The sequence below is a fragment of the Pseudoalteromonas sp. K222D genome (assembly GCF_017653575.1).
Taxonomy (GTDB): domain Bacteria; phylum Pseudomonadota; class Gammaproteobacteria; order Enterobacterales; family Alteromonadaceae; genus Pseudoalteromonas; species Pseudoalteromonas nigrifaciens.
The window spans coordinates 1-43,385 of sequence record NZ_JAGGDL010000030.1; the positions used below are offsets into that span (position 1 = coordinate 1).

Consider the following 43,385-nt stretch of genomic DNA (forward strand, 5'->3'; position numbering starts at 1 on the left):
TGTTTGAATATCCATAAAAAAACCGTAATTAGCGAAACTAATTACGGATTATTCACGATCATTTAGATCGGTCAACCGATCAATTAACCTTAACTGATCGGCATTACGCTTGCTGGGCGCTTTTATTATGTTTTTTGTCTAATAGCTGGTAGCTATCAAGGGTATCTAAAAATAAGCCATTAAAGCCACGTGCCTTTAGTGATAGCGCACTATTTTGTATATGCTGTTGCCACTGCGCTGCAGTTAAGTCGCTAATATGGCTATTCCAATTAGGATTAACACTAAGTGAAGACTCACTTTTTGAAAACGACTCGCCAACACTTAAATAAGCATAAACAGCAATGTTACGCTGTTTGAGCCAGTTCAGCTCGTGCTTGGTTATTAGCTCGGGTTGCACTACTACACGCGAATAAAAAGTCATTTCAGCTAAGGGCATAGGTGCAGAGTAATAAAAAGCGATACTATTATTAGTCTCAGGTTTAGCAGTTACATTTGCGGTGATAAATAGCAGTATAAAAAATAAATACTTCATTAACCCTTCGTTTTAATTAATAAATAGCCAAGGTGCAATTAAAATAATTGTACCTGATTTGTTATAGGAGTTTAGTATTAATATTTTAATTATATGTTACAAAAAGCAAAAAAACTAAACAAATTTAAATTGTTTATATTGTAAGTAGTATTTTATGTTGTGCTTGCTCATCATTGCGGCAATTAATTAAATATTTTACCTGTATTAGGTGTTTTACTTACTTTAAAGGCTATTAATTATACTAGAGTAAGTTGCAACTTTATTACTATTCAGCTTAGGTTTATTAATGACAATGGCGTCTTTTAGTATTAAACCAAAGTAACTACGACTATAATCACTAGCCATTAGTTATACTTTTAAGTAAGTACCTACCTAAATTAAATAGACTTAGCCGTTTATGTGATGAAGGGGGGCTAGAGTAAATTATGAATTTTGCAGCTACTAAGTTACAAAATAAGAGTAGGGCTTTTACAGCTTGCAATGTGTTTATTTGGAGAAGAAATGAGTAATTTAAGCTTGAAAAGCAAATTGTTACTACTAGCTATTTTGCCGCTAATATTATTATTGGTCAGCTTTTTATCAAGTTCGTACTATTTAGAAATGCAAAGTCAGCAGCACAGCTTTGACACTTTTAAAAGTAAGTTATTAAAAGATAAACAAACGCTATTAAAAACTGAAATTGAAATTGGTAGTCAAGTAGTACAGCACCAGCTTGCAAATGGCACTGAGCAAGATGCTAAAAATGCATTAAGAAAACTAACCTTTGGCGAAGACGGCTATTTCTTTATTTATGACACTAATGGCGTGAGTGTTTTTCATGCCATGTTAGGTGATGCGATAGAAGGGCAAAACAAAATAGCCATGACTGATCCCAATGGTAAAAAAATCATTGTGGGCTTACTTGCACAAGCACGCCAGGGTGGCGGAGCATTTACCTATCATTTTCAAAAACCAAATACCAACGGCTTAGTTGAAAAAATTGGTTATGCAGCGATGATCCCTGGAACCAACTGGATGCTAGGCACTGGCGCTTATATGGACGACATAGAAGCAGAGCTTGAAGGCTTTGAGCTATCTATGCAAAAAAGCATGAACGAAAAAGTAACCACCTTATTGATCATTGCGTTCTTTTGTTTGTTATTAACTATTGCGGGTGCTTTATTTGCTGCCAACCATATGCTTAAACCAATACAAAGAATGGTGCAAAGCCTTGATGACATAGCTAAAGGTGAAGGCGACTTAACTAGACGTTTAGAAATTGACAGCCACGACGAAATTGGCCAATTAGGTGAGTCGTTTAATATATTCGTGAGTAAATTGCACGGTATTATAGCCAGTGTGGTTGATGTAACTAACGATGTTAAAACAGCATCAGTAGATATAAATACGCAAACTTTGGTGATTGAAGATAAGTTATTAAAACATAATCATGAAACTGATTTAGTCGCGACCGCGATTACTGAAATGTCTGCAACCTCTCACGAAGTGGCTCAAAATACGACCCAAGTTGCGGTGTCAACTCAGGCAGCAACGCAAGAAGTAGCAAGAGCGCAAGAATGTGTTGATATATCTTTAAGTGAAGTATCAAACTTAATGGCCGAAATAAATACAGCTGCAGAACAGGTTGATTCATTAAGTGAGCAATCTAAAAAGATTAATAGTGTATTAAGCGTTATTGGTGGTATTGCAGAGCAAACAAATTTACTGGCACTTAACGCAGCAATTGAAGCGGCTCGTGCGGGTGAGCAGGGCAGAGGTTTTGCAGTCGTTGCTGATGAAGTAAGAAGCTTAGCAAGTCGTACACAAGTAAGTACGTTAGAAATTAGCGAAATGCTTAGTGAGCTGCATAACTTAGTTACTGCGGCGGTTAACGCTATGCAAGCAAGTCAGCAAAGCTGTAATCGCTCAGTTGAGTCATCACGTGCTATTTCAGAAAGCTTAGGCGCGGTTACTACATCGGTTACCACAATAAACGATATGAGTACCCAAATAGCAACAGCTGCAACAGAGCAAAGTAGTGTAACTGAAGAGATAAACCGTAATGTTTTTGCTATTCAAGAAATTGTAAATGAGCTAACAGAGTCAAGTAAAACAACGTCATCGGTAAGTTTACATTTAGCTGGTCGTGGTGAAAGCTTAGGCGAATTGGTAGGGCAGTTTAAAATTTAAGACATATTTTTAAATTTAATCATTTATAAAGCCGTAATTTTTAGTTACGGCTTTTATTTTGCCTGCTGCAAAAAATCCTTCCTAGTTAACCTGAGCTCCGGATAATAAACTTATCTCAAGCAGCTATTTTCAGCGCTAACTGCGTTGAATTTACTTGCAATAGGCCAGCTATTGACGCGTAAATTCGCCTTGTTTTCACTGAAAACCTCTGGCTAGAGAAAATAAAATTAAATATAACGATGATTCAATATGTTAGTAAATCTCTTAACCAGAGTTCAGGTTAGTTAATGAAGATGTATGAAATTGCCTACACTTAAGCATCTGAAATCATATCAAAAGTAAGTCGTGATTGTGCTTGTATAATTAAATTTAAAAAATAATAAAAAAACATTAACCGCTGGTTATTTTTACGCATACAATGCGAAAAAAGCGGATGAGTTTGCATATTTTTTCAATATTTTATGCCCGCTACGTTACACTAATAGCAATACATATTAATAAGTGACTATTTACTAATATAACCTACTAAAATTTAAGGCTTAAGATGATTGAGTATCCGGTTGATAAACTACCCCAACTCATAAATGACTTATTACAGTGCGACACCACAGAGCGCAAAAATAAGTTATTAATAGACGCACAATTAACATTATCAACTGAGCATTTATCATTGCTTTTTGAAGCAATACCTAAAGAGCAGCGCCTTGAAATTTGGCAGTTGTTAGATGAAGACACGCAACACGAAATATTTGTTAATTTAAGCGATGACAGCACCTTATGGTTACTGCAAACTTTAGATGATAGCGACGGTTTTAAACTATTAGACGAAGTTAATGTAGAAGAGCTGCTTGAGCTTGAAGAAGTAATTCCTGAGCGATTTGTTGAGTATGCAAAAAAACAACTCGATGAAGCACAAACAAAGCAATATGAATTAGCGCAACAATACCCTTCTGAGCAAATAGGTCACTGGTTAGGTTTTGACTTTTTAAAAGTGTCTGAAAAGTTAACCGCGGGAGGCGCTAAAAAGTTACTCCATAAAGGGTTGCCGCAGTTCACAGAGGTTATTTATTTAGTGAGCCGTAAGGGCAGTTTAATTGGTGAAGTGGCAATTAATGATTTAATAAAAGCCAATGACAACGACAGTTTAATTACTTTAGCAAACCATGACTATGTATCGCTGCATGCAGATGATGATTTATACGAAGCTGCGGAAGTGGTTATTCATAGCGAAAAAATGGCAATGCCGGTTGTTAATGTTGATAACAAATTACTGGGCCGTTTAACCATTGCTTCAGCGTATGAGTTACGCCAAGAAATAACCGACGAGGCTGCCGCTAAAGCGGGTGGTCTGCGTGAAGACGAAGATTTATTTGCGAGTGTGCGAAAAAGTGCTAAAAACCGAGGTATTTGGTTAGGTATAAATTTGGCGACTGCATTTTTAGCCTCGTGGTTTATTGGCCTGTTTGGTGCAACTATAGAGCAAGTAGTGGCTTTAGCGGTATTAATGCCAATAGTGGCCTCTATGGGCGGAATTGCCGGGAGTCAAACGCTCACCGTTATTGTACGTGGCTTGGCACTTGGCCAGGTAACCGACTCTAACCGCGCAGCGCTACTTAAAAAAGAGCTAAGAGTGGGCGCGGTAAATGGTTTTGTATGGGCTTTTGTTATTGGCGCATTGACCTTTTTGTGGTTTAACGACGTTATGCTAAGTATTACTATTACCGTGGCTATTTTGCTTAACTTAGTTGCAGCATCGTTAGCCGGTGTAGTGATCCCTTCTATTTTAGATAAAATGAAAATAGATCCTGCGCTTTCGGGCTCAGTTATTTTAACTACAGTAACCGATATAGTTGGTTTTGTTACCTTTTTAGGTTTAGGTAGTTTGCTACTGTTATAGTGCCTTGTATCGCAAGGAACGCGTAAATAAATAGGAAAAACAATGACTTTTGATGTCATGATTTGGTGTGCTATTGCACTGTGTATTTCGCAGTCAGCAATATTTTCGGGTTTAAACTTGGCGTTTTTTTCGCTAAGTAGATTACAACTCGAAATGGAAAGCAGTAAAGGTAACGCCGCTGCGATAAAAGTAATGGCACTGCGTAACGATTCAAACTTTTTACTCTCGACTATTTTGTGGGGAAACGTAGGTATTAACGTACTGCTGACCTTACTTTCTGACTCGGTATTAATGGGTGCAAGTTCTTTTTTATTCTCAACTATTGCTATTACTATTATTGGCGAAATTACACCACAGGCGTATTTTTCACGTAATGCGTTAAAAATGGCCAGCATGTTGTCGCCGTTAATTAAGTTTTATCAATTACTGTTTTATGTCGTTGCTAAGCCTACAGGGCTAATACTCGATGCTTGGTTAGGCAAAGAAGGTATTACCTACTTTGCAGAGAGTGAGCTCAGAGGCATTATTCGTAAGCACATAGAAGCTGAAGAAGCCGATGTACAGCACGTAGAAGGTATTGGTGCACTTAACTTTTTTAGTTTAGATGAAATTAGTGTTACTCAAGAAGGCGAAGTGATAGATCCCGACTCAATCATAGCGTTACCAACCAAGCTTGATTTACCAATATTTCCTGAACTAACACTCAGTGCCGATAATGAATTTTTACGCAAACTGCACAAGTCTGGTTACAACTGGGTAATTATTACTAATCAGGCCGGTGATCCTTTGTTAGTGGTTGATGCGGATGGCTTTTTACGCGCAGCTTTGTTTGAGCCAGACACATTTGATCCGTACCACTTTTGCCACAGACCAATAATAGTGATCGATGAAAGTATGCGCTTAAGTGACGTTATTTTAAAAATTCGCGCCAGTCATTCATTAGACAAGTCATTCGATGGGGCAATTGAGCACGATGTAGTACTGGTATGGGGCGATGAAAAACGCATTATTACTGGGGCTGATATTTTTGGCCGATTACTAAAAGGTATGAGTGCGCCTAAACTTGAATTAAACCCCAGTATAGATCAACCTAAACCGCTTTAAACGGTTTAGGTTTATAAATTAATCACCTTTAATAATACTAACAATGCGCTGCGGTAAAGGTATTTCAATATTCGCTTTATTCATAGCGCTATAAACCCCACCATTAATAGCCAACTTGGTTTCGATTATTTTAGTGGTTGGTACCCAGTAGCGGTAGCTAATAGTTACGCCATTGTCGGCAAAGCGTTCTATACCAATTTGTGCATTGGGCACTTTAGCCACAAGCTCATGGCCATTCACAACATCTTCAATTAGTTGAACTGCGGTATTTGAGCACGCGCTGTAAGCAATGGTAATTTCGCCTTTTACCAATGAAAACTTAAACGAGTTATGGAGTATTTCACCGAGGATATGCTTATTGGGTATAGTTATTTCTACCTTTTCTTCGTCAATAAGTACTGTATGCCCCAGCTCTATTATTTTAACTTGCCCGCTGACATTTTTAACCTCTATAGTGTCGCCAACCACAAAAGGACGAGTGGCAATAATAGCAAGGCCAGCACCATAATTAGACAACATACCTTGCATTGCCAAACCCGCACCAAGCGACGCAGCACCAATAGCGGCCACAAAAGGGGTAACACTAATGCCTATTTTGCCCAGCGCAATAATAATGACAATTATTATGAGCAACACTTTAACTAGGTTACTCACAAAGTTAGTTAACGTGACGTCAATATTATGGCGAGCCATTAAATTAGCCACTACGTTGGCAAGCTTTTGCGCAACCCATAAGCCAATTAAGAGTATGAAAATAGCACCTACAATTTGCATGCTATAGGTAACTAAATACTCGGTAAGCATGGCGTAGTATTTTTCAAACTGTTCTATTTCTGGGCTGATCATATATGCTCTTAAGATGGCTGTTAAATATTTTTGCTAACTATAGCAAAGTGTTGACTAAGATTGGATATAAAAACGGTACTATTACAGCCGTTAAAAGCGCACTTAATGCCATGGCAACCGATGAAAATGCACCTATTTTAGGATGCTCAACCAATGCTGCTGCGGTGCCAATAGCGTGACAGGCAGTACCCATGGCAACGCCTTGCGCTTCATGGTTATAAATTTTAATTAGTTTAAAAAGTACAAAGCCAAATAAAGCACCCAATAAACCAATAAAAATAACCAAGGCAGCAGCGAGTGAGTCAATACCGCCTAATGACTCGGTTACAATTAGCGTTATAGGAGTTGTTACACTCAATGCTGCAACTGAGGCGCTAAGTTGTGTGGGTACAGCAAATATCATGCTGAGTAAAAAAGCCACTACAGTGGCGTTAATAATCCCTAAACTACAAGTGGTTACAATTAAGAGTAAGTTTTTACGTACATGAACAAACTGCTGATATAAAGGTAATGCTAGTGCCACAATAGCGGGCTCTAACAGCCAACTTAGTAATTGGCTGTGGCTAGCAAATTTAGTGTAAGGCAAGTTTAAATTAACCAAGAGTAAAGCAATAATAGCTATACTTAAAAATACAGGGTTAGTAAGTGATTTTAAAATAACATGCTTAACCCGCTGGTTAAGTAGCCTTAATAATAAAAACAGCGCAATAATAAACGGTACGCTAAGCCACCATAAATCTGGAGTTAGTTGTGTTGTTAGCGATTTTAGTTGCTCAGTCATTATTTACGCGTCCTTTAAAGTAGGCAATAACACTACTCACTAACAATAAGGTACTAATAGGGACTAGCAATACAATGGCAACTAAAAAAGGCCAATGCGACTTTATTAAGCCAAGGTGCTCAATAAAGCCAACCCCCGCAGGAATAAAAAAGATGGGCATAATATTTAAAATAGGTGAAGCGCAGGGCTTTAATTGATGCTCTTTTACTATGCCAGTTAACAGTAGCAGCAATAAAATAACCATTGCTAGTAAAGGCGCAGGAAAACTGCCGCCAATACTGTGCATAATGAATTTAGCCGCCGCTAAGCAGAGTAAAATAATTGCGCTACTTAACACATATTTCATTAGAGAGCTCATTGGAAAGTCAGGAATTTAACTTTAACAAATCCCTGTTATTTATGCATGCATCATCTTACCAGCGTTTAGGGTTGGCATAATGAATATCGGTTTTACCCTTTGCTTTAGCAATTGCCTTTTTGGTATTTGGGCTAAGTAATAATCTAATTTGGCTAAAGGTTTCTTTGGCGAGTATGTTGCGTTGCTGAGTTTTATAGCTTTGCTGGGTAACGCGCTTAATTGCCGCCAGAGTGTCGGGCGAGCGGGCTAATAGTATTTCCAACATTTTTTGTGTGGCAGCCTCGGTGTCATCAGTTACTTGAGTGACCAAGCCAAGCTCTTTTGCTTGTAGTGCACTTATTGGATCAGCATGGCTGGCAAGCCATAGTGCTTGGTCGCGTTTTACTAAACCGCTCATTACAACATTAGCCCCCATATCTGGGCATAACCCCCAACGCGCTTCCATAATGGCAAATTGGGCATCGTGGTGCACTATTCTATAGTCAGCGCCGAGTGCAATTTGCAATCCACCGCCAAGGCAGTTGCCATTAATTTGGGCAATAACCGGCACGCTAAGCGATTGCCAACCCAATACTACCCGCTGGGCTAAATTTTTATTGCCAGGTAACCATTTAAATAATAATTTAATAATATTAAGCGGCGACGCCATAACTGCGGCTATATCTAACCCCGCGCAAAAGTGATCGCCATCGCCTTTTAAAACTACGGCGCGGATGCTGCGATCTTTTTTAAGCTTTTTTATTATTTTATTAAGCTCAACAAACATAGCAAAGCTTAAAGCATTTTGTTTTTGAGCTCTGCTTAGTGTGACAATTGCAATGCCTTGTTGTTTTTCTAACTTTATCATTTTGCACTCCTCTGACCTGTTGCCTGAGCTTATGATGTTATTTAAGTTAAGTAAAGTGAGCGTGGTTGATTAAAATAAAATGAATTTATTACTCAGCGGCAGGTCTCAATTGATTGATTTTACTTATAACAATTAAGAGACTGAAGAAAGTCAGTTTTTTCAGCGTTTTTTTCTCAAAACAACGATAACTTTTGGTATTATGATCATACTTTAAAAGCTCAAAGGTTAACTACTCATGTCAGGCCCGCGTTTATACACAGAAGAAGAAGCAACTCATCAAGCGTACGATATTTTTTTAGAGTTGGCACCAAGCAACCTGAATGAGCAAGACGTTGAAACTTTTAATCAATACAGAGAAGAACTTGGTTTTATTGAAGAGGGCGAGCCCGATGAGCAATGGCAGGATTTTGTTGCTCTAGAAGTTGAAGCTGATCATTTTTTGCAGGTGTTAGTAGGCTTAGAATTTGAAAATGACGATGTATTATTCGCTAAAATTTTAATTAGCCGTGATAAAGACGCGCCTTTTTGTCACATTTTATGGAAAGAGACTGAGTAACTCAGTTTTAGTTAAAGTTGTTTTATGATCACCTACAAGAGAGAGTGTTTTGCGTAAGTTTTTATTCTTAATTTTTTTAATGGTTTGCCGCCCAAGTTGGGCTGTCGATCCTTTTGAAGATTTTCATGAATACGGACAACTCTCGGATGAAGAAATTCATGATTTACATAAAGGCGAAATGCTTTACGGCGACACCGAATTTGGTTTTATATTAAGTAAAGGCAATACTAATTCGACCAGTTTTAAACTCAAAGGTAACCTTTATCAAGATTTTGAAAGCTGGCGTAATCAATTTAAAATAGATTCCTTATACAAACGCGATCATAACGATGACACCGGAAAGTCTGATGTGACCGCTAACCGGGTGTTTATATCAGCGCAAGGTAACTACAAAGTAGGCGTTAAGAATTCCTCATTTTTTATTTATGGCGATTACGAAGAAGATAAATTTAGCGGTCTAGCGTTTAAAAGTACTGTAGCAACAGGTTATGGTGCGCGCGTTTACCAAGGCGTTAAAAATAAAGTTGATATTGATATAGGACCTGGTTTGTATCGCTCTGTGGCTGAGGAGCAGTCTGATGTTAGCGAAGATGATAAAAACAAAGTAGGTTATTTAGTGCGTTTTGCTATGCAATGGGAGCGGTTGGTTTCTGAGCGAACGCGCTTTAACCAAGATGTAAGTATAGAGCAGTCTTTGTCGGGGCTTAATTCACGATTAAAGTCAGAAACAGCCTTGATCAGCCAAGTAATTGGTGGGGTATCACTTAAGTTTGCTTATATGTATCGTTATAATTCCAAACCTGAAGAAAATAAGCTCAAGTTTGACTCAGAGCTCAGCGCAACATTAGTTTATAGCTTTTAAGTTGTTTTATTTTTAATCGTATCGTTATTTAATTTTGAGAGTGTTATGTATCAGCATAAGCAGTATGCGCTATTTATATTTTTTGTATTAGCCTGGATTGGTGGCTTTGTAGCCCTTGCCTGGAATTTAATTGGGGCTGATGGCCCACTTATGGTGTTTGCCGGTATTTTAGTGCTGGTGGGTTTTTTGTTTCATGGCTTAACCGTAAAAGTAAATGACACTCATATTAGTTGGGCATTTGGTCCAGGTGTTGCTGGGCAAAGTATTGCACTTGCAGATATTGCAGAAGCTAAAGCGGTGCAAAACTCGTATCGTCATGGTATTGGTATTCGTATTACCCACGATGGCTGGATATATACAGTGTCTGGTTTTAGTGCTATTCAACTTACCCTTAAAGATGGCACTTTATACAGAGTGGGTACTAATGATCAGCAAGGCTTACTCACAGCGCTTGAAGGTAAAATAGCACCTGCAGAAACACTTAAAGCAGCTACCGATGATGCTAAACCTGCTGCGGTTTAAATGTAATTAAATTGAGTTTAGTAACAAAAAAAGCGCCTTAGGCGCTTTTTATTTGCTTAGGGCATTTTAGTGGTCGTGACCACAACCGCCTTCACCATGTACATGACCATGGCTTAGTTCTTCTTCGGTTGCATCGCGTACTTCTAAAATTTCTACATTAAAGTTAAGCGTAATACCAGCCAGTGGGTTATTACCATCTACAATAACTTCTTCGTCTTGAATGTCGATGATCATGACTGATTGATCGCCATCATCGGTTGATGCACGAAACTGCATACCCACTTCAATTTCCATGCCTTCAAACATTTCTTTAGGCACAGCTTGCATTAAGTTGTCACTACGTTCGCCGTAACCTTCATCAGGTTCAACTTTTACGCTTAACGTGTCGCCAGCTTGTTTGCCTTGCAGAGCATTTTCTAGGCCTGAAATTAGATAGCCGGTGCCAATAATAAAAATTAATGGTTCGCCATCGAACGAGTTATCAATGGTATTGCCGTCATTATCTAATACCGAATAATGCATTTTTACCACTTTGTTTGCTGCAACGATCATAGTCAGTCCTATTTATTCATCTTCAAGAGAGTAGGGTAGAGGAAGAATGTTTAGCTCTACCGAAGGAGTGTGTTTTGCACGAAGTACCTGAGTAACATCAGTATCGTTTGGCAACACTACAAGGCCAGTAAGTGTTTTACTTTGTTCATTAAAGCTCTGGCTGATAAGTTTACCAGCGCGGCGCCAGTTTTCGCCTAGTTGTCTTTCTAGATCCAACTCAGTAAGTAACCCATCGCTTTGCCCTGAAACGATATACATAGCACGCTTATTTTTACCTAAGTATTTCATTCGCGCTACGGTTTCTTGCCCTGCGTAACAGCCTTTTTTAAAGCTAATGCCACCTATTGCTTGCAAGTTAACCATTTGCGGCACGTATTCACCAATCGCTTGCTCATTAAGCTGTGGCTCGCCGGCTAAAATAGCAGCTTGTTGCCATAGCATATCGTTTTCAAGCGTTACTACGTTATCAGGCAAGTTAAATTGCTCATCTACCATTAGTAAAAGTCGATTGCCGGTAAGCTTAAGAGCTTTACCATGGCTAAAATCGCATGCAGTGTCTTGCGCCGCAAATTCGATATTAAGTTGTGTGAGTAACTCAGTAAAGTCGTCGCTAATTAAGCCAATTAATCGCTGTGGTGCTACGTTAATGTCTACTTTAGCAAATACCGCATATTTTTTTAACTCGGCTAAAGAGCACTCTACTTCAGCCTTAGAGCCAATTAAATAGTAATGATCTTGATGAGAAAATAATTTAAACACGCCCCATAACTTACCTTTGGCGCTACAGTGCCCGGCCCAAAGATAATTGTTGTTGGTTAGCTTGTTGATATCCTGAGTGATTTGTCCGTGAAGATAAGATAATTTATCTGCGCCAGAGAAGCTAATAAGCTGATGAGATAAAGCACACGCATGAACAATCGACATAAACACCTTCTTTGACTATTTAATGAGGTAACATAATAACGTAGATACAACCTTGGGTACAGCAGCTAACTCTGTACGGGTTTTTATTATTTTAATAAGTGATTAAGAGCTGCTAAATTAATTGGTATTTGTTAAACTCAGGTCAATTAAATATGAGGTTTAAAATGACTGAAATTCATAGTAAAGCACGTATCCGTTGGGCTTGTCGCCGTGGCATGCTAGAGCTAGATGTATTGTTTATGCCCTTTGTAGAGGATGCTTTTGATTCACTTAGCGTTGAACAGCAAGCTATTTTTCAGCGTTTACTTACCGAAGAAGATCCTGACTTATTTGCTTGGTTTATGGGCCATAAAGAATGTAAAAATGAGCAGCTCAACAGCATGGTGCAACTTATTTTAGACCGAGTTCGTGTATAGGTTTACAGTTACAGCAAACAAAACAGACCATAAACCTATTGTGGTCTTTTTTTGTGTTTTAACATTATTGCTGTGCTTATTTTTAAGTTCACTTGAGGCAATCATTTTTTGCATAGTTGTTAACTTTGTAGCGGCCATACTTGTATGGCTAAAAATGCAGGCAGTACAGCCACTTGAAGGCGTTATTATTTTAGCCCCAAAGCAGTTTAGGTTTGAAAATAGCACACGGTTAATTCAAGGCGAAATAAGTGCTAAAAGCCGCTTAATTGGCAACAGTGTTTGGCTTTATATTAAGGGTTTTAATAACAACTATTGGCTGATTATTACAGCCAATAGTGTTGATGTACAAAGCTATGCGCGCCTAAAACGCGCCACACTTAATGCAATTAACGCTGTGGAGTTAAAATAGTAGGTGTTGGATTAGCGTTTTGCTCTGGGTAGTCAATAGTGTAGTGCAGGCCACGGCTTTCTTTGCGCTCAAGTGCACTGCGAATAATTAGTTCGGCAACTTGTACCAAATTACGCAGCTCTAACAAGTTATTACTAACTCTAAAGTTAGCGTAATAGTCATGTATTTCCTGCTGTAACAACTCAACTCTATGTAGTGCACGCTCTAAGCGTTTAGTTGAGCGCACAATACCCACGTAGTCCCACATAAACAACCTTAGTTCATGCCAGTTGTGAGTAATCACTATTTCTTCATCTGAATTAGCTACGCGGCTTTCATCCCAGTGCGGCAGGTTAATGGGCTCTGGTGCATGTTCAATTTTGCTTAAAATGTCTTTTGCAGCCGCATGGGCAAACACAATACACTCTAGTAATGAGTTACTCGCCATACGATTAGCACCATGTAAGCCGGTATAAGCAACTTCACCTACTGCATATAAGTTATCTAAATCGGTTTTACCATTAAAGTCAGTCATTACTCCACCACAGGTATAATGCGCTGCAGGTACAACAGGAATAGGATCTTTGGTAATATCGAGCCCGACACTTAGACACTTTGCATATATAGTGGGGAAGTGCTCAATAATAAAATCTTTATCTTTGTGACTAATGTCTAAAAATACGCAATTGGCACCCAAACGTTTCATTTCAAAGTCGATAGCGCGAGCAACAATATCGCGAGGAGCAAGCTCTTCACGCTCATCAAACTCGTGCATAAATCGGCTGCCGTCGGGGCGTCTTAAATAAGCGCCTTCACCACGCATTGCTTCGGTAATTAAAAAGTTTTGTAATTCAGGGTGGTACAAACTGGTTGGATGAAACTGGTTAAATTCCATGTTCGCCACTCTACAACCCGCACGCCATGCCATAGCAATACCATCACCACTGGAAACATCAGGGTTTGAAGTATACAAATACACTTTACTAGCACCACCTGTCGCTAAAGCAACAAATTTAGCCGCAATTGTTTCTACTTTTTTGGCGTTTTTATTCCATACATACATGCCATTTATATGCGAGCTGGCTTTATTGCCGCTTTTATCTGTAATTAAATCAATGGCGTTGTAATGCTCTAACAGGGTGATGTTTTTGTGGGCTTGAACTTGGCTGATTAATGTAGTTTGTACGGCTTTACCAGTAGCGTCGGCGGCGTGTAAAATACGTCGGTGGCTGTGGCCGCCTTCACGCGTTAAATGAAAACGCTCTTTACCATGGCTATCCAGCTCTATATCAAACGGTACGCCTTGATTAATTAACCATTGCAAACAATCGTGGGCATTACTAGCGGTATAGTGCACTGCTTCTTTGTCGCATAAGCCACCGCCCGCATCGAGCGTGTCTTGCACATGTGATTCTATACTGTCATGTTTCTTATCAAATACCGCGGCTATACCACCTTGGGCATAGAGTGTGGAACCTTCAGTGAGTGCTCCCTTACTGATTACGGTAACGTTACAATAGTTAGCTAAAGATAAGGCAAGTGATAAGCCCGCTGCGCCGCTACCGATAATAGCGACATCTGCAATGTGATGTTTATTTTGGTTCATGTCAGAGGTACTTTGCGGTTACAATGCCCATATAGAGCAATGTTTGTTTTCAATAGTGGTAGTTGTATCATATTTGCCATCATACCAAGTAGTAATTTTGGCTCTAACTACGGTTATTTACGACTATTTAATAAAAAAACAATATAAAGCAGAACTTTTTATTCATGTAAGAGTCAGAGTATCTGTGAACAATGGCGACACTATGAATGATAAGCAAAAATTAGACACAGGAGTACCGGCTCGAATGAGCGAGCAGGATCAAGATTTAGCGCTAGTAAAAAGGGTTCAGCAAGGAGATAAAAACGCCTTCAACCTATTAGTAAAGAAGTATCAAAACAAAATTGCCGGTTTGATCTCACGTTATGTGTCAAATCAGGGTGATATTGCAGATGTAGCACAAGAAGCGTTTATAAAAGCTTATCGTGCGCTTCCTAACTTCAGGGGCGATAGTGCCTTTTATACTTGGTTGTACCGTATTGCAGTAAATTGTGCTAAAAATTATTTAGTAGCTCAGGGGCGTAAACCGCCAGCAAGTGATATAGACGCACAAGATGCCGAATTTTATGACTGCGCGGACTCAATGCGTTCTAACGCATCTCCTGAAAATTTACTGCTGAGCGAAGAAGTACGCGCTGTTATTTTTAATACGATTGATAGTTTGCCTGAAGATCTTAAAACCGCAATCACCCTCAGAGAAATTGAAGGGATGAGCTATGAAGAAATAGCTGTGGTAATGGATTGCCCAGTCGGGACGGTACGTTCGCGTATATTTCGTGCCCGTGAAGCAATTGATAACAAATTAAACCCATTAATAGGCGAGTCTTAGTATGATAAAAGCACACGTTAACAGGTTAGATGACGAATCGTTATCTGCATTACTTGACGGCGAGCAACAACTAGCAGATGCAAAAATTGCAGAGCAAGACGTTGCTATCTTTGGCCGTTATGCGTTAATTGGTGATGCAATGCGAGCTCAAAAAGATCACAGCGATATTCATATTGATATTAGCAAGCGTGTTGCGTTAGCACTCGAAAGCGAACCAGTATATGCAGATTTCAGTCAGTCTAAAGCGCAATCTGCGCCGCAAAGTGATACTATAAACGACAATAAAGTTGTGGCATTTAATTGGCGCAAGCCAGTGGCACAACTTGCGATTGCAGCAAGTGTTGCTATGTTTGCTATTGTAGGCGTAAATATGTTGCCACAGGGCGATGGCGCGCAACAAAGCGAAATTCCATTGCTGCAAACAACACCTTTTACAGGTACTGCATCACCAGTGAGTTATTCATCGGAGCCCGCGCTTAAAAACGCAGAAAATGGTTTGCGTGAATTGCAGCAGCAACGTATTGGCGCACTTGTTTTAGAGCATCAACGCCAAGCTCGTGTTGCACATTCATTAGAGGCTGCGCAAACGGATGCAAAAAAACCAGAGGAAAACAACTAATTAAATGAAAGTAATTACTTTTATTCTGTCGCTGGCAATCAGCTTTAATATCTTTGCCAGCGACACCAATCCTGCCAAAGATTTACTGCTTAAAATGGCTAATGCCGTTCATACCCGTAACTTTGACGCCTCGTTTGTGGTTGTTAAAGGCAAAACCATGGAACCCTACCGTTGGTTACATGCAAAACAAGATGACATTGAGATAGAACACTTAAGTTTACTCAATGGCGCGGGCCTAGAAATGGTACGCGTTGACAACCAAGTTACTTATTTTGAGCCGCAATCAGAGCCTTATTCACTTACAACTGATTCAATTGCAGGACCAATTCCTGAAGTACTGTTTAAAAACGTTGAGCGTTTAAGTGGCCATTATGACTTTGTACTTGGTGGAAAAGGGCGTATATCAGGACGAGCAGCTCAGTTAGTACGTATAGAATCTAAAGATGAAGACAAATATAACTACTGGATTTGGCTTGATATGGAATCCTCTTTATTACTAAAAGCGGCCTATGTTAATCATCAAGGCGAAGCTTTAGAGCAACTGCAACTTACCCACATAAGTGTTACAGAGCAGCCTGCTAGTATGTTGCTGGAAATACTTAATCGCAACTTTCCAACCCCGTTACCAAATAACTCACTCGAAACATTGGGCAGTGATAAGGCAAAAACGTGGAAAATAGACTGGTTGCCAGCAGGCTTTGAATTATTAAAATCAGACCGCCATAAATTAGATTTAAATAATGAATTAACCGACTACTATTTATTTTCAGATGGCTTTGTAGAAGTGTCGGTATTTATACAAAGACCTTTGCCGGGTAAGCGCTTAAGTGGCTCACTCACCTCTGGGGCAACCACAGTTTATGTGCACAACGGCGGTAATTTTGATGTTTCGGTGGTGGGTAATATTCCTAGTTTAACGGCCAAAAAAATTGCAGAGTCGGTGACCCGCGCATTATAAACGATTTATAAAGAGTTGTTATGATAGAACAAACCTTAAAAGTTGTGGCCCTTAGTGGCCACATTGCACATTTAGAGGCACAACAAAAACAAGCATGCGAAGGCTGTAATGGTCGTTGTGGATCGCAGGTGTTTAGTAAGTTATTTGGCAGTGCTAAAAAAACCTTTCCCTATAAATTTGACACGCCCGTAGTGGTGGGACAAAAAATCACCTTGTCGCTCGATGACAGCCACGTTGTTAAACACGCATTTACTGTATATATGTTGCCGCTATTTTTAAGCCTAGGCTTTGCGCTAGTTGCCGCTGAATTACTGTTAGTTACCGAAGGATGGCAAATTTTAGCTGCTGCTTTGGGGGGCGGTATTGGCTTTTTAATGGCTAAAATGTGGGTTAAATCATTCAGGCATGATATCAAAGTGATAAAAATTCATCCAATTAGCCTTCCTTTAACTCAAATAGATGGTGATTGATGCCAATTAAATGTAAAATTGCCCGCTTACGCCACAACAACTTGAAAATATAAAAACAAATATTTTCAAGTTGTTTAGGTATATCTACTTAGTCCATTAAAATAGAGTTTAGAATCCATTTTATGAAGCATATCCGTAATTTTTCGATCATCGCCCACATTGACCATGGTAAATCGACCCTTTCAGATCGTTTGATCCAAGTTTGTGGTGGTTTAACCGACCGTGAAATGCAAAAACAGGTTTTGGATTCAATGGATATTGAGCGCGAACGTGGTATTACCATTAAAGCGCAAAGTGTAACCTTGAATTATAAAGCCAATGACGGCGAGATCTACCAGCTTAACTTTATCGACACCCCAGGGCATGTTGATTTTACTTATGAAGTATCACGCTCATTAGCAGCATGTGAAGGTGCGTTACTCGTTGTAGATGCTGGTCAAGGTGTTGAAGCACAAACACTGGCAAATTGTTACACTGCCATTGAAATGAACTTAGAAGTAATACCTGTACTTAATAAAATAGATTTACCACAAGCCGATCCGCTTCGTGTGGCTGAAGAAATTGAAGATATTATTGGTATTGATGCCCTAGATGCAGTGCAATGTAGCGCTAAAACTGGCGTTGGTATTGCCGAAGTACTTGAAATGATAGTTAAAGATGTACCGCCACCGGTTGGCGATAAAGATGCTCCTCTTCAAGCACTTATAATTGACTCATGGTTTGACCCATACCAAGGTGTTGTATCATTAGTGCGCATTAAGCACGGTGAACTGCGCGCGGGCGACAAAATTAAAATCATGTCGAACGATCACGTACACACAGCCGATCAGGTAGGTGTATTTACACCAAAGCAAACTAACACAGGTATTTTAAGAACCGGTGAAGTAGGCTTTGTAATTGCTGGTATTAAAGAAATACATGGTGCACCTGTTGGCGATACTATTACTCATCAAAAAAATGCGGCACCATTGCGTTTACCTGGTTTTCAAAAAATAAAACCACAAGTGTATGCAGGTATGTTCCCAATTGCTTCTGATGAATATGAATCGTTTCGTGATGCGCTTAATAAATTAAGCTTAAACGATGCGTCGTTATTTTTCGAACCAGAGAACTCAACAGCACTTGGTTTTGGTTTTCGTTGTGGCTTTTTAGGCATGCTACACATGGAAATTATTCAAGAGCGTTTAGAACGTGAATACGATATTGATTTAATTACCACAGCACCAACCGTAATTTATGAAGTAGTGACTAAAAAAGACGGGACTTTCCAAATTGATAACCCATCTGATTTACCTGCGGTAAACGATATTTTAGAAATTCGTGAACCGATTGTAGAAGCCAATATTTTAGTGCCGCAAGAATACTTAGGTAGTGTTATTACCTTGTGTGTTGATAAGCGTGGTATGCAAACTAAAATGTCATATCATGGTAAGCAAGTTGCGGTAACTTACGAACTGCCTATGGCAGAAGTAGTTATGGACTTTTTTGATAAGTTAAAATCAACCAGTCGTGGCTTTGCATCGCTTGATTACAACTTTAAGCATTTCCAAACATCAGATATGGTACGTGTTGATATTTTAATCAACTCAGAGCGCGTCGACGCGCTGGCGATCATTGCTCACCGCGATAGTGCGCAATCACGTGGTCGCCAATTAGCCGATGCACTAAAAGAGCTAATTCCACGTCAAATGTTTGATATTGCGATTCAAGCAGCTATTGGCGGACATGTTATTGCCCGTACTACGATAAAACAGATGCGTAAAAACGTAATTGCTAAGTGTTACGGCGGTGACGTGAGTCGTAAGAAAAAGCTACTTAAAAAGCAAAAAGATGGTAAGAAACGCATGAAGCAAGTAGGTAACGTTGAAGTGCCTCAAGAAGCGTTTTTAGCTATTTTAAAAGTTGGTAAATAAAAACAAAGGATTATAAATGGCTGGCTATTTTTCAGTTTTATTGGTGCTATTAACCTTAGGCTCAGGTCTAATATGGTTAATAGACCACTTAATGTTTGCGCCGAAACGAAATGCGCATTTGGCTATGGCAGAGGCTTCTGCTGGTGGTAAATTAGATGAAGAAACTGCCGCATTAATTGCACCAGAGCCTATGCTTACTGAAACAGCAAAGTCGATTTTTCCGATGATTGCTGCTATCACTATATTTAGATCGTTTATGTTTGAACCGTTTCAAATACCTTCAGGTTCAATGATGCCTACTTTATTAGTAGGAGATTTTATTTTAGTGCAAAAGTATTCGTACGGAATTAAAGACCCAGTATGGCGCAGCCAATTAGTTGATGTAGGTGAGCCTGAGCGTGGTGATATTATTGTTTTTAAATACCCGCTAGACGAAAAGGTCGATTTTATTAAACGCACAATAGGCTTGCCTGGCGATAAAATTGTTTATCGTGATAAGCGTTTATATATTCAACCTAATTGTAAAGCTGGTGAAACCCAGCAGGGTGAGCTGCTTTGTAATGAATTTAATAAAATTGATTTTAAATTAATTAATGATGACGAATTTAAGCAAGGCTCAATGGCATTAGCGCGTTTAAATGAAAACTTAACTACGTTAAGCCATGATATTTTAATTAACCCTCAGGCGCCTGAACGTAAAGGGCGTTATTATCAGCAACCAGGTACACCTACCGATGAATGGGTTGTTCCTGCTGATCATTATTTTATGATGGGTGATAATCGCGATAACAGCCAAGATAGTCGCTTTTGGGGTTTTGTGCCAAAAGAAAACTTGGTGGGTAAAGCTGTCTTTATATGGATGAGTTTTGAATTTGATAATGGCCCAGATGACATTTTACCAGGATGGGTTCCAACTGGTGTTCGTTTTGAACGCCTAGGTAATATTCAATAGCAATGAAAAAAAATGTAACAGAACTATACAAAACAATAGACTACATATTTGCAGATCAAGGCTTGCTTGAGCAAGCAATGACGCATCGTAGTCATAAAGGTCAGCATAACGAGCGACTAGAATTTTTAGGCGATTCAATTTTAAGCTTTGTGATTGCAAATGCGCTGTATGCTAAGTTTCCTAAAGCGCGTGAAGGCGATTTAAGCCGTATGCGCTCTACCTTAGTGCGTGGTCAAACATTGGCTGAATTTGGCTTAGAGTTTGGCTTAGGGGATTATTTACGCTTAGGTCCAGGCGAGCTAAAAAGTGGCGGCTTTCGTCGCGAGTCAACACTTGCCGATGCCGTAGAGGCGATTATTGGCGCTGTGTTTTTAGATTCGGATATTGAACGCTGTGGCGAATTAATTTTATCTTGGTATGAAGAGCGTTTAAATGCTATTTCACCAGGGCTTAATCAAAAAGATCCTAAGACCCTGCTGCAAGAGCATTTGCAAGCTCGTAAACTATCGTTACCGGGCTATACAGTTGTTGATACAAAAGGCCAGGCACACAATCAAACATTCACGGTTGAATGTATTGTTGATGGCATGGATAGCATTATTTCTGTTGGTAGCTCGCGTCGTAAAGCCGAACAAAAAGCTGCTGAAAAAGCATTGAAGATACTCAAAAATGAACCTTGATACCTTAATACAACCACACGATGGCGATATAGATACGTTTTGCGGCATGATCGCAATAGTAGGGCGCCCTAACGTAGGTAAATCTACTTTACTTAATAAAATTATTGAGCAAAAGGTTAGTATTACCTCACGTAAGCCACAAACCACACGCCACCGTATTATGGGTATTCATACCGAAGGTAAGCATCAAGCTGTTTACGTTGATACACCTGGGCTACACGTTGAAGAAAAACGTGCTATTAACCGCTTAATGAACCGCGCAGCATCTAGTTCAATTGGTGATGTAGAGCTTATTATATTTGTAGTTGAAGGCACCCACTGGAATGCCGATGACGACATGGTACTTAATAAAGTATCGCAAAGTGGTAAGCCGGTATTATTGGTGATCAATAAAATAGATTTAGTAAAAGATCGCGACCTAGTACTGCCTCATATGAAGTGGTTAGGCGACAAGTTTGACTTTATTGGTATTATGCCAGTGTCGGCTGAGCAAGGTAAAAATATCGACTTGATCAAAGCTGAAGTAACTAAACGCCTTCAGCCAAGTGAATTTTATTTTCCAGAAGACTACGTAACCGACCGTTCAATGCGCTTTATGGCAGCAGAAACCATTCGTGAAAAGCTAATGCGTTTTATGGGCGAGGAGCTACCGTATTCTGTTACTGTTGAAATAGAGCAGTTTAAATGGCAAGAAAACGGTATTTGGCATATCAATGGTTTAATACTCGTTGAGCGCGAAACACAAAAGCGTATGGTGATTGGTAATAAAGGCGAAAAGCTAAAAACCATTGGTCGCGAAGCACGTAAAGATCTTGAAGAAATGCTCGATAATAAAGTGTTTTTAGAGCTTTGGGTTAAAGTTAAATCGGGTTGGGCTGATGACGAGCGCGCATTAAGAAGCCTAGGTTATGGTGAAGACTAATAATCTGCTAGCAGTTTAAATTATGGATAGCGACTTCTACAGAGCGTATTTATTACATCGGCGTCCTTATAGTGACTCCCAAGTAATGCTTGATATGCTAGTAGAAGGCGTTGGCCAACTTAGAATGCTAGCCCGTATTAGTGGCCGCCAGGCCACTAAACATAAAGCGCAATTACAACCTTTCCAAGCCTTGTTGGTACATTACAACGGCAAGTACGATTTAAAATACATCAACAAATTTGAACTGCACGGAACGCCACTTTTTTTAAAAGGTGATGAGCTTTATTGCGGCTTTTATTTAAATGAATTAACTAATCGAATTGTGCCAATTAATGAACCGATTGATCAGGTTTTTCAGCTTTATAATACGCACTTAAAAAACCTTAATAGCGGTGCTAATTTACAAGCAGTACTGCGTTCTTACGAATTTCAACTATTAGAACTATTAGGTTATGGCGTCGATTTTAGTTTTGACGCCAGCGGTGAACCCATAGATGAAAAGCGAACGTATAGCTATTTTGCAGAAGTTGGCTTTTTAGTACAAGACGATCCGCGCTCTGGATTTAGCGGTTTGCAACTTAATGCCATAGCTAATCATGACTTTAGCCAAGCAGATGTGCTATATATGGCAAAGCAATTAAGCCGCTACTTATTAAAGCCACTACTTGGTAATAAACCATTAAAAAGTCGTGAGTTATTTGCGGCCTCTCAATAAACGTAATTTTACAGGTAAAATAATGAAAGATATTCTTTTGGGTGTAAACGTTGATCATATTGCAACACTTCGCCAAGCACGTGGCACTAGCTACCCTGATCCAGCACATGCAGCAAGTGTAGCTGAGCATGCAGGAGCCGACGGTATCACTATTCATTTACGTGAAGATCGCCGTCATATTCAAGACCGTGACGTGTATGTAATGGCTAAAACCATACAAACACGCATGAACCTTGAAACAGCCGTAACCGATGAAATGATCAATATTGCACTTGAGGTAAAACCTGAGTACGTATGCCTAGTGCCAGAAAAACGCGAAGAGCTAACCACCGAAGGCGGACTTGATGTGGCGGGTAATCTTGAAAAAATTACCGCAGCAACAAAAACCTTGAGCGACGCAGGTATTAAAGTTTCGTTATTTATTGATGCCGATAAAGCGCAGCTAGATGCAGCTAAAGCAACAGGCGCTCCGTATGTTGAAATTCATACCGGTGCTTATGCAGATGCTACAACCGATGAGGCAATAAGCAAAGAGCTTGAACATATTCGCCAAGGCGTTAAATACGCAGCCAGTATTGGCTTAATTGTCAATGCGGGCCATGGTTTGCATTACCATAATGTAAAACCAATTGCCGCAATGGAAGAAATTTATGAGCTTAATATTGGTCACGCCATTATTGCTCGTGCCGCCATTGATGGGCTAGATAAAGCCGTACGCGATATGAAACGCTTAATGCTTGAAGCGCGTGCCTAAAGCCTCGCTTTAAATAAGCTACTTGAAGCTTCTTGCTACTTAGTTATATTAGGTGCATGGAGCTTCTAATTTTGAGCCCGGCTGTTATGCAAGTTAGCAACTAGCTTGGGTGAGTACAATTAAAGCCACTAAAAGTTAAGAATACACTGCCAAAATAGCGCCACTTGGATCGCGAATAATAAAATAGCTTTCGCCACCATATTCAGTCGGCCCTTTAATAATTTCGCCTCCTAACTCCAGCGTTTTTTGTGCGCTAAGCTGAGCATTTTCTACTCGAACATACATTAACCACTGTGCTGGTAAATCGGCGTTATCGCCCTTAGCATGGCAAATGCCTGCTATTGTCCCTTGTGCGTTATTCATATTAAAATCATTGTAACTGCCCATATCTACAGGCTCTTTTTGCCAACCAACAACGTGTGCATAAAAGTCGCTGATTTGCTGTGCATCAGCCACAGTAAGATCGCGCCATTCAATACTACCAATTACTTTGTTATTGCTCATAAAGTCTCTTCCTGTTTATTGTACTGATGGCGCAATAGCTATCGTTTTATAGTTTCGAGCCTTTAATCTTTAGCATCAAGTAGTAAGTTCTCTAGCTCGTCTTGTAGTTCAAATAACTCAGGTTCAATAGTGGCTAATACGCAGTTACTTTTTAACGCGGTTTCGATTGTTTCGGCCAGCGACTTTAATTTAGGTACGCCAGTGTAGCAACACGCACCATGTAACTTATGAATAATGCTCAGTACTTGTTTGCAGTCTTCATCGGCAATAGCTTGTGCTAATAGGCTAAGTGTTTCGGGCACGCTGAGTAATAACATATTGAGCATTTCTAATGCCAGCTCACTTTTACCGCCAGCATGTTGCAGTGCTATGCCCCAATCAAGGCGCACACTCTTAAAAGGGGGCGGGCTTTGTGGCATGTTTTTTAGTTTATCGCGGCTAACCGGTAGTTGCGGGCTGTGATCGCAAATAATTTGATTGAGCATGTCCTCATCAATCGGTTTAGTTAAATAGCCTTCAAAACCGTCTTTTAATAACTGCTCTTTTTCGCTGTGCAGTGCATGTGCGGTTACGGCAATGATGGGCGTATCTTCGTTTAATGATGATTCTTTAATTAACTTACAGGCAGTAATACCATCCATAATTGGCATTTGTATGTCCATAAATATTACGTCGTACTTGTGGCTTTTACTCAAACTGTAAGCTTGCGAGCCATTGTGCGCAGTGTCTATTAGCTCAACCTGCTCATTAAGTAAGGTATAAATTAATTTTAAGTTAGCATCATTATCGTCAACTACTAATACTTTTAACGGCAAGAGTGTTTGCTCATTTTGCTCAATGTTGTGCACCGGATGATCTAATCGATACGGCGCGGCAAGTAGTTCACACAATTTACGATGGTTAAGTGGTTTACTTAAGCAGGCATCAGCGCCACTGCCAATAAAGGCTTCACGCATACTATGTGATACCGTGTTGAGCATTAAATATAAATAGTCGGTTGATTCACGCACCGCTTTTACATGAGCCTTTAAACGCTGCATATCGTTAACCGAGGCCATATCACCAATGATACAAATATCATATTGCTGCTCTTTATTGTCGATTGCAGCTAAAAATTCTGCATCGCTAAAGCAGCCGGTTACACTTATTTGCCATTCGTTAAGCAAAGATAAAACAGCATGATGGGTGTGCTCGTGTGGCTCTAAATATAAAACATGCTTACCGAGCAAAGATTTAGTTGGTAAGTCACTGGCAAACACATGATTAGGCAGTCTAAATACGCCATTAAAGGTAAAGCAGGTGCCATTACCAGGGGCTGAGTTAAGTGTAATTTTACCACTCATGGCCTCTACAATATGCTTGGTGATAATTAGCCCCAAGCCAGTGCCACCAAATTTACGGGTAATACTTGAATCGGCTTGGCCAAAGGCGGTAAATAATGCATCTTGCTTATCAACAGGAATACCTACGCCTGTATCGGCCACTGAAACTAAAATTGAGGTGCGCTCATCATCGAGTAGTCTATGGCTAATGTCGACTTTTATAGCGCCTTTTTCGGTAAACTTAATTGCGTTACTTAATAAATTAATTAAAACTTGTTTTAATCGCGTAGGATCACCGGTTAGGTGATCGGGCACTTGCGGGCTAATATAAATAGACAGCTCAAGCTGCTTATCATGGGCGCTTGGGGCTAACAGCGTCATTACTTCGTTAACGGTATCGCGCAACTGAAACTGAATAGACTCAAGTTCCATAGCGCCCGCTTCTAATTTTGAAAAGTCTAATATATCGCTAATAATGGTCATTAAACTATTAGCCGACAGTTCAATGGTATCTAAGTAATCTTTTTGGTTTTTATTTAATGGCGTTTTATGCAGCTGACGCGTAAAACCAATCACGCCATTTAAAGGGGTGCGTAGCTCATGACTCATTTTTGCCAAAAAGTCAGATTTAACTCGGTTGGCATCTTGAGCTTCTTTTTTTGCCATAGTGAGCTGAATATTTTGCGTTTCGTACTGCTCTAATGTTTCGCGGTAATCACTGGTGGCTTGATCAATGTTTTTTTGCATTTCATCTTTTTGCATCACCATAGAGTAAGAAATAGTATTTAACCCTTCGCGGAGTAACTCAAACTCACCAATCATGGACTCGTTTAAACCAGTTTCTCTTTTACCTTCTACGAGCCTATCGGTTGCCAGTACTAATTTATTAAGAGGGGTCATAAACATATGGCTAAGTTTAAGTGCTAAAATAGCAGCCAGTACTAGGGCTAGTATAATAACAATACCACTGACCAGTAAGGCTCTTTGCTGGCCAATAACCGCTTGATCTCTATTTAACTGTAATACCACAGTTCCTAGTGAGGTTTGAAATATCGATTTATCCCATTTTGTATCAGGACTTGTGTGATTAATAATGGGTGTAAAAAAGGTAATTAAATCATCTGTTTTATGGACTTGAGTGGCATTAAGATTATTTAGTTGCTCGTTGTTGAGCAAGTCATCAAACGAGCGATGATAGTTACTGGTTATTATTAGCTTATTATTGTCGTCAAATAATGCAATCGCCTTTACTACCGGGGAGTGCTTATTGTGGGTATAGCTAATGACACGATTTAGTAGTTGTTTGTTTTTTTCAAGTAATGGCTGCTCAAGCGCAATAGCAAGGGGCTCTGAAATAGTCGTCCCTTGTTGATATAAAATTTCATCAAGCTCAATGTAACGATTTATTGTAAAATAACCACCGAGTAACAATCCAATGATCACCGTGGGGATCAGAGTGAGTGTTAAAACAGAATCGCGTAAGCCTAATTTAGTCATATTGGGAGCGTTATTATTGTTATTAGCATGCTCAGAGTATATACGGATAATGAGGTATTCTGCAATTGGAGTCGATTCATCAAATGTTTAAGGTAATGCCTAATGGCGCAAATATTTAAAGCAACAAAAAAACCGCTAAAACAACAGTCTTTAGTGCTCGATATCACCGCCATGGATCATCATGGTCGCGGCATAGCTAAACATAATAATAAAGTGTGCTTTGTAAGTAATGCTTTGCCAAACGAGCAAGTAAAAGCCACCATTATCGCCGACAAAGCGCGTTATAGCGAAGCGCAAACGCATAAAGTATTACAGGCGAGTGAATATCGCGTAGCGCCGTTTTGTGAGCATTATAATCAATGTGGTGGTTGTCAGTTGCAGCATTTAGATAGCAGCCAACAGGTAGTCGAAAAGCAAATAGCAGTGAGCAAATTATTTGAAAAGTTTGCCAAGCTTGATGAATTAAACTGGCAAGCACCCTTATTAAGTAAAGCCACTCATTACCGACGAAGTGCTCGTTTAGCGGTAATGTTTGATAAAAAAGCAAAAAAAATGCATGTAGGCTATAGAGCAAGTGGCTCTAAAAGTATTATTAGTATTAATGAGTGCCCAGTACTAAGTGAAGTATTTGCAAATGTATTTACTGTATTTGATAACTTAATTAATCAACACAAGGCATTGCACAGTGTATCTCACTTGCAATTGTGCCAAGGCGATGAGCAAAACTTTGTTATTATTCGCCACACAAAACCTATTTCAGAGGATATAAAAGCACTGGTAGCACAAAGTGCCGCTGAGCAACAATGGCAATTAGTGTGGCAAAGCGAAAGTGAAGTGATTGAACACTCACATTTAGCCATGCCATTTTATGCACTTGAAGAGTTAGGGTTAAAGTTTGAATTTGGCTTAAATAACTTTATCCAAGTTAATGCTAGCGTTAATCAAGCAATGCTTAAACAAGCACAAAATTGGCTGGCACTAAAAGGCGACGAAAACGTATTGGATTTATTTTGTGGTATTGGTAACTTTTCACTAGTGCTGGCAAAACAAGCAAAAACAGTAATTGGTGTAGAAGGGGTTGCTTCAGCGGTTGCAATGGCAACGCAAAATGCGCACACTAACTCAATCACTAATGCTCAATTTAATTGCTTTGATTTAACAAATAAAATTGAAACGGCTTCGTGGTTTAATAAAAATTTAGATGTACTGGTGTTAGACCCCTCACGTACTGGGGCAATAACGGTATTAGAACAACTTCCTTTAAAGCAGTTTAAAACTATTTTATACGTCTCATGCGACCCTGTTACTTTAGCCCGTGACAGCGCTATTATTTCGCAAGCAGGCTTTGAACTGCATAAAATTGGGCTAATGAATATGTTTCCGCACACCGGACATATTGAAACTATGGCGTTATTTCAACGGAGGTAAAGCGCATTATGGTAGCTACACGTCAATCACATCAACAGGATGAAACCGGGGACTTTGCTAGTCGCTTAAAGTTGCTTGCTCTGTCGGCAGAAAAAGTAGAGCTGCTTAATAAAGCACAGGCACTTTGTTTAGCGTGTGACAATACCACCCGACAAAGCACTGCCATTGAAATGGTCGAAATTTTAGCCGAGCTTAATCTTGATGCAGACTCATTAGCTACTGCTTATTTAACGCCGTATTTTATAAATAACTTAGTCACCCTTGAAACTGTTGAAGAGCAGCTAGGTAGCAGTATTGCGGTATTGCTAAACGGGGTCGCACAAATGGCGACTATTAGCACTTTGGCGCATCAAGGAAAAGGCACGGTACAGGTTGATAATATTCGCCGTATGTTACTTGCTATGGTAGAGGATGTGCGCGCGGTTGTTATTAAGTTAGCAGAGCAAGTATGTCATTTACGCAATGTAAAAAATGCCGCAGAAGAAGAGCGCGTTATTGCCGCCAAAGAAACCGCCGACATTTTTGCACCACTGGCAAACCGCTTAGGTATAGGGCAATTAAAGTGGGAGCTTGAAGACTTATCGTTTAGGTATTTACACCCCAATATTTATAAAAACATTGCCAAACAGCTTGATGACAAACGCTTAGCGCGTGAAGCCTACATGGAAGACATGGTAGCGCAAGTTAAAAGGCGCTTAAGCGAGGCGGGCATAGAAGCTGAGGTTTACGGGCGACCAAAGCATATTTACAGCATTTATAAAAAAATGGCGCAAAAAAACTACGAGTTTGATCAACTGTTTGATATTCGTGCAATGCGTATTGTGGTGCAGCGCCTGCAAGATTGTTACGGCGCACTGGGCATAGTGCACACTAACTGGCGTCATTTGCATAAAGAGTTTGACGACTACGTAGCCACGCCAAAGCAAAATGGCTATCAGTCTATTCATACCGTGGTATTTGGCCCCGAAGGCAAAACGGTAGAGATTCAAATTCGCACTAGCGATATGCACCAAGATGCCGAGTTGGGTGTTGCTGCGCATTGGATGTATAAAGAAGGCGCATTGCCAGGGCGAGGCTCAGGTTATGAGCAAAAAATTAGCTGGTTGCGTAAACTATTACAATGGCAAGAAGAAGTGGTTGATGGCAGCGACCTAGCGCAAGAGCTTAAAAACCAAGTGGTAGAAGACCGTGTATACGTATTTACCCCGCGCGGCGATATTTTTGATTTACCACTGGGAGCAACACCATTAGATTTTGCTTATTATATTCACTCTAATGTGGGGCATCGTTGTATTGGCGCTAAAGTATTTGGCAAAATAGTGCCATTTACCCATCAATTAAGCACCGGCGATCAGGTAGAGATTCTTACCCAAAAACAGCCAAACCCCAGCCGCGATTGGTTAAACCCGTCATTAGGCTATATAAAATCATCGCGTGCTAGAGCAAAAATACACCATTGGTTTAAACAGCTCGATCGCGACAAAAATCTTAGTGCCGGTAAAGAAATACTCGATAACGAACTGCAAAAGCTCGATTTAAATTATAGAGACTTAGCACCCGCTATTAAGCGTTTTAACTTTAAAGAGCTCGACGATTTAATGGTCGCCATTGGCGCAGGCGATATTCGCCTTAATCAAATGCTTAACTTTGTTACCGATCGCCCCGAAGAAGAGCCGGTAATACGCTTTAAAACCCCAACAAAAGTAACCGGCGATAATAACGGTATTGTGGTTGACGGCGTAGGCAGTTTAATGAGTCATGTTGCTAAATGTTGTCGTCCGGTTCCGGGGGATGAAATTATTGGCTATATAACGCAAGGGCGCGGTATTGGTGTACATCGTGATGATTGCGACTCGTTTGATAATTTAAAAACTCAGCACCCAGAGCGGGTTATTTCTGTAAGCTGGTCAGACGATATTCATAACTCCTATGCGCTAAGTATTAGAATAGAAGCCAGCGATCGCTCAGGTTTAATTCGCGACATAAGTGTAGTGTTAGCCAACGAAAAAGTGAATGTGCTAAATATGAATGTAAATACCGTTGATGATAATCAAATTGCTATATTTACTATGCAAATAGAGGTACACGATCTGTCGGGTACTAATAGAGTGCTTTCTAAGTTACACCAAATTGAAGGTGTACACAGTGCAAAGCGAGGGCAATAAATATGGCAGATAACGCCGTGCTTGCGCAACTACTAAATATAATGAAAACGCTAAGAGATCCTGAGCTTGGTTGCCCCTGGGATCGTAAGCAAACTTTTAGCTCAATAGTGCCGCACACTATTGAGGAAGCGTTTGAAGTGGCCGATTGCATTGAATCGGGCAATTTAGGTGAGCTTAAAAATGAACTTGGCGATTTACTCTTTCAAATTGTGTTTTATGCTCAACTTGCAAATGAGCAAAAACTATTTGATTTTAACGATATAGTGACACAATTAAACGCTAAACTTACGCGCCGCCATCCTCATGTGTTCGACAAGCAAACAGCGCTAAGCGATGATGAGCTTGCAGCGCAGTGGCAAGCAATTAAGGCACAAGAGCGCAGCGCTAAAACTGCAAGCGCTACATCTTCGCTGTGGCAAGATATTCCCGTTAATATGCCAAGCTTAAGCAAAGCTAAAAAAATTCAGCAGCGGGTGGCAGCTCTTGGTTTTGATTGGCCAAGTTACCATGGTGCATTGGATAAAGTGAGCGAAGAAGTAGACGAAGTAAAAGAAGCACTCGCTCACAATCCGTATTCAGATCATAGTGCAGAAGAGCTGGGCGATTTACTGTTTGCTACAGTAAACGTTGCGCGCCATATAAAGCGCGACCCAGAGCAATTACTGCGCAGCGCCAGCGACAAGTTTTCAACTCGCTTTGAAAAAGTCCAAGCTTATTTAAATGCCCAAGGTAAATGTTTAGAGTCTGCCACGCTTGATGAGATGGATGCAGCATGGGATGAGATCAAAAAAGTCAAATAGTTTGTAGTAAAATTATGGCTGTTTTTTGTGCTTACAATTTCTAATTTTAGCTGGATTGATTGGCTATGCTTTGGTACAATTTCTCCCCGTCCTGTTTATATTCCAAAATCACTTGTTTGGGTATTATATTCCTTTTAATTCCTGATATTCTAGGGTTCGCATGAGTACAAAATTTATCTTCGTTACCGGCGGGGTTGTTTCTTCGTTGGGTAAAGGTATTGCAGCAGCATCATTGGCAGCTATTTTAGAGGCCCGTGGCTTAAATGTTACTATCTTAAAGCTGGATCCTTACATCAACGTTGATCCAGGCACAATGAGCCCAATTCAACATGGTGAAGTATACGTTACAGAAGACGGCGCAGAGACCGATCTAGACTTAGGTCACTATGAGCGCTTTATTCGCACCAAAATGACAAGTCGCAATAATTTTACACAAGGTCGTGTATACAAAGATGTATTACATCGTGAGCGACGTGGCGAGTACCTTGGAGCAACAATTCAGGTAATTCCACATATTACCAACGATATTAAGCAACGTGTTTATTCTGGCGCTGAAGGTTATGATATAGCACTTGTTGAAATTGGCGGTACAGTGGGTGACATAGAGTCACAACCATTTTTAGAAGCAATTCGTCAAATGGGTACAGAAATAGGCCGTGAGCGTGCGTTATTTATTCACTTAACGCTAGTACCATTTTTAGGCCCTGCAGGCGAAGTGAAAACTAAGCCAACGCAGCACTCGGTTAAAGAACTACGTTCAATTGGTATTCAACCAGATATTCTTATTTGTCGCTCAGATCGTAAGCTGCCAAGTAACGAACGTGCAAAAATTGCATTGTTTACCAACGTAGAAGAAAAAGCGGTTATATCACTACCAGATGTAGACAGTATTTATAAAATTCCTGCGCTATTAAAGTCGCAAGATTTAGATTACTTTGTATGTCGTCGTTTTCATTTAGATGTCCCTGAAGCTGACCTTGTTGAATGGGAACAAGTACTTTATCAAGAGTCTAACCCTACAGGTGAAGTAACTATTGGTATGGTAGGTAAATACATTGAATTACCAGATGCGTATAAATCTGTAAACGAAGCATTGAAACATGCCGGTCTGAAAAATCGTTTAACGGTAAATATTCAATACATTGACTCACAAGACTTAGAAACCAAAGGCGTTGATTCGTTAGCTCATCTAGATGCTATTTTAGTGCCTGGTGGTTTTGGTGGTCGTGGCGTTGAAGGTAAAATATTAGCGGCTAAATACGCGCGTGAAAACAAAGTGCCTTACTTAGGTATTTGTTTAGGTATGCAAGTGGCGTTAATTGAATACGCTCGTAACGTAGCCGGCCTTGTTGATGCAAACTCAACTGAATTTAACGCACAATCGGCAAGCCCTGTAGTTGGCTTAATTACCGAATGGCTAGATGCTGAAGGTAAAGTAGAGCAGCGTGATGAAAAATCAGACTTAGGTGGCACTATGCGTTTAGGCGCACAAAAATGTCATTTAACACCGGGTTCTAAAGTGCATGCAGTATACGGTAGCGATGAAATAGTAGAACGTCATCGTCATCGCTACGAAGTTAATAATAACTTTGTAGAGCAGCTAGAAAAAGCAGGTTTAAGCTTTACTGGTTTATCAGAAGATAAAAAACTAGTAGAAATTATTGAAAACAAAGATCACCCTTGGTTTATTGCAGCGCAATTCCACCCGGAATTCACTTCAACACCACGCGATGGTCACCCGCTATTTGAAGGGTTTGTAGCTGCGGCTCACATCCACCAAAAAGCGTCTTCGTAATATTAATAGGCCGTGCATATTGCACGGCTTATTTGTTTTAAATGCCAACCAAATTAGTTTAAATTAAGTTGGCAGTAATTCACCATTTTGGGAATATAGAGGAATCAAGATGTCAGTAATCGTAAAAGTAATTGGTCGCGAAATTATGGATTCGCGTGGTAACCCAACTGTTGAAGCTGATGTACATTTAGCTGATGGTTCATGGGGCCGTGCTGCGGCGCCGTCTGGCGCATCTACAGGGACTCGCGAAGCATTAGAATTACGCGATGGTGATAAATCTCGTTATTTAGGTAAAGGCGTATTAAAAGCTGTAGGTTTTATTAATAATGAAATCGCAACCGCTTTAGCAGGCCAAAATGCACTTGAGCAAAGCACTGTTGATCAAGTAATGCTAGATTTAGATGGTACCGAAAATAAAGAAAAATTAGGTGCTAACGCAATTTTAGCAGTATCGCTAGCAACGGCTAAAGCTGCTGCACAATCTAAAAAAGTTGAGCTTTATGAGCATATTGCTGACTTAAACGGTACACCGGGTGTTTACTCTATGCCATTACCAATGATGAACATTATCAATGGTGGCGAACATGCAGATAACTCTGTAGATATTCAAGAGTTTATGATCCAACCAATTGGCGCTAAAAACTTCCGTGAAGCTCTACGCATGGGCGCAGAAATATTTCACAGCCTAGCTAAAGTACTTAAAGCAGACGGTCACTCAACAGCGGTAGGTGACGAAGGTGGTTTTGCACCAAACCTTGCATCTAACGAAGCGGCACTAGCTGCAATTAAAGTAGCTGTTGCAAATGCAGGCTACGAGCTAGGTAAAGACATTACATTAGCGCTTGATTGTGCAGCCTCTGAGTTTTACGACAAAGAAGCAAATATTTACAATCTTAAAGGTGAAGGCAAAAAGTTCACTTCTGAAGAATTTAACTTCTTCTTACAAGATTTAACTCAGCAATACCCAATCGTGTCTATCGAAGATGGCCTTGATGAGTCTGACTGGGATGGCTTTGCACACCAAACTAAACTAATGGGTGATAAAATCCAATTAGTGGGTGACGATTTGTTTGTAACCAATACTAAGATTTTAAAACGTGGTATCGACAACGGTATTGCTAACTCAATCTTAATAAAGTTTAACCAAATTGGTTCTTTAACTGAGACATTAGCTGCAATTAAAATGGCTAAAGATGCTGGTTTTACAGTTGTTATTTCTCATCGCTCAGGCGAAACAGAAGATTCAACCATTGCAGATTTAGCAGTAGGTACAGCCGCAGGTCAAATTAAAACAGGTTCATTAAGCCGCTCTGATCGTGTTGCTAAGTACAACCAATTGCTTCGTATTGAAGAGCAATTAGGCGATAAAGCACCGTACAACGGTTTAAAAGAAGTTAAAGGTCAGTAATTCTTTAATTAGAATATGATGTTTAAGCTTATAAATCCTCACTTTGGTGGGGATTTTTTTTGCCTAGGTAAAAAAAGTAAAACAGTAACCAGAAAATCAGAAGTGAGATAACTGTCAGTAACAGTTTAAATACGATTTTTAGGTGGGGTTTTCTATCTCTCTTTTTAGTTTAAATATGTTAAAAGTAGTGTGAAAAGACTTTAAGTGAATATATGCACAAAGAGGTTATGAGGCGCTACGCTTTAGAGAAACTAAAAAGACTAAATAATGTATCTTGTCACTGCTCATTTACTCTCATTTTTTCTCTTTGTGCAAAAATTTTAAATGATTTACTCACAACGGAGTTTTTCAAGTTAGTTGTCGCCTCAAGTTAAATTTTATGCCGCCCTAATTTACTTCTATTTGTACAAATTAAAGTTGAAACTGCTGTTTTAAAATTTCGCCAGTAAAGCTGGTTTTTAAATAAAAGCCACGGGGCAGGGTTTTAATTATTTTACCATTAGGGCCAATAGCATCGGTTACTATTTTACTGTGCGCGGCTTTAGGGCGAATTTGAATTGCGTCACCTAAATGCCCCGATATTTCATCAATACGCCCTAGGGCAATAAGCTCCATTTGTTCTTCCCAATCGCGTTGCAGTAAGGCGTCTTGCTCAGGCGTGGGTTGCCATAAAAACCCGCTGCCAATGGTTCTATCAAACGGGGCTATGTCGCGCTCACTTAGTATAGGCAACCAAAGTACATGGTTAAGTTTTTTACGTACGCTGCTTGCGTGCCAGGTCATGCCAGTAACGTTAATGAGTGGGGTTACCGACACAAAGGTGGTTTCTAGTGGCTTGCCTTTATAAGAAATTGGCAATGTTTTTAGCTCTATGCCTAAATCTTCAAAATCGGGCAGTGGTTTTGAGCCAGCAGTTGCGCCTAATACATATTCAATTAACTGCCCCGTCCAGCCTTTTTCACGGAGTAAATCGTCAGGCGTTTTAAAGTTATATTCATTGGCTAACTGGCCAAGGGTAAGCCCAGCAATATTATTAACACGCTGCATTAAGTCATTAATTGAATGTGGTTTTATAGGTCGCATACTGTTTATTTAAGTTGAATAAATACCATCGCCATGATAGCAAATCAGTCCAGCCGTGGATATCTTTGCCTTTGGGTGTTTTTTGTGCACCTTGGGTTTGGTGCAATTTTGCACACATTAATAAACAGTAAAATAAATATAAGCTCATGAATTTTAATGAAATTTAAAAATAAACTGTTCAGTTTTTATTAAGCGATTCTAAGGTTGTTTGAATGAGTACACATATATAAACATGTTTATCCACAGAATCTGTGGAGAAAGCTAGTTTTTCGATCTTACATTGTGGATTTGTTTGCTAAATGAGCGTGTTTTACAAAAGTTATGCACAAGCTGTGAGTAACCACAGTAAATATTCCAATATTGTTTGCCGTAAAGCAGGTAATGTGGAACAATCATTAAAAATCGACTTACAAATGAGGCACTAAGGTGATTGATGCCGAAGGTTTTCGTGCCAATGTCGGAATTGTAATTTGCAATAACCAAGGACAAGTGTTTTGGGCTAGACGTTATGGTCAACATTCTTGGCAATTTCCCCAAGGCGGTGTTGACGATGGTGAAACGCCAGAACAAACCATGTACCGCGAATTACACGAAGAAGTAGGCTTGCGACCAGAAGATGTAGAGATAGTCGCAAGTTCTAAACATTGGTTACGCTATAAGTTACCCAAACGATTAATACGCCGTGACTCAAGTCCGGTATGTATTGGGCAAAAACAAAAATGGTTTTTACTAAAACTACGCTGTAAAGATGAGGACGTAAATTTACTTAAAACCCACCATCCTGAATTTGATGATTGGCGCTGGGTAAGTTATTGGTATCCGGTAAGGCAGGTGGTGTCGTTTAAACGCGATGTTTATCGGCGTGTAATGAAAGAGTTTGCTCCTTTTGCTATGCCTTTTAATAAACGCGAACAGCAAAAAGATCATTGGCGAAATAAAAGGTAGTTAGTTTAGTAAATTAAAGGAGCAGGACATGCTGGCAACACTTAGGTCTATTGCAGAGTCGGTTTCGCAACAAGCGAATTTAGACAGTGCTTTAGCGTGCTTTGTGACAATGGTTAAAGAAGCCATGCAAACCCAGTGCTGCTCTATTTATTTTGCTGACTACAGCCAAGATAACTTTGTACTTATGGCCACCGAAGGGTTAAACCCCGATGCGGTGGGTAAGTTTAGAATTGGTTTTACCGAAGGCCTAGTAGGGCTGGTGGCACAGCGTGAGGAGGCAATTAATATTGCCTTTGCCAAATCTCATCCTCGCTTTAAGCTCTCCCCAGAAGTAAACGAAGAAGGCTATAACGCATTTTTGTCTGTGCCTGTGGTGCATCAAAAAAAAGTACTGGGCGTTATTGTAGTACAACAAAAAATGGCGCGTGTATTTAGCCAAGATGAAGAATCGTTTTTAATTACTTTGTCGGCGCAACTTGCCTCACAATTAGCGCATGCTGAAATAAAAGAAGTATTGCGTCAAGATGAGTCTTCTCATCAAACCTCGGTATTAAAAGGGGTGTCGAGTGCTCCGGGTATTAGTATTGGCCATGCATTTGTAGTTATTCCTAAAGTTAACTTTAAATCAATTGAGCTTGAAAAAGAAAGCGATGTAAATGAGCAACGACGCTTATTTACCCAAGCCGTAGCGGCAACCCGAAAAGAATTTAATACACTATCAATGACACTAAGTGATTCTATTCCCCATGAGGCTTTGGCTGTTTTTGATGTTTATCAGCAATTACTCGATGCTAAAAGCTTAGGTCATAACGTTGAGATGGAGTTGCAACAAGGTTGGTGTGCAAAAAGCGCCTTAAAAATAGTAATTGAGCGTTTAATCGCTCAGTTTAATGCCATGCAAGACCCATACATAAAAGAGCGCGCGGTTGATGTTAAAGACATTGGCCTGCGAGTGTTGCACCACCTTGTTAATACCGAATTCGCAATAAAAGATTATCCACCCAATACCATACTTATAGCGCATACACTTACTCCAGCTATGCTGGCTGAGGTGCCTAACGATCGCTTAGTGGGGGTGGTGAGCATAAATGGCTCGGCAAACAGTCATGCGTCCATATTAACCCGTGCTATGGGCGTGCCTGCTATTTGGGGCATCGAAGATATTCCATTACTGCAATTAAATAGTAAACCAATGATTTTGGATGCGTTTTCGGGGCGGTTATATATTTCCCCATCGCAAATGCTAATTGATGAATACACAGAATTACAGCACCAAGACAACTTACTTAATAATCGTTTTTTAGCCGAGCAAAACTTTACAGCGGTCACCCTTGATGGTGAGCACATAAGTTTACTACTCAATGCGGGGCTGGAGTTAAACACGCAGCAAAACAGTGCCCATATTTGTGACGGCGTTGGCTTGTACCGCACCGAAGCCTGGTTTATGCAAAAAGGGCAGTTTCCATCGCAATCAGAGCAAGAAACCTGGTACCGAGAAGTACTTAATAGTTATTACCCTAATCCGGTAGTAATGCGAACGTTAGATATTGGTGGCGATAAAGTTCTCGATTATTTTAATATTACCGAAGAAAACCCCTTTTTAGGTTGGCGCGGTATTCGCATTAGTTTAGATCACCCTGAGCTATTTTTAGATCAGCTCAAAGCCATGCTTAAAGCAAATATAGGCTTAGGTAATTTAAAGATAATGCTGCCGATGATAAGTGGTACCGAAGAAGTAGACGAATCATTAGCTCTTTTTGAGCAAGCGTATTTTGAGCTGAACGAGCAATACCCAGAGCAAACAATTGAACGACCCGATATAGGTATTATGCTTGAAGTACCGTCGAGTGTATTTATGCTGGCAGACTGGTCTAAAAAAGTCGATTTTTGCTCAGTGGGCAGTAACGATTTAACGCAATACCTGCTCGCTGTAGACAGATCAAACGCGCGGGTTGCAGAACTGTTTAACCCGTATCACCCTGCAGTGCTCAGAGTATTAAATAAAGTGGCTCGTGAGTGCCAGCAATACGAGCTACCGTTTAGTTTATGCGGCGAGCTTGGCGGCGATCCTGAAGGCGCAATATTACTTATTGCCATGGGGTATCGTCGTTTAAGTATGAACTTATCATCATTAAATAAAGTTAAATGGGTGCTTAGGCGCTTACATGTCAGCGAAATGGAAGCATTACTTAAAGAGTGCTTAGCGCAATCGTCGGCTAAGCAAGTATTGCGTTTAACTCGCAGCTTTATGATAGAGCATGAGCTGGGTAACTTATTTTATACCCCCAAATAAATTCTCGTGTTAACTGTAATCAGAATCCATTAAGATACGCGCATAATAAAAGGTATATGGGATAACTATGTATGATCTAGGATTATTGGTTGCAAGTTGCGCGCTACTAGGCTGTGTTGTCGGGTTTTTAGCCGGGTTACTCGGAATTGGTGGTGGCTTAATTATTGTGCCAGTATTAAGTGCCTTATTACTCGCTTTTAATGTAACGGCTACTGAAAACGTATTAGTTATTGCCATTGCAACATCGCTTGCCTCTATTTTGTTTACCTCTACATCTTCAGCGCTGGCTCATCATAAAAATGATAACGTGCCTTGGGTTATTGCACCTTGGGTTATGTCGGGCGTAGCTGTTGGCGCGCTAATTAGTGGCTTTGCTGCAAGCTTAATCCCCGAGCAAATATTACGCACAGTATTTGCTGTAAGCGTGGTATTTATTGCTTTAAGAATGGTGTTATCAGCTCGCAATAAACCTTTGTCAGAAAAACCTTTACCGTCGGGTCCTATTCTAGGCAGCTTATGCGCCATTATGGGGGCACTATCTGGATTAATAGGTATAGGTGGTGGCGCACTAATAGTGCCTTTACTGCATTATTTTTCGGTTGATATTAAAAAGGCCATAGGCTGCGCTGCAGCATGCGGAATTGTTATCGCCTTTTTTGGCTCTATTGGTTATATCAGTGCCGGATGGCAGGTTACCGATTTAGAACACGGTTTTGCAGGGTTTGTATACTTACCCGCATTATTTGGGATTGTAATTACCTCGTGGTTTATAGCGCCTATTGGCGCTAAAGCAACCCACTATTTACCGGTTAATACAATAAAGAAAGTTTTCGCGGTGTTACTTGTTATCATCGCAATTAAAATGGTTTTTAGCTAAAGGTTTATTTTTATGGCACTGGAATTTCCTGTAATCGATCCGATCATATTTTCTGTCGGGCCACTGAGCGTACGTTGGTACGGATTAATGTATTTAATAGGTTTTGCATTTGCAATGTGGTTTGCAAATCGCCAAGCGGCAAAACCAAATTCAGGTTGGACTAAAGACCAAGTAGGCGACTTCCTATTTTACGGCATGCTAGGGGTAATTCTTGGTGGGCGTATTGGTTATGTATTATTTTATCAATTTAGCTATTTTATAGAAAACCCCCTATATTTGTTCAGGATAGATCAAGGTGGAATGTCGTTTCATGGTGGCACCTTAGGAGTGATAACCGCGGTTGTTATTTTTGCTTGGACACGTAAAAAGTCAATACTGCAAGTAGGCGACTTTGTTGCACCGCTTGTACCGGTAGGTTTATTAGCTGGACGTATAGGTAACTTTATAAATGGTGAGCTTTGGGGTCGAGTAAGCGATGTACCATGGGCTATGGTATTTCCAACCGGCGGGCCGTTAGCACGCCATCCATCGCAGCTATACGAAGCATTTTTTGAAGGCTTAGTATTATTTTTAATTTTACAGTGGTTTATTAAAAAGCCTCGCCCTGCTGGTAGTGTAGCGGGTGTATTTTTACTAGGTTACGGCACATTTAGATTTTGTATTGAGTACTTTCGCCAACCAGATGCACAGCTGGGTTTATTTGCTGATTTTATCTCGATGGGGCAAATACTCTCGCTGCCTATGATAGTAGGCGGGTTAGGCTTATTAATTTGGGCTTATAAGCAAGCACCACAAAAAACAGCGGTAAAGGGTTAGAATAAATACCATGAAACAATATTTACAATTATGTCAGCGTATTGTTGATGAAGGCCAGTGGGTAGAAAACAAACGTACGGGCACACGCTGTTTAACCGTGATCAACGCCGATTTAGAATACGATGTGGCGAATAATCAGTTTCCTATGATCACCACTCGTAAAAGCTATTACAAAGCAGCTATTGCCGAATTACTCGGTTACTTGCGTGGCTACGATAGCGCGGCACAGTTTCGCGAAATAGGCTGTAAAACCTGGGATGCAAACGCAAACGAAAATAGCGCTTGGCTTAATAATCCGCACCGTAAAGGTGAGGACGACATGGGCCGTGTTTATGGCGTACAAGGGCGTGCTTGGCAGCGCCCAGATGGCTCAACGCTAGACCAACTAGCAAAAGTAATTAATAACTTAAAAAATGGTATAGACGATCGCGGTGAAATAATTAGTTTTTATAACCCAGGCGAATTTGAGCTTGGCTGTTTACGCCCGTGTATGCACACCCACACGTTTTCATTATTAGGTGACACACTTTATTTAACGTCAATTCAGCGTAGCTGCGACGTACCGCTAGGGCTTAATTTTAATCAAATTCAGTGTTTTGTATTACTGGCATTAGTGGCGCAAATTACTGGGCATAAAGCGGGTAAGGCGTATCATAAAATTACCAACGCGCATATTTATGAAAACCAGCTTGAGCTAATGCGCGATGTGCAGTTAAAACGCGAGCCATTTGCATCGCCGCAGTTAAAAATTAATCCAAACATTAAATCACTAAACGATATAGAAACCTGGGTAACACGCGATGACTTTGAAGTGACAGGTTATGAGTGTCACGAAGCTATTCAATACCCATTTTCGGTATAACAAAACAGATTAAGGAAAACACCATGAAAGCAGTGATCCCCGTAGCGGGCCTCGGAACTCGAATGTTACCAGCCACCAAAGCAATTCCAAAAGAAATGCTGCCGGTTGTTGACCGTCCACTAATTCAGTACGTAGTTAACGAAGCCGTTGCCGCAGGTATTAAAGAAATAGTACTGGTAACGCATTCAAGTAAAAACTCAATCGAAAACCACTTCGACACCAGTTTTGAGCTTGAAGCCACACTAGAAAAACGAGTAAAACGACAGCTACTTGCCGAAATACAGTCTATTTGTCCTAAAGATGTAACTATTATTCAAGTACGCCAAGGCGAGGCCAAAGGCCTAGGGCATGCAATTAACTGTGCAGCGCCAATTATAGGTAACGAACCATTTGTGGTTATTTTACCCGATGTAATAATTGATGATATGGAAAGCGATCTTAGTAAAGATAACTTGGCCGAAATGATCAGCCGCTTTGAGCAAACTCAACATAGCCAAATAATGGTAGAACCAGTTCCAATGGCTGAAGTTGATCAATTTGGTGTTGTTGACTTAGGCAGCGTTGAGCTAAAACAAGGCGAAAGTTCGCCAATTCATAACATGGTAGAAAAGCCACCAGTTAACGAAGCACCATCAAACCTTGCAGTAGTAGGGCGCTATGTATTAAGTAAAAATATTTGGCCATTACTCGCTAAAACACCGCAAGGTGCTGGTAACGAAATTCAGCTTACAGACGCTATTGCCATGCTAATGCAACACGAAACTGTTGATGCATATGCAATTAAAGGGCGCAGCCACGATTGTGGTAGTAAAATTGGTTATCTTAAAGCAACTATTGAGTTTGCACTGCGTCGTGAAGAATTTGCTGACGAGTTAAAAACGTTTATTAAAACATTAATTTAACATACCTACTTTTTATAAAAGTAACTAAAAGACGCCTATATGGCGTCTTTTTTGTTTTATAGTCGTTAATATCGTAGCATTTGGCGATAAAAACATTATAACTGCAGACACGCTGTAAATTATAATGTAATGTTTGTGTTAACTATAGTTTAATTTATTGACTGCCAAGCTAAAAAGTACATTAATTGCTCAGTAATCATTGATATAAAATAAACTCAGTTATATATCCAAGCACAATTAATAAAGTTAAACGCTTACTTATAAGAATGTTTAACTGAAATGTAAGTGTACTTACACTACTTTCAGGGCAGCGAATGCATGTTTAAATATAAAAAAAATAATACTTTAATATTGAGTTTGCTTATACTCTTGTTTAGCACTGCTTGTGCAACTGCGCCCAACAAAACGCTATTAGCAGAGCCAATAAACGACTCGCCTGAATATGTGTCTATTACTGCATTAGAGCTGGCGCAATTAAAAGATGCTGCAATGCAATGGCAGCAAGCCCGATCTGGGATTGAACGACTTTTAAAGCTAGAAAAAGATATTACCTATTTGGTAAACCATATAGATATTATAAATAGCAAAGCAATTGCGCAGTCGAATCAAAAAAATCACAACCAATATAATCGCCCCACGCGCAAACAACGCTACTCAAGTAAAGCTCAGCAAGCAATTAAACCAGCTTATAATACAAAGCCAACGGTAAAATTAAACAGCCCAAAGCACGTTTTTGCATTGCAAGTTGCGTCGCTCGATTCCGAAAAAGACTTAGTTAAAGCATGGCAAGAACTCAATGAGCAAGCTGCGCCGTTATTTAGAGATAAAATTCGCACCAATGTTGAAACAGCAAATGTTAATAATAAAACCTACTATCGATTAAAGTTAGGCGTGTATCAAAACTTTAAAAATGCCCAAGCCGATTGCAACGTGTTTAAACTTTATAAACTCGACTGCATAGTAAGTAACTACACAGATAAACCGGTAAAGCTGTAATTATACTAACTAGCTTTAAATATAAAGTTGCTTATGCTTTATTTATCAATAAAATATGCAGCTTACCTAAGCTGCTTTTTTATAAATTAATTATAAAAAAATAAACAAAAAAGGTTAATAACCCTAATGCTTTTAAAATGGAACTTTAAGCGCATTACACTAATACTAGGATTGTCATTAGTTATAAGTGCATGCAATACAACTAAGCAAAATGAAAGCGCAGAACCGCTTGTAAAACAAGGCGCAGTAAATGCGCCGCAAAGTATACTTATTAAAAAAGCAGATTTAGTTTTACTACAAGACTCTGCAAAGCAGTGGAAAAATGCTCAAACTAATGTTGACAAAATAAGCCAGCTAGAACACAAATTAACGCAGCTAACAGCCACTCTTACGCAACAAATAGAGCAGTCAGAACCCCCCTTAAGCGAACCTAAAGAAACAATATTGTAACTATTCACCAAGACAAATTATTTTCTAAGGATCTTTTTTAGCTATTGACTGATCCTGCCAGTATGCCAAGCTA

At 39.9% G+C, this 43,385-nt stretch carries 42 protein-coding genes; 31 read left to right on the forward strand and 11 right to left on the reverse strand.

The window, feature by feature from the left end:
* Nucleotides 1–103: 103 nt before the first annotated feature.
* Nucleotides 104–532 (reverse strand): endo alpha-1,4 polygalactosaminidase, encoded by a 429-nt coding sequence (locus J5X91_RS13625; RefSeq protein WP_225741070.1) that lies wholly within the window; start codon nt 530–532, stop codon nt 104–106.
* 501 nt (nt 533–1,033) lie between these two features.
* Here J5X91_RS13625 and J5X91_RS13630 point away from each other — a divergent pair.
* The 3 genes from J5X91_RS13630 to J5X91_RS13640 all read left to right on the forward strand — a co-directional run bounded on the left by J5X91_RS13630 (nt 1,034) and on the right by J5X91_RS13640 (nt 5,702).
* Nucleotides 1,034–2,701, forward strand: coding sequence for a methyl-accepting chemotaxis protein (locus J5X91_RS13630; protein ID WP_011327407.1), 1,668 nt, complete (start codon nt 1,034–1,036; stop codon nt 2,699–2,701).
* Between the two features lie 544 nt (nt 2,702–3,245).
* Nucleotides 3,246–4,598 (forward strand): magnesium transporter, encoded by a 1,353-nt coding sequence (locus J5X91_RS13635; protein WP_011327408.1) that lies wholly within the window; start codon nt 3,246–3,248, stop codon nt 4,596–4,598.
* A 42-nt stretch (nt 4,599–4,640) separates the two neighbouring features.
* On the forward strand, nt 4,641–5,702 hold the full coding sequence (locus tag J5X91_RS13640; protein WP_089367839.1) for a CNNM domain-containing protein: 1,062 nt from the start codon (nt 4,641–4,643) through the stop codon (nt 5,700–5,702).
* Nucleotides 5,703–5,720: 18 nt separating this feature from the next.
* Here the strand turns inward: J5X91_RS13640 and J5X91_RS13645 are convergent, their stop codons facing one another.
* The 4 genes from J5X91_RS13645 to J5X91_RS13660 form a co-directional block, all read right to left on the reverse strand.
* Nucleotides 5,721–6,548 carry a mechanosensitive ion channel family protein gene (locus J5X91_RS13645; protein ID WP_089367840.1) on the reverse strand — a complete coding sequence of 276 codons (828 nt, stop codon included), beginning with the start codon at nt 6,546–6,548 and terminating at the stop codon, nt 5,721–5,723.
* Nucleotides 6,549–6,585: 37 nt separating this feature from the next.
* The gene (locus J5X91_RS13650; protein WP_086995023.1) at nt 6,586–7,329 is read right to left on the reverse strand and encodes an LrgB family protein; all 744 of its coding nucleotides are present in this window, start codon (nt 7,327–7,329) and stop codon (nt 6,586–6,588) included.
* The gene (locus J5X91_RS13655; protein WP_011327412.1) at nt 7,322–7,675 is read right to left on the reverse strand and encodes a CidA/LrgA family protein; all 354 of its coding nucleotides are present in this window, start codon (nt 7,673–7,675) and stop codon (nt 7,322–7,324) included. Before J5X91_RS13655 ends, J5X91_RS13650 begins: the two co-directional genes overlap by 8 nt.
* Nucleotides 7,676–7,742: 67 nt before the next feature.
* Nucleotides 7,743–8,534, reverse strand: a complete 792-nt coding sequence (locus J5X91_RS13660) for a crotonase/enoyl-CoA hydratase family protein (RefSeq protein WP_089367841.1) — start codon at nt 8,532–8,534, stop codon at nt 7,743–7,745.
* Between the two features lie 235 nt (nt 8,535–8,769).
* Between J5X91_RS13660 and J5X91_RS13665 the strand changes: the two genes are divergently transcribed.
* The 3 genes from J5X91_RS13665 to J5X91_RS13675 all read left to right on the forward strand — a co-directional run bounded on the left by J5X91_RS13665 (nt 8,770) and on the right by J5X91_RS13675 (nt 10,474).
* Nucleotides 8,770–9,090, forward strand: a complete 321-nt coding sequence (locus J5X91_RS13665; RefSeq protein ID WP_011327414.1) for an HI1450 family dsDNA-mimic protein — start codon at nt 8,770–8,772, stop codon at nt 9,088–9,090.
* A gap of 79 nt (nt 9,091–9,169) precedes the next feature.
* Nucleotides 9,170–9,952: a DUF481 domain-containing protein gene (locus J5X91_RS13670; protein WP_086995029.1), complete on the forward strand. Its 783-nt coding sequence runs from the start codon at nt 9,170–9,172 to the stop codon at nt 9,950–9,952.
* Between the two features lie 45 nt (nt 9,953–9,997).
* Complete coding sequence (locus J5X91_RS13675) at nt 9,998–10,474, forward strand: hypothetical protein (protein WP_086995032.1); 477 nt, start codon at nt 9,998–10,000, stop codon at nt 10,472–10,474.
* Nucleotides 10,475–10,540: 66 nt separating this feature from the next.
* Here the strand turns inward: J5X91_RS13675 and J5X91_RS13680 are convergent, their stop codons facing one another.
* Both J5X91_RS13680 and ygfZ read right to left on the reverse strand, forming a co-directional pair.
* Nucleotides 10,541–11,026 carry a peptidylprolyl isomerase gene (locus J5X91_RS13680; protein ID WP_011327417.1) on the reverse strand — a complete coding sequence of 162 codons (486 nt, stop codon included), beginning with the start codon at nt 11,024–11,026 and terminating at the stop codon, nt 10,541–10,543.
* Nucleotides 11,027–11,038: 12 nt separating this feature from the next.
* On the reverse strand, nt 11,039–11,950 hold the full coding sequence (gene ygfZ / locus J5X91_RS13685) for a tRNA-modifying protein YgfZ (protein ID WP_089367843.1): 912 nt from the start codon (nt 11,948–11,950) through the stop codon (nt 11,039–11,041).
* 164 nt (nt 11,951–12,114) lie between these two features.
* On the opposite strand from ygfZ, the gene J5X91_RS13690 reads away from it, so the two are divergent.
* Complete coding sequence (locus J5X91_RS13690; RefSeq protein ID WP_208835023.1) at nt 12,115–12,366, forward strand: succinate dehydrogenase assembly factor 2; 252 nt, start codon at nt 12,115–12,117, stop codon at nt 12,364–12,366.
* A 154-nt stretch (nt 12,367–12,520) separates the two neighbouring features.
* A complete protein-coding gene (locus J5X91_RS13695) occupies nt 12,521–12,775 on the forward strand; it encodes a hypothetical protein (protein ID WP_011327420.1) in 255 nt (84 codons plus the stop codon).
* Here the strand turns inward: J5X91_RS13695 and nadB are convergent.
* Nucleotides 12,753–14,360 (reverse strand): L-aspartate oxidase, encoded by a 1,608-nt coding sequence (gene nadB, locus J5X91_RS13700; RefSeq protein ID WP_011327421.1) that lies wholly within the window; start codon nt 14,358–14,360, stop codon nt 12,753–12,755. The genes J5X91_RS13695 and nadB overlap by 23 nt on opposite strands.
* 244 nt (nt 14,361–14,604) lie before the next feature.
* Here nadB and rpoE point away from each other — a divergent pair, with 244 nt between their 5' ends.
* From rpoE to pdxJ, 10 genes are all read left to right on the forward strand, one after another.
* Nucleotides 14,605–15,186, forward strand: coding sequence for an RNA polymerase sigma factor RpoE (gene rpoE, locus J5X91_RS13705; protein WP_011327422.1), 582 nt, complete (start codon nt 14,605–14,607; stop codon nt 15,184–15,186).
* A 1-nt stretch (nt 15,187) separates the two neighbouring features.
* Nucleotides 15,188–15,805, forward strand: coding sequence for an anti sigma-E factor RseA C-terminal domain-containing protein (locus tag J5X91_RS13710; RefSeq protein ID WP_197107750.1), 618 nt, complete (start codon nt 15,188–15,190; stop codon nt 15,803–15,805).
* A gap of 4 nt (nt 15,806–15,809) precedes the next feature.
* Nucleotides 15,810–16,763, forward strand: coding sequence for a MucB/RseB C-terminal domain-containing protein (locus J5X91_RS13715; RefSeq protein WP_208835024.1), 954 nt, complete (start codon nt 15,810–15,812; stop codon nt 16,761–16,763).
* A gap of 20 nt (nt 16,764–16,783) precedes the next feature.
* Nucleotides 16,784–17,233 carry a SoxR reducing system RseC family protein gene (locus tag J5X91_RS13720; RefSeq protein ID WP_011327425.1) on the forward strand — a complete coding sequence of 150 codons (450 nt, stop codon included), beginning with the start codon at nt 16,784–16,786 and terminating at the stop codon, nt 17,231–17,233.
* A gap of 122 nt (nt 17,234–17,355) precedes the next feature.
* On the forward strand, nt 17,356–19,146 hold the full coding sequence (gene lepA, locus J5X91_RS13725; RefSeq protein ID WP_011327426.1) for a translation elongation factor 4: 1,791 nt from the start codon (nt 17,356–17,358) through the stop codon (nt 19,144–19,146).
* A 16-nt stretch (nt 19,147–19,162) separates the two neighbouring features.
* Nucleotides 19,163–20,098: a signal peptidase I gene (lepB, locus tag J5X91_RS13730; protein ID WP_058372740.1), complete on the forward strand. Its 936-nt coding sequence runs from the start codon at nt 19,163–19,165 to the stop codon at nt 20,096–20,098.
* A gap of 2 nt (nt 20,099–20,100) precedes the next feature.
* The gene (rnc, locus tag J5X91_RS13735; protein ID WP_041454353.1) at nt 20,101–20,778 is read left to right on the forward strand and encodes a ribonuclease III; all 678 of its coding nucleotides are present in this window, start codon (nt 20,101–20,103) and stop codon (nt 20,776–20,778) included.
* Nucleotides 20,768–21,700, forward strand: coding sequence for a GTPase Era (gene era, locus J5X91_RS13740; protein WP_011327429.1), 933 nt, complete (start codon nt 20,768–20,770; stop codon nt 21,698–21,700). Before rnc ends, era begins: the two co-directional genes overlap by 11 nt.
* Before the next feature lie 22 nt (nt 21,701–21,722).
* Nucleotides 21,723–22,415, forward strand: coding sequence for a DNA repair protein RecO (gene recO / locus J5X91_RS13745; protein ID WP_011327430.1), 693 nt, complete (start codon nt 21,723–21,725; stop codon nt 22,413–22,415).
* A gap of 22 nt (nt 22,416–22,437) precedes the next feature.
* On the forward strand, nt 22,438–23,169 hold the full coding sequence (pdxJ, locus tag J5X91_RS13750; RefSeq protein ID WP_011327431.1) for a pyridoxine 5'-phosphate synthase: 732 nt from the start codon (nt 22,438–22,440) through the stop codon (nt 23,167–23,169).
* Between the two features lie 135 nt (nt 23,170–23,304).
* Here the strand turns inward: pdxJ and J5X91_RS13755 are convergent, their stop codons facing one another.
* On the reverse strand, nt 23,305–23,673 hold the full coding sequence (locus J5X91_RS13755) for a VOC family protein (protein WP_086995046.1): 369 nt from the start codon (nt 23,671–23,673) through the stop codon (nt 23,305–23,307).
* 62 nt (nt 23,674–23,735) lie between these two features.
* Nucleotides 23,736–26,492 (reverse strand): two-component sensor histidine kinase BarA, encoded by a 2,757-nt coding sequence (gene barA, locus J5X91_RS13760; RefSeq protein WP_208835025.1) that lies wholly within the window; start codon nt 26,490–26,492, stop codon nt 23,736–23,738.
* A 102-nt stretch (nt 26,493–26,594) separates the two neighbouring features.
* Here barA and rlmD point away from each other — a divergent pair, with 102 nt between their 5' ends.
* From rlmD to eno, 5 genes are all read left to right on the forward strand, one after another.
* Complete coding sequence (gene rlmD / locus J5X91_RS13765) at nt 26,595–27,920, forward strand: 23S rRNA (uracil(1939)-C(5))-methyltransferase RlmD (protein WP_011327434.1); 1,326 nt, start codon at nt 26,595–26,597, stop codon at nt 27,918–27,920.
* An 8-nt stretch (nt 27,921–27,928) separates the two neighbouring features.
* Entirely contained in the window at nt 27,929–30,085 is a 2,157-nt protein-coding gene (gene relA, locus J5X91_RS13770; protein WP_197107747.1) for a GTP diphosphokinase, read from the forward strand.
* Between the two features lie 2 nt (nt 30,086–30,087).
* Nucleotides 30,088–30,885, forward strand: a complete 798-nt coding sequence (gene mazG / locus J5X91_RS13775; RefSeq protein ID WP_208835026.1) for a nucleoside triphosphate pyrophosphohydrolase — start codon at nt 30,088–30,090, stop codon at nt 30,883–30,885.
* A gap of 160 nt (nt 30,886–31,045) precedes the next feature.
* Nucleotides 31,046–32,680: a CTP synthase gene (locus J5X91_RS13780; protein WP_011327437.1), complete on the forward strand. Its 1,635-nt coding sequence runs from the start codon at nt 31,046–31,048 to the stop codon at nt 32,678–32,680.
* 109 nt (nt 32,681–32,789) lie between these two features.
* Complete coding sequence (eno, locus tag J5X91_RS13785) at nt 32,790–34,088, forward strand: phosphopyruvate hydratase (RefSeq protein WP_011327438.1); 1,299 nt, start codon at nt 32,790–32,792, stop codon at nt 34,086–34,088.
* 411 nt (nt 34,089–34,499) lie between these two features.
* On the opposite strand, the gene mutH is transcribed toward eno, so the two are convergent.
* Complete coding sequence (gene mutH / locus J5X91_RS13790) at nt 34,500–35,171, reverse strand: DNA mismatch repair endonuclease MutH (protein WP_011327439.1); 672 nt, start codon at nt 35,169–35,171, stop codon at nt 34,500–34,502.
* Nucleotides 35,172–35,597: 426 nt separating this feature from the next.
* Here mutH and rppH point away from each other — a divergent pair, with 426 nt between their 5' ends.
* The 8 genes from rppH (at nt 35,598) to J5X91_RS13830 (ending at nt 43,312) form a co-directional block, all read left to right on the forward strand.
* The gene (gene rppH, locus J5X91_RS13795; RefSeq protein WP_008111786.1) at nt 35,598–36,116 is read left to right on the forward strand and encodes an RNA pyrophosphohydrolase; all 519 of its coding nucleotides are present in this window, start codon (nt 35,598–35,600) and stop codon (nt 36,114–36,116) included.
* A 28-nt stretch (nt 36,117–36,144) separates the two neighbouring features.
* Nucleotides 36,145–38,409 carry a phosphoenolpyruvate--protein phosphotransferase gene (ptsP, locus tag J5X91_RS13800; RefSeq protein WP_058372750.1) on the forward strand — a complete coding sequence of 755 codons (2,265 nt, stop codon included), beginning with the start codon at nt 36,145–36,147 and terminating at the stop codon, nt 38,407–38,409.
* Between the two features lie 67 nt (nt 38,410–38,476).
* Nucleotides 38,477–39,286, forward strand: coding sequence for a sulfite exporter TauE/SafE family protein (locus J5X91_RS13805; RefSeq protein ID WP_179807082.1), 810 nt, complete (start codon nt 38,477–38,479; stop codon nt 39,284–39,286).
* A gap of 12 nt (nt 39,287–39,298) precedes the next feature.
* On the forward strand, nt 39,299–40,102 hold the full coding sequence (gene lgt / locus J5X91_RS13810) for a prolipoprotein diacylglyceryl transferase (protein ID WP_089367854.1): 804 nt from the start codon (nt 39,299–39,301) through the stop codon (nt 40,100–40,102).
* Between the two features lie 10 nt (nt 40,103–40,112).
* A complete protein-coding gene (locus tag J5X91_RS13815) occupies nt 40,113–40,964 on the forward strand; it encodes a thymidylate synthase (protein ID WP_011327444.1) in 852 nt (283 codons plus the stop codon).
* Between the two features lie 23 nt (nt 40,965–40,987).
* A complete protein-coding gene (gene galU / locus J5X91_RS13820) occupies nt 40,988–41,866 on the forward strand; it encodes a UTP--glucose-1-phosphate uridylyltransferase GalU (RefSeq protein ID WP_011327445.1) in 879 nt (292 codons plus the stop codon).
* Nucleotides 41,867–42,184: 318 nt separating this feature from the next.
* Nucleotides 42,185–42,862, forward strand: a complete 678-nt coding sequence (locus tag J5X91_RS13825; protein WP_208835027.1) for an SPOR domain-containing protein — start codon at nt 42,185–42,187, stop codon at nt 42,860–42,862.
* Nucleotides 42,863–42,988: 126 nt separating this feature from the next.
* Nucleotides 42,989–43,312: a hypothetical protein gene (locus J5X91_RS13830; protein ID WP_208835028.1), complete on the forward strand. Its 324-nt coding sequence runs from the start codon at nt 42,989–42,991 to the stop codon at nt 43,310–43,312.
* The last annotated feature ends 73 nt before the right edge of the window (nt 43,313–43,385 follow it).

Coding starts and splice junctions, on each gene's coding strand:
- J5X91_RS13625 (WP_225741070.1), bottom strand. CDS start 532: ATGAAGTATTTATTTTTTATACTGCTATTTATCACCGCAAATGTAACT.
- J5X91_RS13630 (WP_011327407.1), top strand. CDS start 1,034: ATGAGTAATTTAAGCTTGAAAAGCAAATTGTTACTACTAGCTATTTTG.
- J5X91_RS13635 (WP_011327408.1), top strand. CDS start 3,246: ATGATTGAGTATCCGGTTGATAAACTACCCCAACTCATAAATGACTTA.
- J5X91_RS13640 (WP_089367839.1), top strand. CDS start 4,641: ATGACTTTTGATGTCATGATTTGGTGTGCTATTGCACTGTGTATTTCG.
- J5X91_RS13645 (WP_089367840.1), bottom strand. CDS start 6,548: ATGATCAGCCCAGAAATAGAACAGTTTGAAAAATACTACGCCATGCTT.
- J5X91_RS13650 (WP_086995023.1), bottom strand. CDS start 7,329: ATGACTGAGCAACTAAAATCGCTAACAACACAACTAACTCCAGATTTA.
- J5X91_RS13655 (WP_011327412.1), bottom strand. CDS start 7,675: ATGAAATATGTGTTAAGTAGCGCAATTATTTTACTCTGCTTAGCGGCG.
- J5X91_RS13660 (WP_089367841.1), bottom strand. CDS start 8,534: ATGATAAAGTTAGAAAAACAACAAGGCATTGCAATTGTCACACTAAGC.
- J5X91_RS13665 (WP_011327414.1), top strand. CDS start 8,770: ATGTCAGGCCCGCGTTTATACACAGAAGAAGAAGCAACTCATCAAGCG.
- J5X91_RS13670 (WP_086995029.1), top strand. CDS start 9,170: ATGGTTTGCCGCCCAAGTTGGGCTGTCGATCCTTTTGAAGATTTTCAT.
- J5X91_RS13675 (WP_086995032.1), top strand. CDS start 9,998: ATGTATCAGCATAAGCAGTATGCGCTATTTATATTTTTTGTATTAGCC.
- J5X91_RS13680 (WP_011327417.1), bottom strand. CDS start 11,026: ATGATCGTTGCAGCAAACAAAGTGGTAAAAATGCATTATTCGGTATTA.
- ygfZ (WP_089367843.1), bottom strand. CDS start 11,950: ATGTCGATTGTTCATGCGTGTGCTTTATCTCATCAGCTTATTAGCTTC.
- J5X91_RS13690 (WP_208835023.1), top strand. CDS start 12,115: ATGACTGAAATTCATAGTAAAGCACGTATCCGTTGGGCTTGTCGCCGT.
- J5X91_RS13695 (WP_011327420.1), top strand. CDS start 12,521: ATGCAGGCAGTACAGCCACTTGAAGGCGTTATTATTTTAGCCCCAAAG.
- nadB (WP_011327421.1), bottom strand. CDS start 14,360: ATGAACCAAAATAAACATCACATTGCAGATGTCGCTATTATCGGTAGC.
- rpoE (WP_011327422.1), top strand. CDS start 14,605: ATGAGCGAGCAGGATCAAGATTTAGCGCTAGTAAAAAGGGTTCAGCAA.
- J5X91_RS13710 (WP_197107750.1), top strand. CDS start 15,188: ATGATAAAAGCACACGTTAACAGGTTAGATGACGAATCGTTATCTGCA.
- J5X91_RS13715 (WP_208835024.1), top strand. CDS start 15,810: ATGAAAGTAATTACTTTTATTCTGTCGCTGGCAATCAGCTTTAATATC.
- J5X91_RS13720 (WP_011327425.1), top strand. CDS start 16,784: ATGATAGAACAAACCTTAAAAGTTGTGGCCCTTAGTGGCCACATTGCA.
- lepA (WP_011327426.1), top strand. CDS start 17,356: ATGAAGCATATCCGTAATTTTTCGATCATCGCCCACATTGACCATGGT.
- lepB (WP_058372740.1), top strand. CDS start 19,163: ATGGCTGGCTATTTTTCAGTTTTATTGGTGCTATTAACCTTAGGCTCA.
- rnc (WP_041454353.1), top strand. CDS start 20,101: ATGAAAAAAAATGTAACAGAACTATACAAAACAATAGACTACATATTT.
- era (WP_011327429.1), top strand. CDS start 20,768: ATGAACCTTGATACCTTAATACAACCACACGATGGCGATATAGATACG.
- recO (WP_011327430.1), top strand. CDS start 21,723: ATGGATAGCGACTTCTACAGAGCGTATTTATTACATCGGCGTCCTTAT.
- pdxJ (WP_011327431.1), top strand. CDS start 22,438: ATGAAAGATATTCTTTTGGGTGTAAACGTTGATCATATTGCAACACTT.
- J5X91_RS13755 (WP_086995046.1), bottom strand. CDS start 23,673: ATGAGCAATAACAAAGTAATTGGTAGTATTGAATGGCGCGATCTTACT.
- barA (WP_208835025.1), bottom strand. CDS start 26,492: ATGACTAAATTAGGCTTACGCGATTCTGTTTTAACACTCACTCTGATC.
- rlmD (WP_011327434.1), top strand. CDS start 26,595: ATGGCGCAAATATTTAAAGCAACAAAAAAACCGCTAAAACAACAGTCT.
- relA (WP_197107747.1), top strand. CDS start 27,929: ATGGTAGCTACACGTCAATCACATCAACAGGATGAAACCGGGGACTTT.
- mazG (WP_208835026.1), top strand. CDS start 30,088: ATGGCAGATAACGCCGTGCTTGCGCAACTACTAAATATAATGAAAACG.
- J5X91_RS13780 (WP_011327437.1), top strand. CDS start 31,046: ATGAGTACAAAATTTATCTTCGTTACCGGCGGGGTTGTTTCTTCGTTG.
- eno (WP_011327438.1), top strand. CDS start 32,790: ATGTCAGTAATCGTAAAAGTAATTGGTCGCGAAATTATGGATTCGCGT.
- mutH (WP_011327439.1), bottom strand. CDS start 35,171: ATGCGACCTATAAAACCACATTCAATTAATGACTTAATGCAGCGTGTT.
- ptsP (WP_058372750.1), top strand. CDS start 36,145: ATGCTGGCAACACTTAGGTCTATTGCAGAGTCGGTTTCGCAACAAGCG.
- J5X91_RS13805 (WP_179807082.1), top strand. CDS start 38,477: ATGTATGATCTAGGATTATTGGTTGCAAGTTGCGCGCTACTAGGCTGT.
- lgt (WP_089367854.1), top strand. CDS start 39,299: ATGGCACTGGAATTTCCTGTAATCGATCCGATCATATTTTCTGTCGGG.
- J5X91_RS13815 (WP_011327444.1), top strand. CDS start 40,113: ATGAAACAATATTTACAATTATGTCAGCGTATTGTTGATGAAGGCCAG.
- galU (WP_011327445.1), top strand. CDS start 40,988: ATGAAAGCAGTGATCCCCGTAGCGGGCCTCGGAACTCGAATGTTACCA.
- J5X91_RS13825 (WP_208835027.1), top strand. CDS start 42,185: ATGTTTAAATATAAAAAAAATAATACTTTAATATTGAGTTTGCTTATA.
- J5X91_RS13830 (WP_208835028.1), top strand. CDS start 42,989: ATGCTTTTAAAATGGAACTTTAAGCGCATTACACTAATACTAGGATTG.